The organism is Staphylococcus sp. MI 10-1553 (genome assembly GCF_010365305.1).
Classification (GTDB): Bacteria; Bacillota; Bacilli; order Staphylococcales; family Staphylococcaceae; genus Staphylococcus.
Map to the genome: position 1 here is coordinate 1,384,113 of NZ_CP048279.1, position 57,671 is coordinate 1,441,783.

50 protein-coding genes, 1 pseudogene, 1 riboswitch and 2 other annotated features (2 of these 54 cut by a window edge) are annotated in these 57,671 nt (G+C 37.1%); of the genes and pseudogenes, 46 read left to right on the forward strand and 5 right to left on the reverse strand.

Annotation, left to right across the window (positions count from 1 at the left end; genetic code table 11):
• Window positions 1-80 carry the 5' end (the start) of a copper homeostasis protein CutC gene (locus tag GZH82_RS06425; protein ID WP_162681780.1) on the reverse strand. 556 nt of this gene lie to the left of the window's left edge, so the window shows 80 of its 636 coding nt (coding positions 1-80); it begins with the start codon at window positions 78-80; the stop codon falls past the left edge of the window.
• On the reverse strand, window positions 77-1,132 hold the full coding sequence (locus tag GZH82_RS06430; RefSeq protein ID WP_162681781.1) for a M24 family metallopeptidase: 1,056 nt from the start codon (window positions 1,130-1,132) through the stop codon (window positions 77-79). Before GZH82_RS06430 ends, GZH82_RS06425 begins: the two co-directional genes overlap by 4 nt.
• A gap of 257 nt (window positions 1,133-1,389) precedes the next feature.
• On the opposite strand from GZH82_RS06430, the gene GZH82_RS06435 reads away from it, so the two are divergent.
• Window positions 1,390-2,079, forward strand: coding sequence for a metal-dependent hydrolase (locus GZH82_RS06435; protein ID WP_162681782.1), 690 nt, complete (start codon window positions 1,390-1,392; stop codon window positions 2,077-2,079).
• Window positions 2,080-2,804: 725 nt separating this feature from the next.
• Here GZH82_RS06435 and GZH82_RS06440 read toward each other — a convergent pair.
• A complete protein-coding gene (locus GZH82_RS06440) occupies window positions 2,805-3,218 on the reverse strand; it encodes a universal stress protein (protein ID WP_019165097.1) in 414 nt (137 codons plus the stop codon).
• Between the two features lie 322 nt (window positions 3,219-3,540).
• Here GZH82_RS06440 and GZH82_RS06445 point away from each other — a divergent pair, with 322 nt between their 5' ends.
• The 37 genes from GZH82_RS06445 (at window position 3,541) to GZH82_RS06625 (ending at window position 49,520) form a co-directional block, all read left to right on the forward strand.
• Window positions 3,541-4,836 carry a DRTGG domain-containing protein gene (locus tag GZH82_RS06445; RefSeq protein ID WP_162681783.1) on the forward strand — a complete coding sequence of 432 codons (1,296 nt, stop codon included), beginning with the start codon at window positions 3,541-3,543 and terminating at the stop codon, window positions 4,834-4,836.
• Window positions 4,837-4,848: 12 nt separating this feature from the next.
• Window positions 4,849-5,781, forward strand: a complete 933-nt coding sequence (locus GZH82_RS06450) for a DHH family phosphoesterase (protein WP_162681784.1) — start codon at window positions 4,849-4,851, stop codon at window positions 5,779-5,781.
• 24 nt (window positions 5,782-5,805) lie between these two features.
• Window positions 5,806-8,997 (forward strand): DNA polymerase III subunit alpha, encoded by a 3,192-nt coding sequence (locus GZH82_RS06455; RefSeq protein WP_162681785.1) that lies wholly within the window; start codon window positions 5,806-5,808, stop codon window positions 8,995-8,997.
• 142 nt (window positions 8,998-9,139) lie between these two features.
• Window positions 9,140-10,372, forward strand: a complete 1,233-nt coding sequence (gene ystJ / locus GZH82_RS06460) for an NADP-dependent malic enzyme (RefSeq protein ID WP_162681786.1) — start codon at window positions 9,140-9,142, stop codon at window positions 10,370-10,372.
• 44 nt (window positions 10,373-10,416) lie between these two features.
• Entirely contained in the window at window positions 10,417-11,277 is an 861-nt protein-coding gene (gene accD / locus GZH82_RS06465) for an acetyl-CoA carboxylase, carboxyltransferase subunit beta (protein ID WP_162681787.1), read from the forward strand.
• Window positions 11,277-12,221: an acetyl-CoA carboxylase carboxyltransferase subunit alpha gene (locus GZH82_RS06470; RefSeq protein WP_162681788.1), complete on the forward strand. Its 945-nt coding sequence runs from the start codon at window positions 11,277-11,279 to the stop codon at window positions 12,219-12,221. The genes accD and GZH82_RS06470 overlap by 1 nt, the downstream gene beginning before the upstream one ends.
• A gap of 568 nt (window positions 12,222-12,789) precedes the next feature.
• Complete coding sequence (gene pfkA / locus GZH82_RS06475) at window positions 12,790-13,758, forward strand: 6-phosphofructokinase (RefSeq protein WP_162681789.1); 969 nt, start codon at window positions 12,790-12,792, stop codon at window positions 13,756-13,758.
• 18 nt (window positions 13,759-13,776) lie between these two features.
• A complete protein-coding gene (pyk, locus tag GZH82_RS06480) occupies window positions 13,777-15,537 on the forward strand; it encodes a pyruvate kinase (RefSeq protein WP_162681790.1) in 1,761 nt (586 codons plus the stop codon).
• Between the two features lie 427 nt (window positions 15,538-15,964).
• Window positions 15,965-17,083: a citrate synthase gene (locus GZH82_RS06485; protein ID WP_162681791.1), complete on the forward strand. Its 1,119-nt coding sequence runs from the start codon at window positions 15,965-15,967 to the stop codon at window positions 17,081-17,083.
• Window positions 17,084-17,128: 45 nt separating this feature from the next.
• Entirely contained in the window at window positions 17,129-18,391 is a 1,263-nt protein-coding gene (gene icd, locus GZH82_RS06490; RefSeq protein ID WP_162681792.1) for an NADP-dependent isocitrate dehydrogenase, read from the forward strand.
• Window positions 18,392-19,665: 1,274 nt separating this feature from the next.
• On the forward strand, window positions 19,666-20,370 hold the full coding sequence (locus GZH82_RS06495; RefSeq protein WP_162681793.1) for a response regulator transcription factor: 705 nt from the start codon (window positions 19,666-19,668) through the stop codon (window positions 20,368-20,370).
• A complete protein-coding gene (gene pnpS, locus GZH82_RS06500) occupies window positions 20,371-22,071 on the forward strand; it encodes a two-component system histidine kinase PnpS (protein WP_162681794.1) in 1,701 nt (566 codons plus the stop codon).
• A 241-nt stretch (window positions 22,072-22,312) separates the two neighbouring features.
• Complete coding sequence (polA, locus tag GZH82_RS06505; RefSeq protein ID WP_162681795.1) at window positions 22,313-24,940, forward strand: DNA polymerase I; 2,628 nt, start codon at window positions 22,313-22,315, stop codon at window positions 24,938-24,940.
• Window positions 24,941-24,959: 19 nt separating this feature from the next.
• Window positions 24,960-25,832: a bifunctional DNA-formamidopyrimidine glycosylase/DNA-(apurinic or apyrimidinic site) lyase gene (gene mutM, locus GZH82_RS06510; protein ID WP_162681796.1), complete on the forward strand. Its 873-nt coding sequence runs from the start codon at window positions 24,960-24,962 to the stop codon at window positions 25,830-25,832.
• A gap of 13 nt (window positions 25,833-25,845) precedes the next feature.
• Window positions 25,846-26,469 carry a dephospho-CoA kinase gene (gene coaE, locus GZH82_RS06515; RefSeq protein ID WP_162681797.1) on the forward strand — a complete coding sequence of 208 codons (624 nt, stop codon included), beginning with the start codon at window positions 25,846-25,848 and terminating at the stop codon, window positions 26,467-26,469.
• A 207-nt stretch (window positions 26,470-26,676) separates the two neighbouring features.
• Complete coding sequence (locus tag GZH82_RS06520) at window positions 26,677-27,693, forward strand: glyceraldehyde-3-phosphate dehydrogenase (protein WP_162681798.1); 1,017 nt, start codon at window positions 26,677-26,679, stop codon at window positions 27,691-27,693.
• 196 nt (window positions 27,694-27,889) lie between these two features.
• On the forward strand, window positions 27,890-28,357 hold the full coding sequence (gene nrdR / locus GZH82_RS06525) for a transcriptional regulator NrdR (protein WP_019165113.1): 468 nt from the start codon (window positions 27,890-27,892) through the stop codon (window positions 28,355-28,357).
• A gap of 3 nt (window positions 28,358-28,360) precedes the next feature.
• A complete protein-coding gene (locus GZH82_RS06530; RefSeq protein WP_162681799.1) occupies window positions 28,361-29,734 on the forward strand; it encodes a replication initiation and membrane attachment family protein in 1,374 nt (457 codons plus the stop codon).
• Window positions 29,734-30,657, forward strand: coding sequence for a primosomal protein DnaI (gene dnaI, locus GZH82_RS06535; RefSeq protein WP_162681800.1), 924 nt, complete (start codon window positions 29,734-29,736; stop codon window positions 30,655-30,657). The genes GZH82_RS06530 and dnaI overlap by 1 nt, the downstream gene beginning before the upstream one ends.
• 320 nt (window positions 30,658-30,977) lie before the next feature.
• Window positions 30,978-32,915, forward strand: a complete 1,938-nt coding sequence (gene thrS / locus GZH82_RS06540) for a threonine--tRNA ligase (protein WP_162681801.1) — start codon at window positions 30,978-30,980, stop codon at window positions 32,913-32,915.
• Window positions 32,916-32,975: 60 nt separating this feature from the next.
• Window positions 32,976-33,147: riboswitch (Lysine riboswitch) on the forward strand.
• Window positions 33,148-33,282: 135 nt separating this feature from the next.
• Window positions 33,283-34,791 carry an amino acid permease gene (locus tag GZH82_RS06545; RefSeq protein WP_162681802.1) on the forward strand — a complete coding sequence of 503 codons (1,509 nt, stop codon included), beginning with the start codon at window positions 33,283-33,285 and terminating at the stop codon, window positions 34,789-34,791.
• Window positions 34,792-34,807: 16 nt separating this feature from the next.
• The gene (locus GZH82_RS06550; RefSeq protein ID WP_014613692.1) at window positions 34,808-34,945 is read left to right on the forward strand and encodes a hypothetical protein; all 138 of its coding nucleotides are present in this window, start codon (window positions 34,808-34,810) and stop codon (window positions 34,943-34,945) included.
• Window positions 34,833-34,969 (forward strand) — a sequence feature (ribosomal protein L20 leader region). Its footprint overlaps the gene before it by 113 nt.
• A gap of 24 nt (window positions 34,970-34,993) precedes the next feature.
• Window positions 34,994-35,521: a translation initiation factor IF-3 gene (gene infC, locus GZH82_RS06555; protein ID WP_096545251.1), complete on the forward strand. Its 528-nt coding sequence runs from the start codon at window positions 34,994-34,996 to the stop codon at window positions 35,519-35,521.
• A 25-nt stretch (window positions 35,522-35,546) separates the two neighbouring features.
• Entirely contained in the window at window positions 35,547-35,747 is a 201-nt protein-coding gene (gene rpmI / locus GZH82_RS06560; RefSeq protein ID WP_014613694.1) for a 50S ribosomal protein L35, read from the forward strand.
• A 74-nt stretch (window positions 35,748-35,821) separates the two neighbouring features.
• Window positions 35,822-36,178: a 50S ribosomal protein L20 gene (gene rplT, locus GZH82_RS06565; RefSeq protein ID WP_016425302.1), complete on the forward strand. Its 357-nt coding sequence runs from the start codon at window positions 35,822-35,824 to the stop codon at window positions 36,176-36,178.
• A 109-nt stretch (window positions 36,179-36,287) separates the two neighbouring features.
• Window positions 36,288-36,899, forward strand: coding sequence for an NUDIX domain-containing protein (locus tag GZH82_RS06570; protein ID WP_162681803.1), 612 nt, complete (start codon window positions 36,288-36,290; stop codon window positions 36,897-36,899).
• Between the two features lie 9 nt (window positions 36,900-36,908).
• Complete coding sequence (locus GZH82_RS06575; protein ID WP_162681804.1) at window positions 36,909-37,832, forward strand: hypothetical protein; 924 nt, start codon at window positions 36,909-36,911, stop codon at window positions 37,830-37,832.
• An 87-nt stretch (window positions 37,833-37,919) separates the two neighbouring features.
• Window positions 37,920-39,236: a trigger factor gene (gene tig, locus GZH82_RS06580; RefSeq protein ID WP_162681805.1), complete on the forward strand. Its 1,317-nt coding sequence runs from the start codon at window positions 37,920-37,922 to the stop codon at window positions 39,234-39,236.
• 580 nt (window positions 39,237-39,816) lie between these two features.
• The gene (clpX, locus tag GZH82_RS06585; RefSeq protein ID WP_162681806.1) at window positions 39,817-41,079 is read left to right on the forward strand and encodes an ATP-dependent protease ATP-binding subunit ClpX; all 1,263 of its coding nucleotides are present in this window, start codon (window positions 39,817-39,819) and stop codon (window positions 41,077-41,079) included.
• A gap of 235 nt (window positions 41,080-41,314) precedes the next feature.
• Window positions 41,315-41,911: a ribosome biogenesis GTP-binding protein YihA/YsxC gene (gene yihA, locus GZH82_RS06590; RefSeq protein ID WP_162681807.1), complete on the forward strand. Its 597-nt coding sequence runs from the start codon at window positions 41,315-41,317 to the stop codon at window positions 41,909-41,911.
• Window positions 41,912-42,065: 154 nt separating this feature from the next.
• A complete protein-coding gene (hemA, locus tag GZH82_RS06595) occupies window positions 42,066-43,406 on the forward strand; it encodes a glutamyl-tRNA reductase (protein WP_162681808.1) in 1,341 nt (446 codons plus the stop codon).
• Between the two features lie 179 nt (window positions 43,407-43,585).
• On the forward strand, window positions 43,586-44,257 hold the full coding sequence (locus GZH82_RS06600; RefSeq protein ID WP_238989673.1) for a cytochrome c biogenesis protein: 672 nt from the start codon (window positions 43,586-43,588) through the stop codon (window positions 44,255-44,257).
• A 25-nt stretch (window positions 44,258-44,282) separates the two neighbouring features.
• The gene (gene hemC, locus GZH82_RS06605; RefSeq protein ID WP_162681810.1) at window positions 44,283-45,212 is read left to right on the forward strand and encodes a hydroxymethylbilane synthase; all 930 of its coding nucleotides are present in this window, start codon (window positions 44,283-44,285) and stop codon (window positions 45,210-45,212) included.
• A gap of 3 nt (window positions 45,213-45,215) precedes the next feature.
• Window positions 45,216-45,893 (forward strand): uroporphyrinogen-III synthase, encoded by a 678-nt coding sequence (locus GZH82_RS06610; protein WP_203232873.1) that lies wholly within the window; start codon window positions 45,216-45,218, stop codon window positions 45,891-45,893.
• Complete coding sequence (gene hemB / locus GZH82_RS06615) at window positions 45,893-46,870, forward strand: porphobilinogen synthase (RefSeq protein WP_162681812.1); 978 nt, start codon at window positions 45,893-45,895, stop codon at window positions 46,868-46,870. Before GZH82_RS06610 ends, hemB begins: the two co-directional genes overlap by 1 nt.
• A gap of 63 nt (window positions 46,871-46,933) precedes the next feature.
• Window positions 46,934-48,172: a glutamate-1-semialdehyde 2,1-aminomutase gene (hemL, locus tag GZH82_RS06620; RefSeq protein WP_457853116.1), complete on the forward strand. Its 1,239-nt coding sequence runs from the start codon at window positions 46,934-46,936 to the stop codon at window positions 48,170-48,172.
• Window positions 48,173-48,437: 265 nt separating this feature from the next.
• Window positions 48,438-49,520, forward strand: coding sequence for an AbrB family transcriptional regulator (locus GZH82_RS06625; protein WP_162681814.1), 1,083 nt, complete (start codon window positions 48,438-48,440; stop codon window positions 49,518-49,520).
• A gap of 88 nt (window positions 49,521-49,608) precedes the next feature.
• Here GZH82_RS06625 and GZH82_RS06630 read toward each other — a convergent pair whose 3' ends face one another.
• A complete protein-coding gene (locus GZH82_RS06630) occupies window positions 49,609-50,157 on the reverse strand; it encodes a DNA-3-methyladenine glycosylase I (RefSeq protein ID WP_162681815.1) in 549 nt (182 codons plus the stop codon).
• A 58-nt stretch (window positions 50,158-50,215) separates the two neighbouring features.
• Window positions 50,216-50,438, forward strand: a binding site (T-box leader).
• A 38-nt stretch (window positions 50,439-50,476) separates the two neighbouring features.
• Here GZH82_RS06630 and GZH82_RS06635 point away from each other — a divergent pair.
• The 5 genes and pseudogenes from GZH82_RS06635 (at window position 50,477) to radC (ending at window position 55,980) form a co-directional block, all read left to right on the forward strand.
• Window positions 50,477-53,107: a valine--tRNA ligase gene (locus tag GZH82_RS06635; protein ID WP_162681816.1), complete on the forward strand. Its 2,631-nt coding sequence runs from the start codon at window positions 50,477-50,479 to the stop codon at window positions 53,105-53,107.
• A gap of 11 nt (window positions 53,108-53,118) precedes the next feature.
• Window positions 53,119-54,387, forward strand: a complete 1,269-nt coding sequence (locus tag GZH82_RS06640) for a bifunctional folylpolyglutamate synthase/dihydrofolate synthase (protein ID WP_162681817.1) — start codon at window positions 53,119-53,121, stop codon at window positions 54,385-54,387.
• A 232-nt stretch (window positions 54,388-54,619) separates the two neighbouring features.
• A pseudogene (locus tag GZH82_RS14270) lies at window positions 54,620-54,775 on the forward strand (prepilin peptidase); the annotation flags it as partial.
• Window positions 54,776-54,883: 108 nt separating this feature from the next.
• A complete protein-coding gene (locus GZH82_RS14275) occupies window positions 54,884-55,300 on the forward strand; it encodes a prepilin peptidase (protein WP_238989707.1) in 417 nt (138 codons plus the stop codon).
• Complete coding sequence (gene radC, locus GZH82_RS06650; RefSeq protein ID WP_162681819.1) at window positions 55,297-55,980, forward strand: RadC family protein; 684 nt, start codon at window positions 55,297-55,299, stop codon at window positions 55,978-55,980. Before GZH82_RS14275 ends, radC begins: the two co-directional genes overlap by 4 nt.
• 351 nt (window positions 55,981-56,331) lie before the next feature.
• On the opposite strand, the gene GZH82_RS13925 is transcribed toward radC, so the two are convergent.
• On the reverse strand, window positions 56,332-56,481 hold the full coding sequence (locus GZH82_RS13925; RefSeq protein ID WP_203232861.1) for a hypothetical protein: 150 nt from the start codon (window positions 56,479-56,481) through the stop codon (window positions 56,332-56,334).
• 230 nt (window positions 56,482-56,711) lie between these two features.
• On the opposite strand from GZH82_RS13925, the gene GZH82_RS06655 reads away from it, so the two are divergent.
• From GZH82_RS06655 to mreC, 3 genes are all read left to right on the forward strand, one after another.
• Window positions 56,712-57,188, forward strand: a complete 477-nt coding sequence (locus tag GZH82_RS06655) for a DUF4930 family protein (protein ID WP_162681820.1) — start codon at window positions 56,712-56,714, stop codon at window positions 57,186-57,188.
• A gap of 85 nt (window positions 57,189-57,273) precedes the next feature.
• Window positions 57,274-57,414 carry a hypothetical protein gene (locus GZH82_RS13930; protein ID WP_203232862.1) on the forward strand — a complete coding sequence of 47 codons (141 nt, stop codon included), beginning with the start codon at window positions 57,274-57,276 and terminating at the stop codon, window positions 57,412-57,414.
• 214 nt (window positions 57,415-57,628) lie between these two features.
• Window positions 57,629-57,671, forward strand: the beginning of a protein-coding gene (gene mreC / locus GZH82_RS06660) for a rod shape-determining protein MreC (RefSeq protein ID WP_162681821.1). The gene runs 794 nt beyond the window's last position; the window shows 43 of its 837 coding nt (coding positions 1-43); its start codon is at window positions 57,629-57,631; its stop codon lies beyond the right edge, outside the window.

Consider the following 57,671-nt stretch of genomic DNA (forward strand, 5'->3'; position numbering starts at 1 on the left):
CAAAGTTCAATTCGATTGGCGCCTGCTTTTAGTTTAGCTTCAACTTCTATTAATGAGGATGCAACAGCTTCTTTAATCATTTCGTATAACCTGAAAGTGATTCGTAGCCATCTTCTGTGACTAAAATATCATCTTCTATACGGACACCTGCAACATTCGGTACATAAATTCCAGGTTCAATTGTCAGTACCATACCGACTTCAAGAGGATTTTTATTCGTACTTGAAATATCTTGGTATTCATGTGCTTCAAGACCTAAGCCGTGTCCTAAACGATGAGGGAAATAGTCACCGTACCCTGCTTCAGTAATGATCCCTCGTGCAATATCATCAAGCTCGCTAATCGTTACACCTGGTTTGATATGTTGGATCGCTGTTTGTTCTGCTTTTAATACGATGTTGTAGATGTCTTGTGCTTTGTCATCAGGTTGTCCAAAAGCGACAGTACGTGTAATATCGCTGCAGTAATGGTTGTAAATGACACCTAAGTCAAACAATACATATTCGTTATTTTTGAGTTGGCGGTCTCCTGGTGTGCCGTGTGGTGCCGCTGCATGGTCGCCAAATAATACCATTGTGTCAAAACTCATTTCATTGACACCGTATTTTTTAATTTCATTTTCAATATGATTCACAACTTCTCGTTCTGTGACACCTTCTTTTAAAAATGCCACACCGATTTCCATACATTTATCCGCTAATTTTGCCGCTTGTCTTAAAGTATCGATTTCGTCTGCTGTTTTAACGTTACGTAACGCACGAATGACAGGGTCAGCAGCTTCAAAAGTATGTACAGAAAAGGTATTTTGTAGTGCGTGATAGCGATGTACAGTTAAATGATTTTCTTCAATCAATAATTTTCCATACGTTTCACGGTGTTTGTCGAATGGATTTTCAGTGTCTAAGTATCCGATGATGTCACCTGTAAATGGAGAGGCTTTTACTTCTTCTACCTCGAGTTGAGGGCAGAATAAAATTTGTTGGCCGTCTGCTCGAACAAGCAATGCAAATAATCGTTCGTGTGGTTCAGATTTATAGCCTGTAAAATAGAAGATGTTGATAGGATTGGATACCCACATCGCATCTGCTTGTTGCTCTTTTAACGTTTGTACGAGTTGTTCTATTTTTGACATAATAACGCCTCCTTTATTTCTTCATATTTATTTTAAGTCAGTTGATTTAAGAATGCAAAGTGCATACGCTTTGATGTTTAAATCGTAATTATGAAGTGAATAAAATTAGCAGAAGTTATTTTGTTTTTCGAAATAAGTATTAGAAACATCGCTTTAACTTAGGGCTTTTGGTAGTCGCAATTTTTAGATTTATGATGAAGACCCTGTTAATATAAAGTTAGGAATCTGCATTACATATGATGAAGGAGGATGCGAACATGAAATTATCTTTTCATGGTCAATCGACTGTATATTTTGAAGCAAATGGGAAATCAGGTATTATTGATCCATTTATTACAGGAAATGGGCAAACAGATTTAAATATTGAGGACTTAAAAGTAGACTACGTGATTTTAACACACGGTCACGAAGATCATTTTGGAGATACGATTGAAATCGCCAAGCGTAATAACGCAACAGTAATTGGCTCAGCTGAAATGGCGAATTATTTATCCACAAACCAAGGCATCGAAAACGTGCATCCAATGAATATCGGAGGAAAATGGACATTTGATTTTGGTGTCGTTAAATTTGTTCAAGCGTTTCATAGTTCAAGTTTAACAGATGATAATGGTATTCCAATGTACTTAGGTATGCCAATGGGTGTCATTTTAGAATTAGAAGGTAAGACGATTTATCATACAGGTGATACAGGTTTATTCAGCGATATGAAGTTAATTGCTGATTGTCACCCTGTTGATGTATGTTTTGTGCCAATTGGTGATAATTTTACGATGGGTATTGAAGATGCGAGTTATGCGATTAATGAATTCATTCAGCCAAAATTGACTGTTCCAATTCATTACAACACGTTCCCATTGATTGAACAAGATCCAGAAGCGTTTAAAAAGCTTGTGCATGTGGGGGAAGTTCAAATTGTAAAACCTGGTGGCGTTGTTGAACTATAGGGGTTGTTTTTGTACAGATTTTCGATACAACCCTTTATTTATTTAGAATTTATTTGAAAGATTGTGAAACTATTCTTCTTTACTTAAAGTATGGTCTGACTTATGGATATGTTTTTTAGGCTCGCGTTCCCAGGGACCTTGGCTCAACTCAATTTGGCTTGATTAAAATGTACAGTTGAGGAAGCCGAATTGGTTTTTCGGGAGCAGTACAGAAATCTCATATGTAATCAAGATTTCGTAATACTGCCCCCGCAAGGCTGACTAGACTTCTCAAAAGTGGATGCATTGAGACATCAGGTAGCCACTGCGTTAAACAGTAGCCGCTGTTAACATCAGAAAACGCATTTTAGCTTTTTTGTTTTATCCCTCAGGAGTCTCGCCTAAGTGAAATGCCATAAGTCAAACGTTATGGTGAAATTTAAGAATAGTTGTCACAGTCTTTTTATTTGAGGTTCGTAAACTTAGCGTAGTTTAGAAAATGCTAGTTATAAAACAATTCGAATATGTGTGACTACGACCAAGTTTTCTACTGAAGAAGTCTTTTACAGATATAGATCATTGGTTTTAAAACGCATTTGCTGCACAAGTAAATTGATACATAATTAAAAGGGGCTGGACGTTGATTTGTCGGAGCCCCTTGATTGATTGTTACTCATGATATTGCGCATAAGAATAATACAGTTCTTGTCGACTGAATGGATTGCGTCAGTCAGCTATTTTTTATTTTACTTTACGATTAACACTGGAATTTTGGCGCGTTTTGCTACTTTATGGCTCACGCTACCTAATACGAATTTTTTCGCCGCTTCTGCTTTACGGTTACTGAGTACGACGATATCGTATTGACCGCTATTCGCATAGTTTACGATTTTTTCTTTTGGATTGCCACGTTCGATAATTTCTTCATATTGCAAACCATTTTGTTCTAATGTGTCACGTGTCGGTTGCATTTGTTCGTGACGCATTTGTTTAAGTTCTTCATAATGTGTCCCCATTTTGACAGATGCTTGGACGTCTTGTTCTCCGATGATATTGAGCAATGTCACAACGGAGCTGTCGCCTGAAATTTTAACAACTTCTTGGAGCGCCTTCGCATTTTTTAAATCTGTATCCACTGCAAGTAAAATATTTTGATGCATCTCTATCATCCTCCTTAAAAGTAGTGTAACAAAAATATCGGTAAAAGTGATTCAATACATATGAGACAATTTGTTTTAACATCGAACATCTTAAACCGTCACTATTTTAACCGCTTTAAAAAGGACTTAAACATTTATTGGTTATCACTTCGCATTACGATTTGAAAAACGTTATAATAAAAGAAATAAAATTGATGATATGGGGATTTAGAAGTAGCTCACAAATCAATCAAGGGGTATCTACTTTAGGATGAATCACTATCTTTTATTCAGAGGCATCACACACATTTCAGTGATATGACATAACAATAGAGGGAGATACATGACAAAGCACGAACAAATTATTAAACATATTGAATCATTATCTGTAGGTCAAAAAATTTCAGTCCGTAAAATTGCGAAAGATTTGGACGTTTCAGAAGGGACGGCATATCGTGCGATTAAAGATGCGGGGCAACGTGGGTTAGTGGCTTCGATTTATCGGGTCGGCACAGTCCGTATTGAAAAGAAAGCGCGTGCCAAAGTTGATCATCTGACATTTGGAGAAATTGCGAAAATTGTAGATGGTCATTTAATTGGTGGTAAAGGCGGTCAGTTCAATTCGCTGACTAAATTTGCGATAGGGGCGATGGAGGTAGACAATGTCGTCAACTATGTTTCTAAAAATACGTTACTGATTGTCGGAAATCGCCTTGATGTACAAAAAGCTGCGTTAGAACGTGGCAGTGCAGTCTTGATTACAGGTGGTTTTGATACGACGGACGAAATTAAGAAAATGGCGGATGAACAAAATCTACCAATCATTTCTTCCAATTATGATACATTTATGGTTGCGAATATTATTAATAGAGCGATGTACAATCAGATGATTAAAAAAGAGATTTTAGTCGTTGAAGATATTGTTATTCCGATTGAACAGACTTCTTTCTTATACGATGAAATGACTGTTGCAGATGTGGGCAAAAAATCCCGAGAAACGTCACATTCTCGTTTTCCAATCGTAGACCGTCAAAACAAATTAGCTGGTTTGATTACAAGTAAAGACATTATCGGTAAAGATTTGGATGAAAAACTTTATCGTGTGATGACGAAACCCGCAATTAGTGTCCAGCTGAATACGACTGTTGCGAGTTGTGCACATTTGATGATCTGGGAAGGGATTGAATTGTTGCCAGTTACGGGGAATCAAAAACAACTTGTCGGCGTTATTTCACGTGAAGATGTACTGAAAGCGATGCAAATTGTCGGACGCCAGCCACAAGTGGGTGAAACGATTAATGATCAAGTGGCGAAACATATTGAGATTCGCAATCAACAAATCATTGTCGAAATAACACCGCAACTGACGAATCAATTCGGAACATTGAGTAAATCTGTATCGGTCGCTATCATTGAAGAAACGATTAAATCTGTGATGCGCAAACATAAAAAGTTAGAAGTGATGATTGAGAGTTTAAATATTTTTTATATTCGGACTGTACAAATTGAAAGTGAAGTGGAAGTGGATTATACCATTTTAGATATGGGGCGTAATTTTGCGAAGTTAGAAGTAACAATGTTCAGTGCGAACCAGCCTGTTGCAAAAGCATTAATTATGTGCCAATTATTAGATCATTAAGGAGCGTTGAGTATGAAATTTATTCCAGAAATTCAAGAACAAATTCAACAATATGACACAATTATTATTCACCGTCATGTACGACCTGACCCGGATGCGTTAGGTTCACAGTTTGGATTGAAAGAATACCTTAAAGCGAAATATCCAACTAAAAATGTATATGCTGTTGGAACGGAAGAACCGACACTTGGATTTATGGGAACGTTTGATACGATTGACGATGCGCAATATGATGATGCACTTGTCATTGTATGCGACACAGCAAACGCCGCTCGCATTGACGATGCCCGTTACGATTGTGGCAATGCATTAATTAAAATTGACCATCATCCCCCTGTAGATTCATATGCGGAAATCAATGATGTTGACGTGACAGCTTCATCTACAAGTGAGATGATTTTCGATTTCATACAAGGTTCAAATGATTTAGCGTTAATGAACAACAAAATCGCGAGTGCGTTATATTTAGGTATTGTCGGCGATACAGGTCGCTTTTTCTTCAACAATACGTCGCCGAAAACGATGACAATCGCAAGTCAGTTACTACAATATGATATTCAACACAACCGTCTATTGAATCAGCTTGGTGAAAAGGATCCGCGGTTAATGCCGTTTCATGGCTATGTACTACAAAATTTCCAACTTTTTGAAGATGGTTTTTGCCAAGTGAAAATTACGCATGATGTGTTAGAAAAATTTGACATCCAGCCGAATGAAGCATCGTTGTATGTGAATGCGATTGCCGATTTAAAAGGCTTGAAAATTTGGGTATTTGCGGTAGACGAAGGTGAAGAAATTCGTTGTCGCATCCGTTCAAAAGAAATTACGATTAATGATGTTGCGGCTGATTTTGGTGGTGGTGGGCATCCTAATGCTTCAGGTGTGTCTGTAAATACATGGGATGAATTTGAGTTACTTACTCAAGCACTACGCCAAAAACTATAACAGGTTAAAGAAGGTGGCTTAACGATGGTTGCACATTTAAATATTCATACGGCTTATGATCTTTTGAATTCAAGCATTACAATCGAAGGGGCCGTTCAGCGCACAATTGAATTAGGATATTCAGCCATCGCGATTACCGACTTAAATGTCATGTATGGCGTGCCGCAGTTTTATGATGCGTGTATTCAGCATGGCATTAAACCTTTACTAGGGATAACCGTTTACCTCACTGATCAATTGAATGTGTTAGAAGCGGTAGTTATTGCTAAAAATAATGAAGGGTTGAAAAACTTATTCAAATTGTCATCTGATATTAAAGTGAATCGTATCCAACACGTATCCATTTATGAAAAGAAAGATTTGTTTAATGATACTGTCGTTATTTTTAAGCAGATGACGAACCAGGAAAAACATTGGCAAGCTGAAATGCCTGACGGAGCAACATGTTTTATCGACCATCAATCAGCCGAGGATTGTGAGTTGCCAAAAGTTTTGATGCAGGTGGCTTATTATGAAAAGGCAGAAGATAAAAATACGTTAAAAGTGTTACATGCGATTCGTGATAATACGAAAGTCAATTTGGTGGATTCGTATGAAACGCCGACTGAACATATATATGATGTCGATGCATTGTATGAGGCGCAGTATGCGGAAGAATGGCTCGCACGTACTGATGAAATTGCGAATATGTGCGATGCAAAACTCGAGTATCATCAAGCATTGTTACCTGAATTTGTGACGCCAGACGGTAGTTCAGCAAATGCTTACTTATGGGCAGAGTTAGAACGTGCACTTGCGGATTTTGGGCTGACAGAAGCGCCATATCGTGAACGTTTAAAATATGAATATGATGTCATAACACAGATGGGGTACGCAGATTACTTTTTAATCGTTAGTGATTTAATTCGTTACGCAAAATCAAATGGTGTCATGGTCGGTCCTGGACGGGGTTCTTCAGCGGGTTCGTTAGTGAGTTATTTATTAAATATCACGACAATTGACCCGCTTCAATATGATTTACTGTTTGAAAGATTCCTAAATCCTGAGCGTGTGACGATGCCGGATATCGATATAGACTTTGAAGATACGCAACGTGAAAAAGTTATTCATTATGTCCAACAAAAGTATGGCGACTACCGTGTTGCTGGGATTGTGACGTTTGGTCATTTACTTGCGAAAGCAGTCGCGCGAGATGTTGGTCGAGTGATGGGCTTTGATGAAACGACATTAAGTGAAGCGTCTAAATTAATTCCTAGTAAACTCGGAGTCACATTGGATGACGCTTATAAAGAAGAACGTTTCAAAGCGTTTGTACATCGCAACCATCGTCATGAACGGTGGTTTGAGTATTGTAAAAGATTAGAAGGGTTACCACGAAATACGTCGACGCATGCGGCAGGGGTCATTGTGAACGATCAACCTCTATATCAATCTATCCCTTTAACTGAAGGCGAGACAGGTTTGCTGACACAATGGACGATGACTGAAGCAGAACGAATTGGCTTATTGAAAATCGACTTTTTAGGACTGCGGAACTTAACGATTATTCATCAAATTATCAAACAAGTGGCGCGTGATTTGAAAGTCGACATCGATGTTGAACAAATTCCTTTTGATGATGCTCACGTCTTTGAGCTGTTATCTCGCGGTGATACGACAGGCATTTTCCAACTCGAGTCTGAAGGTGTGCGACGTGTATTACAAAAATTACAGCCTGAACATTTTGAAGATATCGTTGCGGTGACGTCACTTTATCGACCGGGGCCAATGGAAGAAATCCCGACGTACATTCGTCGTCGTCACGATCCGAATCAGGTGACATATTTACATCCAGATTTGGAGCCGATTTTGAAACGCACATACGGAGTGATTATTTACCAAGAACAGATCATGCAGATTGCGAGTCAGTTTGCAGGGTTTTCTTACGGTGAAGCGGATATTTTACGTCGTGCGATGAGTAAGAAGAATAGAGAAGTCCTTGAAAATGAACGCCAACATTTTATTGATGGTGCAAAAGAAAAAGGCTATGCCAAGGCGTTAAGTGGTCAAATTTTTGATTTAATATTAAAGTTTGCGGACTACGGTTTTCCACGTGCGCACGCGGTAAGTTATTCTAAGATTGCCTACATCATGACCTATTTAAAAGTGCATTATCCTGCTTATTTTTACGCGAATATATTAAGCAATGTGATTGGTAATGACACGAAAACGAACATGATGATTCAAGAGGCGAAACAGCAACACATTACGATTCACGGTCCGCATATTAACAAAAGTCAATGGCGTTATGTTGCGACGCATGAAGGGGTCTATATTTCATTAGGAGCGATTAAAGGTGTTGGTTATCAAACGGTACAAACGATTATGAGTGAAAGACGTGAACATGGTCCGTTTAAAGACTTCTTTGATTTCTGTAATCGTATTCCTGGACGCTTAAGAACACGTCGCACATTAGAAGCGTTGATCTTGACAGGAGCGATGGACTGTTTTGGGAAAAATCGCGCGACCTTATTACAATCGATTGATAAAGTGTCAGATACAGACGTCAGTATTGATACGGATCTTCTTGCCAGTGTTGCGACCATCAAACAAGAATATGCGGAAACTGAAGAAATGCCGAATCAACAATTAAGTGATTATGAAAAGCAATATTTAGGCTTTTATGTAACTGCGCATCCCGTTGAAAAGGCATTTAAGCAAAAGCAATATCTCGGTATTTTTCAACTTCAAGCACATGTAACGCACCAGCCGATACTGATTACATTAGATGCTGTACGGGTCATTCGAACGAAGCAAGGTCAGCAGATGGCATTTGTAGAGTTAAATGACGGCATAACAACGATAGACGGTGTCATATTTCCAAAAACGTATCAGCAGTTAACTGGAACTTTGGAGACATCAAAGTTTTATATCATTTGGGGCAAGTTTGAAAAAAGAAACGATAAACTTCAATTGATTATCAACAGATTGATTACTTTAGAAGCCTTTGAAATAGAAAAAAGACAGCAGACGCGTAAAATTGTCATTAGAGAAGGTATGACAGATACACTCCAACAACAATTTTTAACACAGACGTCATCGAACAATAGTATCGCCGTGTATCAATATCAAGAAAGCAACAATCTATTTCTATTTAAAGGTTATTTAATACAACCTAATCTCTATTTAGATACACTTTTAGAATCGATTGAACCTGAACATATCCGTTTGTTATAATGAGATGGTATTTTGCGCGAGTAAGCGATGATGTAAGCGTTAAACCTGACTTTGATATGCAGATATAATGTGCTATAGTATAATGGCGATTAAAAGAGGACTTAAAAAATAATTGGAATTTGAAAATGGGAGATGATTATGAATGTCCTTAAGAGATGATGCACTGCAAATGCATAAAGAAAATCATGGCAAATTAGCCGTTAGTCCAAAAGTTAAGGTAACGAATAAAGAGGAATTAAGCTTAGCCTATTCTCCAGGTGTAGCTGAACCTTGTAAAGATATACATGAAAGACCGAGTCGTGTTTACGATTATACAATGAAAAGTAACATGGTAGCCGTCATTTCAGATGGTACTGCTGTTCTCGGACTTGGAAATATTGGTGCTGAAGCGAGTATCCCGGTAATGGAGGGGAAAGCGGTACTGTTCAAAAGTTTCGCAGGCGTTGATGCCTTCCCATTGTCACTTGCAACTAATGATACAGAAGAAATTATCCGTACAGTGAAACTCGTGGAACCTAACTTTGGTGGTGTCAATTTAGAGGACATTTCTGCACCGCGCTGTTTTGAAATTGAAGAACGCCTGAAAAAAGAAACGAAAATACCAGTTTTTCATGATGATCAACACGGTACTGCTATCGTAACAGTGGCAGGTTTAGTTAATGCGTTACGTATTGTTGATAAAGACTTAGCAAATATTAAAGTCGTGCTTAACGGTGCGGGTGCTGCAGGTATTGCGATTGTTAAATTACTTTATTCATACGGTGTACGTCATATGATTATGTGTGATTCTAAAGGTGCGATTTATGAAGGGCGGCCATATGGTATGAATGAAACGAAAGATACTGTAGCGAAATGGACGAATAAAGATAAAGTCGAAGGAAAACTGGTAGATGTCATCGAAGGCGCGGATGTTTTCATCGGTGTTTCAGTAGCAGATGCACTCTCTGAAGAAATGGTACAGTCTATGAATAATGACGCCATTATTTTTGCAATGGCGAATCCAAATCCTGAAATTACTCCAGACAAAGCTAAGCATGCAGGAGCTAAAGTTATCGGTACAGGACGTTCAGACTTTCCAAACCAAATTAATAATGTATTGGCATTCCCAGGTATTTTCCGTGGTGCATTAGATGTGCGTGCGACACATATCAATGAAGAAATGAAACATGCAGCTGTTGAAGCGATTGCTAACTTAATTACGGATGAAGAGCGTAACCCAGATTACGTTATTCCTGGTCCGTTCGATTATCGTGTAGCGCCGTCTGTAGCGCGAGAAGTGGCACGTGCTGCAATGGAATCAGGAGTAGCACGTATTGAAGTCGATCCAGATGATGTATACGAGAAGACGTTATCACTCACAGATTTAAAGAAATAACACAAACTTGATTGATAGCCGATGGAAAAGTGGAGGTAATAAAGATGTTTAAAGACTTTTTTAACCGTAATTCTAAAAAGAAAAAATATGTTACGGTTCAAGATTCGAAACAAAATGAAGTTCCTGAAGGCATAATGACAAAATGTCCAAACTGTAAAAAAATTATGTACACAAAAGAGCTCACTGAGAATTTAAATGTATGTTTTAATTGTGATCATCATATTCAATTATCAGCTTATGGTCGTATTGAAGCAATTGCCGATAATGGAACTTTTGAAGAATTTGATAAAGGGATGACCTCTGCAAATCCATTAAACTTTCCTGGCTATGAAGAAAAGGTTGAAAAAGACCAAGAAAAAACAGGATTAAATGAAGCAATCGTCACAGGAACTGCAGAACTCAATGGCATTAAGTTTGGTATTGGCGTCATGGACCCAAGATTTAGAATGGGAAGTATGGGTTCCGTAGTGGGTGAAAAAATTTGTCGTATTGTCGATTATTGTACAGAAGAGCGACTCCCGTTCGTCTTATTTACAGCATCAGGCGGGGCACGTATGCAAGAAGGAATCATTTCTCTCATGCAGATGGCTAAAACAAGTGTATCGTTAGAAAGACATTCTGATGCGGGTCTGTTATTCATTTCCTATATGACGCATCCGACAACAGGTGGCGTATCTGCAAGTTTTGCATCAGTAGGAGATATCAACTTGGCAGAACCGAAAGCCTTAATAGGATTTGCAGGACGACGTGTCATCGAGCAGACAATTAATGAAAAATTACCTGATGATTTCCAAACGGCTGAATTTTTATTAGAACATGGTCAGCTCGACAAAGTTGTGCATCGTAGTGAAATGAAGAAAACGTTAGCGACGTTATTTGATATGCATCGTGAGGTGGAAAAGTAATGCTTGATTTTGAAAAACCGATTCAAGATATACAAACTAAAATTGAATCATTGAAAGAAACGCAAGCGAAAAATGATGTCGATTTGTCAGATGAAATCGAAATACTTGAAGCCGCATTGCAAACAGAAAAAGAGAAAATTTACACTTCCTTAAAACCGTGGGATCGTGTTCAAATAGCAAGATTACCTGAAAGACCAACTGTGCTAGACTATATTCCATACATTTTTGATGATTTTATCGAATTACATGGCGATCGTAACTTTAGAGATGATCCTGCAATTGTAGGGGGATTAGCGTATTTCAATGGTCAACCTGTGACAGTGATTGGCCAACAACGCGGTAAAGATACGAAAGATAATATTTACCGTAACTTCGGTATGGCGCATCCTGAAGGTTATCGTAAAGCGTTAAGATTGATGAAAGAAGCTGAGAAGTTTAACCGTCCTATTTTTACGTTCATTGATACGAAAGGAGCGTATCCAGGTAAAGCTGCCGAAGAACGTGGTCAAAGTGAGTCGATTGCACGTAATCTCGTTTCAATGGCAGGTTTAACAGTGCCTGTCATTTCAATTGTTATCGGTGAAGGTGGAAGCGGTGGCGCATTAGGCCTTGGTGTGAGCAATCGTTTATTGATGTTAGAAAACAGTACATATTCTGTCATTTCACCAGAAGGCGCTGCTGGTATTTTATGGAAAGACAGTTCTCTTGCTAAAATTGCTGCAGAAACGATGAAAATTACGGCTTATGATTTACTAGAATTGAACATTATTGACGAAGTGGTGAAAGAGCCTTTAGGTGGTGCGCATCACGACGTTGAGATGTTAGCGAAACGCATTAAGCAAAAGTTTACAAAGCATTTAGCATCGTTTGAACATATGACACCTGCTGATATTAAAGAAGATCGTTTTGAAAAATTTCGTAATATCGGTGCGTTTGTTGAATAAGTGTGCGTAAAAAGCATAGTATGAAGTCTTTGAATAATGAGGCTTCATACTATTTTTTTGGATACGATTGATTTGATTAAAGAGACCATTATCTTTTTAATTTAACTGTATGATGAAAGGGCAGTCAGGTCATATGGTTAGTTAATGAATGCACTAAATAGGTATATCCTACACTGTTCATTACTTTCAATATTGTAATGAATCGTCATATTCAATAATGATATACAAAAATTGTTGCGTCATCTATAATAGTATGTGAAGAAATAAGCAAGGTTGTTAGTTGAAAATCACTATTGAACAATTTTTTGAATTTTTAGTTGAATAATATCAAAAAATCTTAAAATGCTCATTTTGGGGTATATCAATTATACAGCATAGATGCAACAGAGTGTGTTTTAAATTGCTTTTACAATTGAATGAAAGTGCTATGAAAACGTGAAATATGGCGGATTGATGAATTCATTTGAATAAACCGTTTTCATTTGTTTTTGTATCTTTTTTTGATGGAATGCGCAATGAAATTGTGGTATTTTTAACATAACAACTATGCAAGAAAGGGTATGTCTACATGAAAAAAATTGCAGTTTTAACAAGTGGCGGAGATTCTCCGGGGATGAATGCAGCAATTCGAGCAGTTGTAAGAAAAGCGCTTTATCACAATATTGAAGTCTATGGTGTGTATCAAGGTTATCAAGGTCTTATCAATGACGATATTCGCAAACTCGAATTAGGTTCAGTTGGCGATATTATTCAACGCGGGGGTACTTTCTTATATTCAGCACGTTGCCCAGAATTTAAAGAAAAAGAAGTACGCCAAAAAGGGATTGAAAACCTTAGAAAGCATGGAATTGAAGGCTTAGTCGTTATTGGTGGTGACGGAAGTTACCGTGGTGCACAACGTATTAGTGAAGAATGTAAAGAAATTCAAACGATAGGTATTCCAGGTACAATTGATAACGATATTAATGGTACTGATTTTACAATCGGTTTTGATACAGCGTTAAATACAATTATTGAATCTGTGGACAAAATCCGAGATACTGCTTCAAGCCACGCACGCACTTTTATCATAGAAGTTATGGGCCGTGACTGCGGAGACTTGGCATTATGGTCAGGTTTAGCTGTAGGCGCTGAAACAATCATTTTACCCGAAACAGAAACAGATATTAAAGATATCGCTGAAAAAATTCAACACGGTATCGATAGAGGTAAAAAGCATTCTATCATCATCGTTGCAGAAGGGTGTATGACTGGTGATATGTGCGCATCAGAATTAACAAAATATATTAATGTTGATGCACGCGTATCTGTTCTCGGTCATATTCAACGTGGTGGTAGCCCAACAGGTGCAGACCGTGTACTTGCATCACGTTTAGGGGGCTATGCTGTTGAGCTTTTACTTAACGGCGAAACGGCTAAAGGTGTCGGAATTAAAGACAACCGCTTAGTTGCGACTAATTTTGATGAGATTTTCAACACATCAGAACGTCAAATTAACCAACGTATGTTAGGTTTAACTGAAGAATTATCTATATAATTATAGGAGGCATTTCCAATGAAAAAAACTAAAATCGTTTGTACGATTGGACCAGCATCAGAATCAGAAGATATGTTAGAAAAGTTAATGAAAGCAGGTATGAACGTTGCGCGATTAAACTTTTCACATGGCTCACATGATGAACATGCAGCACGTATTCGTTCAATTCGTAAAATAGCGAAAAAGTTAGAGAAAAATATTGGTATTTTACTTGATACTAAAGGACCTGAAATCCGTACACATGACATGAAAGATGGCATCATTACACTTGAAAAAGGATCACATGTCATCGTGAGCATGCAGGAAGTTGAAGGTACAGCGGAAAAGTTCTCTGTCACATATGAAAACTTAATTAACGATGTTGAGGTCGGTTCATTTATTTTATTAGATGATGGATTGATTGAATTAGAAGTAGAATCTATTGATCATGAAGCAGGCGAAGTTCACTGTAAAATTTTAAATACGGGAGAACTTAAAAATAAAAAAGGAGTCAACTTACCGGGTGTACGTGTCAACTTACCGGGTATTACAGATAAAGATGCGCAAGATATTCGTTTTGGTATCGAACAAGACGTTGACTTCATTGCGGCAAGTTTCGTTCGTCGTGCAAGTGACGTTTTAGAAATCCGTAAAATTTTAGAAGAAGTGGGCAACCGTACAATTAGCATTATCCCTAAAATCGAAAACCAAGAAGGTATCGATAATATTGAGGAAATTCTTGAAGTTTCTGATGGCTTAATGGTAGCCAGAGGGGATATGGGTGTTGAAATTCCACCAGAAGCAGTGCCGATTGTACAAAAAGATTTAATCCGTAAATGTAATAAGCTTGGAAAACCAGTTATTACTGCAACACAAATGTTAGACTCAATGCAACGTAATCCTCGTGCGACACGTGCAGAAGCGTCTGACGTAGCTAACGCAATTTACGATGGTACAGATGCAGTCATGCTTTCAGGTGAAACTGCAGCAGGGGCTTATCCAGAAGAAGCGGTTAAAGCAATGCATGATATCGCAGTAGCTGCAGAACAAGCTCAAAACTATAAACAACTGTTATCAGATCGTACAAAACTTGTTGAAACATCACTAGTAAACGCAATTGGTGTATCTGCTGCACACACAGCTTTAAACCTAAGTGTTAAAGCGATTGTGGCTGCAACAGAAAGTGGTAAAACTGCACGTACCATTTCTAAATACAGACCCAAATCTGATATTATCGCAGTGACACCATTCGAAACAACTGCGCGTCAATGTACACTTGTATGGGGTGTTTACCCAGTCGTTCGTGAAGGTAACTTTACTACAGACGAATTATTGAACAATTCTGTAGCAACAGCAATCGAAAGCGAACGTGTTGAAAACGGTGATTTACTCATTATCATTGCAGGTGTACCAACAGGTGAGTCTGGTACAACAAACTTAATGAAATTACATCTTGTTGGTGAAGACTTAGCAAGTGGTCAAGGAATTGGTCGTAACTCTGCAGTAGGTCGTACAGTCGTTGTGAACAATGGTTCTGAATTAAAAGGCCGCGACTTAGATCAAGCAGTTATTGTGACACCATCGATTGATGAGAGCATTACCCCATATTTAGATCAGGCTGTTGCTTTAGTTACTGAAGAAGCTGGTTTAACTTCTTCAAGTGCTATTATTGGACTTGAAAAAGGTATTCCAACTGTTGTAGGCGTCAACAACGTCGTCAATACAATTCCTGATAATGCATTAGTTACAGTAGATGCGACACAAGGTAAAGTTTATGAAGGTTATGCGAACGTGCTATAATTTTTAAATAGATGATACTGTATTAATTTTAAAAAGGTTGGTAAGGTGAATACGCCTTATCAACCCTTTTTTTAAACTGTTATGTGAAAACCCTTTCTGTATCACATGTACGACTTCGGGTGCAAAAAGAGTTTAATTACACTTAAATTAATATTTCTACAAATATACTCTGTCATCAAATCTTTTTATTATTAATGATAATGAATGCAAATGATGATGTGTTTTTTCTAAGACTAGTGATGAAAACATAACAGAAAACGCTTTATATCAGTGTTTTAGAAATTAATGAAATCATTTTAACCGAATTATTATAAGATTATTCTGACATATGTCAGTTCTTAAAAAGTTCACAAAACGTATCATATTGGCTATAATAGTTATTGAAAGCCATTACAAAGAACGAATATAAAGTAAAGGGGAATTTCATATGGCAGAATTAATGAGAGGTTTAGAAGGGGTAATCGCAACTGAAACAAAAATCAGTTCAATTATCGATAGCCAACTCACATATGCGGGATACGATATCGATGATTTAACTGAAAATGCACAATTTGAAGAGATTGTTTTCTTATTGTGGAAATATCGATTACCGACGAAACAAGAATTATCTGAATTAAAAGAAAAATTATTTGAGTACATGACTTTAAATCCGAGAATGTATAGTCATTTTGAAGAATATACCATTGATAAAGTACATCCTATGACGGCGTTACGTACATCGGTTTCTTATTTAGCGCACTTTGATGAAAATGCCGATGATAACGATGAAGAAGCATTACAAGAGCGTGCGATTCGTATTCAAGCAAAAATCGCATCACTCGTCGCTTCGTTTGCAAGAGTAAGAGAAGGGAAAGAACCGGTTAAGCCTGATCCTTCTTTAAGCTATGCAGCGAATTTCTTATACATGCTTAGAGGGGAAAAACCGACTGATGTAGAGGTAGAAGGTTTTAATAAAGCATTGATTTTACATGCTGATCACGAATTAAATGCATCAGCGTTTACAGCGCGTTGTGCCGTGTCATCATTATCAGATATGTATTCAGGTGTCACAGCTGCAGTATCATCATTAAAAGGACCGTTACATGGTGGTGCAAACGAACGCGTAATCCAAATGTTGACTGAAATTGGTTCAGTGGACAACGTTGAAGACTACTTACAAAAAGCATTTGCAAATAAAGATAAAGTAATGGGCTTCGGTCACCGCGTTTATAAAAATGGTGATCCACGTGCGAAATACTTGAAAGAAATGAGCCAAAAAATCACTAACGAAACTGGACAAAGTGAATTGTTCGATGTTTCTGTTAAAATAGCAGAAATCATGAAAGAAGAAAAAGGATTATTGCCTAACGTTGACTTTTACAGTGCGACAGTTTATCACAGCATGGGCATTGATCATGATCTCTTTACACCAATTTTTGCAGTAAGTCGTACATCTGGTTGGACTGCGCACATTTTAGAACAATTAAGAGATAACAGAATTATGCGTCCTCGTGCAACATATATCGGTGATGTTAACCGTAAATATGTGCCAATTGAAGAGCGCTAATTAAGTCTATATATCATAAAGTTTCAAAATTCGGAGGTATTAAACATGAGTGAAAAGATCGTAAAAACGGACAGCGGGTTACAAGTCCCAAATCAACCAATCGTACCATTTATTATCGGTGACGGTATCGGGCCAGATATTTGGAAAGCAGCAAGTCGCGTCATTGATGCTGCCGTAGAAAAAGCTTATGCCGGTGAGAAAAAAATTGATTGGAAAGAAGTGTTAGCGGGTCAAAAAGCTTATGACCAAACGGGTGAATGGTTACCAACAGCAACATTAGATACAATTAAAGAATATTTAATTGCTATTAAAGGACCATTAACAACGCCAATCGGTGGCGGTATCCGTTCATTAAACGTAGCCTTACGTCAAGAATTAGACTTATTTAACTGTTTACGTCCAGTACGTTGGTTCAAAGGTGTACCTTCACCAGTGAAACATCCAGAACAAACGGATATGGTCATCTTCCGTGAAAATACTGAAGATATTTACGCGGGTATCGAATTTAAAGAAGGTAGCGAAGAAGTTAAAAAAGTAATTGATTTCTTACAAAATGAAATGGGTGCTAAAAATATTCGCTTCCCTGAAACTTCAGGTATCGGTATTAAGCCAGTGTCTAAAGAAGGTACAGAGCGTTTAGTACGTGCAGCCATTCAATATGCAATCGATAACAATCGTAAATCAGTGACACTTGTGCATAAAGGTAACATTATGAAGTTTACTGAAGGTGCATTCAAACAATGGGGTTATGATTTAGCTGAAAATGAATTCGGTAATCAAGTGTTCACATGGCAACAATATGATCGTCTTGTTGAAGAAAAAGGGAAAGACGAAGCGAACAAAATTCAAGATCAAGCTGAAAAAGATGGCAAAATCATTATTAAAGATTCTATTGCAGACATTTTCTTACAACAAATTTTAACACGTCCAGCTGATCATGATGTTGTTGCGACAATGAACCTTAACGGTGACTATATTTCTGATGCATTAGCAGCTCAAGTAGGCGGTATCGGTATTGCACCAGGTGCGAATATCAATTCTGAAACAGGTCACGCGATTTTTGAAGCGACTCACGGTACAGCTCCGAAATATGCTGATTTAGATAAAGTGAATCCTTCATCAGTCTTGCTTTCAGGTGTCATGTTGTTAGAACACATCGGCTGGCAAGAAGCAGCGGATTTAATTACAAATTCTGTTGAAAAAACGATTGCTTCAAAAGTTGTAACGTATGACTTTGCACGTTTAATGGAAGGTGCAACTGAAGTAAAAACATCTGAATTTGCAGATGAATTGATTAAAAATTTATAATGAGATGATTCGAAGGCGATCGGACATAAAATTTTTGATGCTATTGGTGTAGTATTTTGTTTAACTTGCCCTCTCCCTGCGATTTGTGTTATTGATTGTCATTATGGCTTCGCGTTTCCTAGGGGGTAGCCCTTCAACTAACGCTTGATTAAACTGTTACATTTGTTGAGGCGTTAGTGGATTTTGGGAGCAGTACAGAAATCTCATGTGTCACAAAGATTTCGTAGTACTGCCCCCGCAAGGCTGACTAGACTTCTCAAAAGCATGCCCATTGAGAAGTAAGACAGCTACTGCGATAAACAGCAACCACTATTAAAGTAAAGAAGTGACTGTTAGCAGGATGCACTCATTTCCCTCAGGAGTGTCAGCCTTCTGGGCAATCTTACATCAAACACAGGAAAACTGAGGGAAAGTTTATGAAATCAAGAAAGTCAATAGCATCAATTTTTGTGTCTAATACATCCTTATTTCCGACTGTTTTATCATCATTAATGAATCATAAATCCATGAATAGTAGAGGCTGGGAAAACTTAATGTCCCGGTCTCTTCCTACGTTTAACAAACATTTATGAAATTTAATAGTTAGTACTAAACTTGGTTAAAATCTTTAATTGAGAGCTGAACTCAAAAATTCCTCTTTAGTACTTCGATGTTTTGATATAAGGTTGCCAAATGAATGGGAATCTTAAGGGATTAAACAATAGATTATATTTGATTTCTAATGTTTAAATAGTTGCTACTGTTTATCGCAACTTTCTATGACTGAAACGCCATCAAGTTTCTTTGTTCTTTCTATGATATAATTAATATATAAAACAAGAATATTCGGACTGAAAGTTTTGACACTTTATATTTTCTTAATTTCAAAAGTTTCCCTGCATTGATTCGCAGTATTTCATATTCATTTGCTAAAATGGGCGAGACCTCCTAGGGATTAGACGCAGTTGAAAATCCGACAACGCCACACCTATGTAACAGTTAAATCAAGCGTTGGCTAGTTGAGACCAGTCGCTGAGAAAGCAAGATCATGATAGCAATTGTGACGTTTAGAACGGTTATCCATGTGGACAAAAATCTTTTTGAGAATGATGGGAATCGATTTTATAGCCTTTTTAGCTAAGCGTGACTAAATAAATGTAACAATCAAATTCAAACACGTCTCTTTTTTGATTTTTTAAGAGAAAGTTAAGTTATTGTAAAGATGCTAAATGATATATTATTTTTAAGACTATTTTAAGGTATAATGAACTTAATTATAATAAGGAGGTACATATATGACTCAAAGAGTGCTTGTCGTTGATGACGAACAATCCATTGTCACTTTGTTAAAATACAACCTCGAACAATCAGGTTATGTTGTTGAGGTGGCTCAAGATGGAGAGGAAGCATTACAAAAAGAAAAAGAAACGAAACCAGACTTGATTGTATTGGATGTGATGTTACCGAAAAAGGATGGTATCGAAGTATGTAAAACGATTCGCTCAGATAAAAACCAAGTACCTATTTTAATGTTAACTGCAAAAGATGATGAATTTGATCGTGTGCTTGGTTTAGAGCTAGGCGCTGACGATTATATGACTAAGCCTTTTTCGCCGAGAGAAGTTGTTGCGCGTGTCAAGGCCATTCTTCGCCGCTCATCATTAGTCAATCATGTTCGCCAAGTAGAAGATGATGAAGATATTGTCATTGGCAGTATTCGGATTCGTCCTGACTTTTTTGAAGTATACCGTAATGATGAGTTGTTAGAGTTAACGCCTAAAGAATTTGAGTTGTTACTTTACTTAGTTGAACGTCAAGGTCGTGTCATTACGCGTGAACATATGTTAAATTCAGTTTGGAACTATGAATTTGCAGGTGATTCTCGAATTGTAGATGTACATATTAGTCATTTGCGAGATAAGCTAGAAGAAAATCCAAAACAACCTCAGTTTATTAAAACAGTTCGCGGTTTAGGATACAAATTGGAGCGTCCTAAATAAATGATTAAATTTTATCACAAACTTTTAATCATACTTACAACAATTACTGTTGTAAGTTTTCTCATATTAGGCTTTATTGTACATAATAGTATTTATACGAATACCGTTGAATACGAAAAGAAATCTCTTCTTAAAGATGCTGAACAAATTCTTGCATTTTATAAAACGGGGAACAATAAACACATTCAAGAACTTGCCAATCATTATCATAGTAATATTAAAATCATTGAAAGCGATCAAACGACCGAGTTTAAAGGGGATCGGAAACTTTCAATAGCAGAACGTCAAGATAGTATTTTGCGCCAACTTGAAACGAGAGAGCCGATTTATCAACTCGATGGTAAACAAGGCTACTATTGGTTTGGACATCAACAAGGTGAGACAAGGATATTAATCACAGGTCATTTTGATATGGTTTACGAACTACAACTTCAATTTTGGAAATACTTAATATTAGTAGGGATGATCATTTTAGCGCTTATTTACTTTACAGTGCGTTATATTAACCGAACTTATATTCAACCGATTAATGAAGTGTCCTACGCTGCGTCACTCCTTACTGAAGGGAATTTTCGTGTAAGACTGCCTGAAAGTAGTGTGAAAGAGTTGCGTGAATTGTATGTGACGATTAATGTGTTAGCGCGACGTTTAGAGCAGTTGAATAGTGAACAAAAAATTCAACGTAATCGTCTTGTGACAACACTTGAAAATATTCCTAGTGCGATATTGATGATAGATAAAAACGGAAAAATCGTTATCGCGAATAAGACATTTTATGAGGTTTTCAATGAATCGACCAATGTAGAAAATCAAGATTATGCACAATATTTACATCCAACGATCAAGCAGTTCGTCGTTGAAGGATTCCGAACTGAAAAGGCGATGTACAAACAAGTTGAAATTTCAATTAACCATATTCATCAAAAGTTCTTTGATACATCGTGTGTGCCCATCTTATCCCGAACGAAAAAGTCATTACAAGGCATGGTCATCGTATTACACGATATTACACAATTGAAAAAACTAGAAAACTTACGCAGTGAATTTGTGGCGAATGTGTCACATGAATTGAAAACACCGATAACATCGATGAAAGGATTTACCGAAACGCTTATTGATGGTGCGAAAAATGATGAAGCCTCTTTAGATATTTTCTTAAACATCATTTTAAAAGAGTCTAATCGTATCGAATCTCTAGTTGAAGATTTACTAGATTTATCGAAAATTGAACAAAATACGATGTTAGAAAAGCATTTGATTGATTTGTCCGATGTCGCAAAATCTTCATTTTCAGTCATTCAACCCCTTGCGAATGAAAAGTCGATTCAATTGATTGATCAAATTGAACCGAATGTGACGGCGATGGCTGACGAAAATAAAATCTCTCAAGTCATAGTGAATTTAATGTCGAATGCGGTCAACTATTCTCCTGAAAATCGAACGGTTACTTTAGCGGTATATCGAGAGAATCAGCATCCTGTCATTGAAGTGATTGATCAAGGCATTGGCATAGGAGAAAAAGAAAAGTATCGTATTTTTGAAAGATTTTATCGTGTGGATAAAGCGAGAAGTCGTGATTCAGGTGGCACAGGGTTAGGCTTGTCAATTACGAAACATATTATAGAAGCTTATCAAGGTAATATCGAAGTGGCGTCTGAACTCGGAAAAGGTTCGAAATTTAAAGTTGTGTTACCAGAATAATATTAAGTTCACAAAACGGGAACAGTGATAACGTATACCCCATTCGTTAAAACTGTTCTCGTTTTTGCTATGAGTGCACCAAAGAATGGCTTTATAATGATGAAAAAGGTCATATCGTATCAACTATGGTACAATAGGCGTTCCATTTACTGTTGTGAAGCAGAAGTGTGAGGCTTGTTTTATCGACATGATACATACGGATTATGATAAAATAGATACAAATCACGATGGAGGGAAAAACGTGGACAAACTTATATTGATTGATGGTAATAGTTTAAGTTTTAGAGCTTTTTATGCATTGCCGTTGTTAAAAAATAAAGCAGGGATTCATACAAATGCCGTGTACGGTTTTGTGCGTTTGTTAGAAAAGATTATCAAAGAAGAACAACCGACACATTTTCTCGTGGCATTCGACGCTGGAAAAACGACTTTTAGACATGCAACATATCAAGATTATAAAGGGGGACGTCAAAAAACACCACCTGAATTGAGTGAGCAGTTCCCGTATATTCGCCAATTAATAGATGCCTATCAAATTCAACGTTATGAACTTGAAAACTATGAAGCAGATGACATTATTGGGACACTGAGTCGTAAAGCAGATCAAGCGGGCATGCAAACAATCATCATTACAGGGGACCGAGATTTAACACAACTCGCTACAGATCAAGTGACGATTTATTATACGAAAAAAGGTGTGACGGACGTTGATCATTACACACCTGAATTGATTGCTGAAAAATATAATGGGCTTACACCTTCTCAAATTATTGATTTAAAAGGCTTAATGGGCGACAGTTCTGATAATATTCCAGGTGTGGCAGGTGTCGGCGAAAAAACAGCGATGAAACTGTTGAATCAATTTGAAACAGTTGAAGGTGTTTATGACCATATCGATGAAGTGTCAGGTAAAAAGCTAAAAGAAAAGCTTGAAAATAGTCGTGATGATGCGTTAATGAGCAAAACTTTAGCGACGATTAATTGTGACAGTCCGATTACAGTGTCACTCAAAGACACACGTTTACCTCAAAAAATTGATGAAAGTGCTAAAATCGAACTATTCAAGTCATTAGAATTCCGTCAGTTGCTAGATGGGATGGATATTGAGGCAGACAATGCTACGGCGAGTAGAGATTTTGCGCCAACGACAGAGATGTCAAAAGTAGATTTTAGCCAATTGTCAGAAGCGGCTATCCACGTAGAAGTTGCAGGGCCAAATTACTTAAAAGACGACTTATTAAAATTCGGGTTATACGATGGGGAACATTATGTGGTGATTCCATTTGACAAAATCACTAAATATCCAGAGTTAGTGGCTTGGCTAGAAGATGAAACAACTCAAAAATGGGTACATGATGCGAAGAAAACATACATTGCGATGAAACGTTCAGACATCGCCATTCAAAATGTTGTTTTTGATACGATGTTAGCAAGCTATATTATCGATCCATCACGTACGATTGATGATGTACAATCTGTCATGACCCATTTTGAGCAAACGTTCGTACAAGATGATGTATTGATTTATGGTAAAGGCAAATCTTTCCACATACCTGAAGATGACGTACTCGACAAACATATTGCTTCCATTTTAGACGCGATTCATGTTGTGCAACCGCAAATGATGACCATTCTAGAAGATCATGAACAGACATCATTACTCTCAGAAATCGAGTTACCACTTGCGTTCATTTTAAGTGAAATGGAATATATTGGTATTCATACCGATATCGACACATTAAAAGAAATGGAAACTGTCATTCAAACAGAGTTGGATCAGTTAATAGATCAAATACATGAACAAGCTGGTGAAAAGTTTAATATTAACTCACCTAAACAATTAGGTGTCATTTTATTCGAAAAACTAGAGTTGCCAGTCATTAAAAAGACGAAAACGGGTTATTCAACAGCGGTCGATGTACTCGAAAAATTGCAAAACGCACATCCAATTATCGACAATATTTTAACGTATCGCACGTTATCGAAACTTCAATCGACTTATGTTGAAGGTTTACAAAAAGTGATTTGGGATGACGGCTGTATTCATACACGTTTTAATCAAACACTCGCACAAACGGGTCGTCTGTCTTCTGTCGATCCGAACTTGCAAAATATTCCAATTCGTTTAGAAGAAGGGCGTAAAATTCGTAAAGCGTTTAAGTCTACGCACGATGATTATGTCATTCTTGCGGCGGATTACTCACAAATCGAATTGCGTGTTTTAGCACATATTACAGGAGACCCGACGTTGCAACAAGCGTTTAATGCTAATGAAGATGTCCATACAACAACAGCGATGAAAGTGTTTAACGTTGCAGCTGATGAGGTGACTTCATTAATGCGTCGCCAAGCAAAAGCGGTTAACTTTGGTATCGTTTATGGTATTAGTGATTATGGGCTCAGTCAAAGTTTAGGTATCACACGTAAAGAAGCACAACAATTCATTGACGATTACTTGAACCATTTTCCAGGTGTAAAAGACTATATGGACAACATTGTGCAAGATGCCAAACAACAAGGTTATGTTGAGACATTATTAAAACGTCGTCGTTACATTCCGGACATTACGAGTCGTAACTTTAACTTACGTGGATTTGCTGAACGAACTGCGATGAACTCACCTATTCAAGGGAGTGCTGCAGATATTATTAAATTAGCGATGGTTCATTTCCACCGTGAAGTGCAACAGACATCGTTTAAAGCTAAATTATTATTACAAGTACACGATGAGTTGATTTTTGAAGTGCCGAAAGATGAAGTAGATGAATTCAGCAAATTTGTTGAGAAAATTATGGCTCATGCATTACAATTAGATGTCCCATTAAGTGTGGAATCAGATTATGGGAAAACGTGGTATGATGCAAAATAGAAAGTAGGTAAGACAATCAATGCCAGAATTACCAGAAGTCGAACATGTCAAACGTGGCATTACGCCTCACATTATGCAACAAAAGATTACAGATGTAACGTTTTCTGAACCTGTCAAACGAGGCAAGTTAGAAGGGAAAGAAACAATTATTAAAGGGATTGACCTTGATGATTTTGTGAATTATGCGGTTGGTTTTGAGATTACAGATGTGCAACGCCGCAGTAAATATATATTATTTCGTATCCAAAATGGGAATGTTGTGCGTACATTGATTTCTCATTTAGGGATGGCAGGTGCATTCTTTGTCGTGCAATCGCTTGATGACATTGCGATACCGAATTTTCGAAAGCATTGGCAAGTTGTTTTTCATTTAGAAAATGGCATTAAATTAGTCTATTCAGATATTCGCCGGTTTGGTGAGATCCGTAATGTAAAAAGTTTAGAGGCTTATCCTTCAATTTTAGAGATTGCGCCTGAACCTTTTGAACAAGAAGCATTGGCCCATTATCTTGCCAAAAGTGATGAAAAGAAATATTTAAACAAAGCGATTAAGCCATTTATACTGGATCATCGTGTGATATCGGGTTGCGGAAATATTTATGCATGTGAAGCGCTGTTTGACGCACAAATTCATCCAGAAAGAATAGTAAAAGACTTGTCAGTAGCGGAAAAGACAAAGTTATTTAATAGTGTAGTAAAAGTTTTAGAAATGGGTATTTTAAATGGCGGGACAAGTGTGTCGGATTACGTACATGCTGATGGTCAAAGAGGTACCATGCAAGATCATTTGAAAGTTTATAAACAAAAGCGCTGTGCTACGTGTGAAGCAGCGATTGAAACGGTTATTATTTCAGGACGAAATACACATTTTTGTCCAAATTGCCAAAGTTAGGATAGGTGAAATTATGTCCAAAGTCATTGGATTAACAGGTGGAATTGCTACTGGAAAATCAACAGTGGCTGAATTACTCGCAATACATGGTTTTAAAATCGTCGACGCAGATGTTGCAGCACGGAAAGCAGTTGCAAAAGGGACAGAAGGTTTAAAAAAAGTTCAAGAGCTATTTGGCGATGAAGCGATCAACGAAGATGGCGACATGAATCGTGCATACGTCGGTCAACAAGTGTTCTATGATGATGAAAAAAGAAAACAACTCAATGCGATTGTGCATCCAATTGTCGGCAAAATGATGAATCAAGAGCGTGACCAATATTTAGCAGAAGGTCACAATGTCATTATGGATATTCCACTGTTATATGAAAATCATTTGGAAGACACGGTAGATGAAGTTTGGCTCGTTTATGCGTCTGAACCGATACAACTCGATCGATTAATGGCACGTAATGACTTGTCTATAGAAGATGCGAAAGCAAGAATTTATAGCCAAATTTCAATTGATAAAAAGAGTCGAATGGCGGATGTCGTCATTGATAATTTGGGTTCTAAGTTGGAATTAAAGCAAAATTTAGAACAGATTTTAGTGGATAAAGGGTTTTTAGAAGCTTATCATAGCGACTCAGAAGAATAGATTTTACGATTATCATCAATATTAAAAATGAATTCAGGAGTTTGGATATGTGTCTGTCTAAGCACCTGAATTTTTTTGCGTTTTATGATTGTTTTGGCTGATGAAGTACAATAACAAAAAATAATAGTGGAAAACGGTTTCATTTCGTCGCTATTGTGATATACTGTTAATTATAAGTATAACACATTGATAAGGAGTGCTTTAAACATGACGACAAAGATTGCGATTAACGGTCTGGGGCGTATCGGCCGTATGGTTCTAAGAGTGGCATTAAATAGAGAAGATGTTGAAGTTGTAGCGATCAATGCAAGCTATCCACCTGAAACAATTGCGCATCTCATTAAGTATGACACAACACACGGACGTTTTAATCAGACGGTTGAATCGATTGAAGACGGCATACAAGTGAACGGTAAAAAAATTAAACTTGTGTCAGATCGTAATCCTGAAAATTTACCATGGGCAGCATTAGATATTGATATCGTGGTAGAAGCAACAGGTAAATTTAATCATGGCGATAAAGCAGATGCCCACATTCGAGCAGGTGCTAAAAAGGTGATTTTAACAGGACCTTCAAAAGGAGGAAACGTACAAACAATTGTTAAAGGTGTGAATGACCAAGATATCGATACAGAACGTTATGACATCTTTAGTAACGCATCTTGTACAACAAACTGTTTAGCACCAATTGCAAAATTATTAAATGATCGTTTTGGAATCGAAAATGGCTTAATGACTACAGTACATGCCGTGACGAACGACCAAAACAATTTAGACAATCCACACAAAGATTTACGTCGTGCACGTGCAGCTTTTGAAAGCATCATTCCAACATCAACAGGTGCAGCGAAAGCACTCGCACTTGTTTTACCAGAACTTGAAGGAAAAATGCACGGAATGGCGTTACGCGTTCCAACTAAAAATGTTTCACTCGTTGACCTAGTCGTCGATTTAAAACAATCTGTGACTAAAGAAGAAGTGAATCAATTATTTAAAAACAACGATTTAAATGGTGTTGTCGCTGTTTCGGATGAGCCATTAGTATCGGATGATTTCACGACTGATGCACACTCAGCAATTGTTGACACACTTTCAACTATCGTCATGGGAGATCGTAAAGTTAAAGTACTCGCATGGTATGACAATGAATGGGGTTATTCAACGAGAGTTGTCGACGTGTTACAACAAATCGCTGCTCAAATTCCAAGCACAGTTGTACAATAAATCAAATATAAAAAAGTCGATGAGCAATGAATCATCGACTTTTTTGTTTATCTGGATAGTAAGATGGTAAATGAAACAGATGCGTTTCTTTTCAGTCAAGACGCAATGATGTACGTCAGTTATCACCTAACTTTTGAAATCATGTCGTTTCATAGTATAATGAAACAAAAACTATGACTAAGAAGGTGACAAAGTCGTGAAATGTCCAAAATGCAATCATACCCAATCTCGAGTAGTGGATTCGAGACATGCAGATGATATGAATGCAATTAGAAGAAGACGTGAATGTGACAATTGTGGTACACGTTTCACTACTTTTGAACACATAGAAATGAGTCCGCTCATCGTCGTAAAAAAAGATGGTACACGCGAACAGTTCAATCGAGAAAAAATATTAAATGGTTTAGTACGCTCGTGTGAAAAGCGACCAGTCCGTTTCCAACAATTAGAAGAAATTACGAATCAAGTCGAATGGAAATTGCGTGAAGAAGGCATTGCAGAAGTGTCTTCTAGAGATATTGGAGAGTATGTAATGGATTTATTGATGCATGTTGACCAAGTATCTTATGTCCGATTTGCCTCTGTATATCGTGAATTTAAAGATGTGGATCAATTATTACAATCTATGCAAGGGATATTGAAAGAAAACAAGCGGAGTGAATAACGAATGAATCAATTTATGTATCAAAATCAGTTAAGTCCGCACGATGGATTTATCGTCATGCGTCCATTTCAATATCATGCAGTTCACTATGATATTTTGAATCGGTTATTCACACCGTTAATCGGTGCTGAAGCAATCGGTGTGTACCAATTTTTAAACCAATTTGAGTCTGCTACGTTCGACCAAGGTTTTACACATTATACAATTATGTCAGAATTAAAACTGAGTCTCGGTCGTTTTAGAGAGTTTTTAGATTTGTTGGAAGGCATAGGGCTCTTAAAAACGTTCGTCCGTCAATCTGAAAATACGACACGATTTGTGTATGAACTGATACCACCGCCCACACCAGAGCGTTTTTTTAATGATCCGATGTTGTCGATTTATTTTTATGAAGTTGTCGGACAGGAACGGTATCATACATTGAAAAATTATTTTATACCAACACAACTAGATTTGGCGGGATTTTCAAATGTGACGAAAAAGTTCACGGATGTTTTTAAAGTGCCTAAACAACAAGTGGTAACTTCAGATGTAGCGCTCAAAGCATCGCAATATCAAGGTGTTGATTTAACAGATGTGACGTTTGATTTTGAATTGTTAGCCGATATGTTGCAGACACATTATGTAAGTCAAGCAATTTTATCTGAACCAACAAAATCGCTTATCGTTCAATTGGCGACACTATATCGTTTATCTCCTGATGTGATGAAAACGATTATTTTGAAATCGCTCAATGCAGATCAGTCTTTATCCGTTAAAGATTTACGCAAACAAGCACAAAGTTACTATTTAATGGAACATCAACAACAATTACCATCATTACAACCGCAAGTGACAGCGACCGTTTCAGAACAAACGTCTCAAGCACAAGAAGAATCGGTGTCAAATTGGGATGAGTGGTTTGATTTAATGGATCAAACGAGTCCGATTGTTATGCTCACGGAATATGGTGGTTCTGAGCCACCTCGTTACCAAAAAGACATGGTGGAAGAATTAGTGCAACGTGAAGGCTTTAATTTCGGGGTCATCAATATATTATTGCAGTATGTGATGCAAAAAACGGATAATAACTTGCCGGAAAAATATGTCTATTCCGTTGGTTCAACATGGAAAAAAAGTGGTGTGACGGACGCGCGTTCTGCATATGAAAAGGCGATGGAAATTCAAAAAAACCAGGAAAAATCGAAACAAAAACGGATGGAAAGCTACACTCAAAACGCAAATGGTAAATTTTATAACAAAAAAGAAAAACAACCGCGTTGGGTGACGCATCCAGAAGAATACGAACAAAAAGAAGAAGATCAAGAAGCATTGGAAAAAGATCGTGCAGCGTTCTTGAAAAGATTAGAACAAAAGAGAAGGGCGGGTGAAGATTAATGAAAAGTTTCAAAAGTATCGTCGGTGGCAATCATGCTTTTGAACAAAAGATTCAACAGATTAAAAAGCAAGTGTTAGCAGATCCAGATGTGAAAGCATTTTTAGCCGAACACCAATCTGAAGTAACGAACCGTATGATTGAGGAAGATTTGAATATTTTACAGGAATATAAAGATCAGCAAAAGCGTTACGACGGGACACATACATTCGAGAATTGTCCTAATTTTGTAAAAGGTCACATTCCTGAATTGTATATTGATCAACAGCACATCAAAATTCGTTACAAGCCTTGCCCATGTAAAATCAGGCACGACGAGGAACAAAATGCGAAAAGTATGATTACTTCATTTCATATGCATCCAGATACGTTAAATGCCAAAATTAAAGATATTTATATGACAAGACGCAATCGTTTAGATTTAGCGATGCAGTTAGACGATTTAATTGATGCAATTATTGAAAAGCGTCCGGTCAAAGGTTTTTATTTATATGGTGAGTTCGGTACAGGGAAGTCTTTTATTTTAGGTGCGATTGCGAACGAGTTGAAAAATAACCGTATCCCATCAATGATTATTTATGTACCAGAGTTTATTCGGACGTTGAAAAATGGTTTTAAAGATGGCACGACTGCGAAACGTATTGAACAAGTTCGTGAAGCGCGCGTATTATTTTTAGACGATTTAGGTGCTGAAGATATGACACCATGGGTACGTGATGAGGTGCTCGGTCCTATTTTACATTACCGTATGATTCAAGAACTTCCTACATTTTTCAGCTCAAATATGAATTTTGAAGAGTTAGAAACTCATTTAGCTGATACAAAAAATGGTGTCGATCGAATGAAAGCAAAACGTATTATGGAACGTGTGAAAACTTTGAGTATGCCTTATTTACTTGAAGGGGAAAATTATCGTAAGCATTGAAAATTTTAAATTTAGCGTTATAATATGTATATAAATCAATAATGTTGCTAAAGTTTGAGGATATGATATCGGTATCGCTATGGTACAGGGAACTACTGTGATTGAGAATGTAGTGCATAGTCATCGATGTTACTCCCTCTATGGATAAATGGTGTTTGTAATGAATGCCCGGCTCAAGACCGTTATCTTATGTAGAGATGTCACAGGATAGGTATGTGACAAATTAGGGTGGTAACACGAAAACCTCGTCCCTTTTTGTTGGGATGGGGGTTTTTTATTTTCTTCAATTTTAAGCAAAAAATGTGAAATGGAGGATTATTATGGCAGAAATTAAAGTGCAGTTCCCAGATGGTAATGAAAAAGCATTTGAAAAGGGCACGACAACAGAAGAAATTGCGCAATCTATTAGTCCAGGATTGCGAAAAAAAGCCGTTGCAGGTAAATTCAATCAACAATTGGTCGACTTGACACGTCCTTTAGAAGAAGATGGCGCAATTGAAATTATTACGCCTGGCAGTGATGAAGCGTTAGAAGTGTTGAGACATTCAACAGCGCATTTAATGGCACAAGCATTAAAACGTTTGTATGGTGATGTGCATTTTGGTGTCGGTCCAGTGATTGATGGTGGTTTCTACTATGACTTCGATATGGAAGAAAAGGTTTCAAGTGATGATTTTGAAAAGATAGAAAAGACAATGAAACAAATCATTGAAGAAAATCATAAAGTCGAACGTCAAGTCGTTTCAAGAGACGAAGCGAAGTCATTTTTTGCAAACGATCCATATAAATTGGAATTAATTGAGGCGATTCCAGAAGACGAACAAGTGACATTGTACAGTCAAGGTGAATTTACTGATTTATGTCGTGGTGTACACGTCCCAAGTACTTCGAAAATTAAGGCGTTCAAATTGTTATCAACTGCTGGTGCGTATTGGCGTGGCGACAGCAATAATAAAATGTTGCAACGTATTTACGGTACAGCATTTTTTGACAAGAAAGACTTAAAAGCACATCTTCAATTGTTAGAAGAGCGTAAAGAGCGTGATCACCGCCGTATCGGTAAAGAAATGGAATTATTTACAAACAATCAACTTGTTGGTGCTGGTTTACCTTTATGGTTACCAAATGGTGCGACAATTCGCCGTGAAATAGAACGTTATATTGTCGATAAAGAAATTAGCCTCGGTTATGATCATGTGTACACTCCAGTAATGGCTAATGTCGAATTGTACAAAACTTCTGGTCATTGGGACCATTACCAAGAGGACATGTTCCCGCCAATGCAACTGGATGCGGACGAAGCGATGGTATTGAGACCGATGAACTGTCCGCACCATATGATGATTTATGCGAACAAACCACACTCATATCGTGAGTTACCAATTCGTATTGCAGAACTTGGTACAATGCACCGTTATGAAGCAAGTGGTGCTGTATCGGGTTTACAACGTGTGCGAGGTATGACTTTAAACGATGCGCATATTTTCGTACGACCAGACCAAATTAAAGAAGAGTTCAAACGCGTTGTTCAAATGATTTTGGATGTGTACGAGGACTTTGGCTTTGAAGATTACAAATTCCGTTTAAGTTATCGTGATAAAGCGGATAAAGAAAAATATTATGACGATGACGATATGTGGAACACTGCTGAAGCGATGTTAAAAGAAGCGGTAGATGAAATGAATTTACCGTATGAAGAAGCCATTGGTGAAGCAGCGTTCTATGGCCCTAAATTAGACGTTCAAGTAAAAACAGCAATGGGTAAAGAAGAAACGTTGTCTACAGCACAACTTGACTTCTTATTACCGAAGAAGTTTGAACTCACATATATTGGTAAAGATGGCGAACATCATCAACCTGTTGTAATTCACCGTGGTGTTGTTTCAACAATGGAACGTTTCGTTGCCTTTTTAACAGAAGAAACAAAAGGGGCATTCCCAACTTGGTTAGCACCACAACAAGTTGAAATTATTCCAGTTAATAACGATTTGCATTACGATTATGCACGACAAATCCATGACGAATTAAAATCTCAAGGTGTGCGTGTGCATATTGATGATCGTAATGAAAAAATGGGTTATAAAATCCGTGAAGCACAAATGAAGAAAATTCCATATCAGCTTGTTGTCGGGGATAAAGAACTTGAAAACAGTGAAGTCAATGTCCGTCAATACGGTTCAAAAGACCAAAAAACAGTTGAAAAAGATACATTTATTTGGGACTTAGTTGATGAAATTCGTTTGAAAAAACAAAGATAATGTTGATAGGTCCATGGCTATCATGTATAGTAATAAATGAAACAATTTATAATACGATTTGATTGAGTTAGAGGCGCAACTTTGATGAGTAGCGGTTGGGTTGTAGGATGGTACAAAGCCCCAACATGTGAAAGGTAAAGTTGCCGAAACGGAAATGGACCATCGCCATTTTTCGTTGGGCTAGTGTTCGAAAGGCACTAGACTGTCACAAATGTGATGTGCTACCGATTCATAAATAATGAGCAGGGGTGGCATCAACATAGATGTTATCACTGCTTTTATTTTTTACTAGGTTGGATGATTTAAAATTTAACTAGCTTCACACAATTTGTCTTAACCTCTAAGCAATTAGGAAAGGATTAAGAAAATGAGTAATGAAAAAACGGAAAATCAACATGCAGTTCAACGCCATCTCAAAGACCGTCATATTTCGATGATTGCGATAGGTGGTGCGATTGGGACTGGACTGTTTATGACATCTGGAGGCGCTATTCATGATGCGGGGCCTTTAGGTGCACTTTTAGGCTATGCGATTATCGGTGTTATGGTGTTCTTCTTAATGACATCACTAGGGGAAATGGCGACGTATTTACCTGTTACAGGCTCGTTTAGTACGTATGCCACACGTTTTGTCGATCCATCTTTAGGATTTGCTTTAGGATGGAACTATTGGTTTAACTGGGTCATTACAGTAGCGGCCGACGTTACGATTGCTGCTCAAGTCATCCAATATTGGGTGCCACTACAATTTTTACCTGCTTGGGCATGGAGTTGTATTTTCATGGTTATTATTTTTAGCCTTAATGCCTTGTCTGTCCAAGTATATGGTGAGAGCGAATATTGGTTTGCATTCATCAAAGTAGCGACGGTTATTGTCTTTATTGTTGTAGGTTTACTGACAATTTTAGGGATTATGGGCGGTCAAGCAGTGGGCTTTGATACATTTACGACTGGAGATGCACCGATATTAGGTGACGGTTTTGGTGGTAGCTTGCTTGTTGTGTTCGGTGTGTTCTTAGTCGCTGGGTTCTCTTTCCAAGGTACTGAGTTAGTCGGGATTACTGCAGGTGAGTCTGAAAATCCTCAGCGTGCCGTACCGAAAGCGATTAAGCAAGTGTTTTGGAGAATTTTACTCTTTTACATTTTAGCTATCTTTATTATCGGGATGCTCATTCCTTACAACTCTTCTGCCTTAATGGGTGGTGGTGATGATATTGCAACTTCTCCATTTACACTCGTCTTTAAAAATGCAGGACTCGCGTTTGCTGCCTCATTTATGAATGCCGTGATTTTAACATCTGTATTATCGGCTGGTAACTCTGGTATGTATGCAAGCACACGGATGTTGTATTCGATGGGTAAAGACGGTCTCGCATCTAAAGCGTTTAGCCGTACAAATAAAAACGGTACACCGATATTGTCGATGCTATCTACTGCAGTAATCGTTGTGTTTATTTTTGTATTGCAACATGTAAGTGGCGATGCGTACGAATATATTGTTGCAGCGAGCGGTCTTACAGGTTTTATCGCATGGGTAGGTATTGCTGTCAGTCATTATCGCTTCCGAAAAGCGTTTGCTGCACAAAATTACGATGTCTATAAATTAAAGTATCAAGCGAAGTGGTTCCCATTTGGTCCGATTCTCGCTGCTGTACTTTGTATTATTGTCATTATCGGACAAGATGTTGATTTTATTCAAACTGGTGATTTTGATATAAATCGATTTTTAATTACTTACATGGGGATTCCAGTATTTTTAGCGTTCTTTATCTATCATAAAGTCCGCTATAAAACGAAAATGATTCCATTAAAAGACGTCAACTTAGATCCGAATGTGGAAACAGTTGAAAAAAACTTTCAAAAAAACATTGACTAATATACACTGAGTTGGTATGATTGTATCTGTTGAATACGAAACGGACCAAGTAGAAGCATCCCGCTTCTCACCTGTAGCGACGCAGCAAGCTGTTGGCAGGTTAACGATTAAACATGTAGTGTATGTTCATGTTGACGTGAGAAGCGGGGGTTAAATACCCTCGCTTTTTTTCGTACTTGGACCATTCGTAAACTTTTTGGAGGTGTCAACCATAGCTAAAGATCAAACGCAAGTTAACGAAAAGATTCGCGCAAAAGAATTACGTGTCATCGGACAGAATGGTGACCAAATCGGATTGAAATCTAAAAATGAAGCATTGGAAATGGCAGAACGACTTGGTTTGGATGTAGTCGTTGTTGCGCCAAATGCTAAACCGCCTGTTGCTCGTATTATGGATTACGGTAAATACAAATTCGAGCAACAGAAAAAAGAAAAAGAAATGAAGAAGAAACAAAAAATCATCAACGTTAAAGAAATCCGTTTAAGCCCAACAATTGAAGAACACGACTTCAATACTAAGCTTAAAAACGGACGCAAGTTCTTAACGAAAGGTGACAAAGTTAAAGTTTCAATTCGTTTCAGAGGGCGTGCGATTACGCATAAAGAAATTGGACAACGCGTGTTAGAGCGATATGCTGAAGCGTGTCAAGACCTTGCAACAATCGAGCAAAAGCCGAAAATGGAAGGTCGCCAAATGTTCCTTATGTTAGCCCCAATTAATGAAAAATAAAAAGTGATAATAGGAGGAAAACATCATGCCTAAAATGAAAACCCACCGCGGAGCTGCGAAACGTGTAAAAAGAACTGGATCTGGTCAACTCAAACGTTCTAGAGCCTACACTTCACACTTATTCGCTAACAAATCTACAAAGCAAAAGCGTCAATTACGTAAAGCTTCATTAGTATCAAAAAGTGATGCAAAACGCGTAAAACAATTATTAACATACGTTAAATAATCATTCTAAAGTACGAAAATATGTGAGAGGTATGACAGATGAGCATACCGTAGAGATAAAAGGAGGAGTTTATTATGCCACGTGTTAAAGGTGGAACAGTAACAAGAGCGCGTCGTAAAAAGACAATCAAATTAGCTAAAGGTTACTTTGGTGCGAAAAGCACATTATATAAAGTTGCAAAACAACAAGTTATGAAATCAGGTCAATATGCATTCCGTGACCGTCGTCAAAGAAAACGTGATTTCCGTAAATTATGGATTACACGTATCAATGCGGCTGCACGTCAACATGACATGAGTTATTCTCGTTTAATGAACGGTTTAAAACAAGCGGGTATTGACATTAACCGTAAAATGTTATCAGAAATCGCAATCTCAGATGAGAAAGCATTTGCTGAATTAGTAAACCAAGCGAAAGCAGCTTTAAAATAGTAGAGAAAGAGTTGGGGTCTATTGTGACGTACCAACTCTTTTTCATTATGACTTTACCATCATTCATTTCTTTTGTTACGATATAAAAAACGAATAAAAGGAGCTCACAATGTCAAAATTTGATGAACAAATTACTGTAGTCCCACGCCGTCTACTATTTGAAGAAGAGGCGCTCGCATTTAATGGATTTTTAGATCAATCTGAAGAGAACGGTCAAAAAATTTATGAAAAGCTCTCTCAATATGAAGTGAAAAGACGCGGTGATATGGAAGAAGATCCAAGTTTTAAACAATTGATTAGTTATTGTTTAATTGAAAATGAGCATGATGAAGTACTTGTCTATGAACGATTATCAGGTGGCGGAGAGGCACGACTTCACGGCAACGCATCTATCGGTGTAGGCGGACATATGAATGATGTTCCCGAAGCGCACCATATTGATGAAGTGATTAAAACAAATGCAAGTCGAGAACTTGAAGAGGAAATTGGTGTTAAAATTAACGATCAAACACCGCTTGAATTCCTTGGCTTTATTAATGACGATAATAATGAAGTCGGTCAAGTTCATATCGGTGTAGTGTTTAAAGTAAAGGTTAAACAACAAGATGTCGAAGTGCGTGAAACGGATACTTTAAAGATTCAGTGGCAGCCATTAAGCCAAATTAACGATACAAGCGCATTCGAATCGTGGAGCGCGTTAATATTAGAGCAGTTGAAATAGGTGAATGAAATGTCTGATATCATTCCATTTCCTAAACTTAAAGAAAAGTTAATACATGATATTACAGAGGCATTCGACAAGGAACGTTATGATCACGCTTATGATTATTTCATTGCGTATGAACGTCACTTTGAATTGACTTCTGAACTTGCGATATTAAAATGTGATATATTGTGGCAACTCGGTGCTTATCTTGAATTAAAAGAAGAGGCGAACATTTTAATGATGCAAGGTTTTCCGCCATATGATACATTCATCGTGTATTACATTAAAAGTTTATATGCTTTAGAACAATATAAAGCGACAGTTGAAATGGTGGAACAGGTGCTTGATGAAGTCGATGCACATGAAACACGTATGACGTTATTACCTATTAAAAATCAAGCACAATCCAAACTCGACGAACGGCAAGATTATATGTTGCACCGATTACAACGCTTTACCGAGTTGAGTCATTATGATCAAACGCAATTAGTGCTGACATTAATTGACGATCGTGTCTATCAGTTCGGTGAAACGATTGCTTATTTGTTAGTTCACGACCCTATCGTTTCAAGTGTTCAAAGTTTGATGCTGGAATATTTACGTTTTGCTGGATACAATCAGCGTCTTACCGTAGAGAAAGATTTTCGTCAAATTCAAGTGATACCTGCTGAACTTGTAGGTATTGAACAAACTGTCTTTAAAGATCAATTGTTGCCTGCAGTGATTGATGTTTTAGAAGTGGAGATGCCGTCACTTGTACAAGAAGCCTATATTTTACTTAATACAAATAATATTGCGCTGTATCCTGTAAATATAACAGACTATGGTACTGTAGAGATGTGGCGTGATGCATACGTTGCATATTTGCATCAATTAATGGGTAAGGAAGTCAATGTGGATTCATTACACATAGAGATATTTAGACTCATAAAATCGTTAAATACATAGGTCTCGTTATTTCAAACAAGGTCAACCTATGTTATAATAAAGAAGTTGAAAAATTTTAAAAATGATAAATCATGGAGGTTTTTATACATGACAGCAACTTGGGAAAAAAAAGAAGGTAACGAAGGATTATTACAAGTATCCGTACCTGCAGAAGAAGTAGATAAAGCGTTAGATCAAGCTTTCAAAAAAGTAGTAAAACAACTTAACGTACCTGGTTTCCGTAAAGGGAAAGTACCTCGTCAAATTTTCGAACAACGTTTTGGCGTAGAAGCTTTATATCAAGATGCAGTAGACATCTTATTACCAAAAGCATACAGTGAAGCTGTACAAGAAACTGGTATTAATCCAGTTGATCAACCTGAAATCGAAGTAACACAAATCGAAAAAGGTCAACCACTTACTTTTGATGCAACTGTAATCGTTGAACCTGAAGTACAATTAGGTGACTACAAAGGTTTAGAAATCGAAAAACAAGACACTGAAGTCACTGAAGAAGAATTCAACAAAGCAGTAGAACAACGTCTTGACGCTATGACTGATATGGTTGTTAAAGAAGACGGTCAAGTTGAAGAAGGCGACACAGTTAATTTAGACTTCGATGGCTATGTAGATGGTGAGCAATTCGAAGGGGGTCAAGCTGAAGGATATGACTTGGAAATCGGTTCAGGTATGTTCATCCCAGGTTTCGAAGAGCAACTTGTTGGCTTAAAAGTTGGGGAAGAAAAAGATGTTGAAGTGACATTCCCAGAAGAATACCACGCAGAAGAATTAGCTGGAAAACCTGCTGTATTTAAAACAAAAATTAACGAAATCAAAGCTAAAGAAGTACCAGAATTAGACGATGAGCTTGCTAGTGAATTAGATTCTAATGCAAACAATGTAGAGGAATTCAAAGCAAACTTGCGTCAACAACTTGAAGAACAAAAGAAAACTGACGCTGAAAATGCGAAAAAAGAAGAAGCGATTACTTTAGCAACTGACAATGCGACAATCGATATTCCAGAAGCTATGGTACGTACAGAACAAGATCGCATGATGAGCGAATTTGCACAACGTATCCAACAACAAGGTTTAGACTTAAACACTTACTTCCAAATTTCAGGTCAATCAGAAGATGATTTACGTGAACAAATGAAAGGTGATGCTGAGTTACGTGTGAAAACAAACTTAACATTAGCTGCAATTGCAGATGCAGAAAATATCGAAGTCACTGATGAAGATGTAGATAATGAGCTTGAAACAATGAGCGAGCAATTTAACATCTCTGTTGAAGATATTAAGAAAACACTTGGCAACACTGACCTTGTTAAAAACGATGTTCGTGTGAAAAAAGTGATTGACTTATTAGTAGAGGAAGCGAAATTAGTTAACAGTACTTCAGAAGACAACAAAGAAGAAGCATAAGCACGCATATCATATTGATGCGTCGTATTGAAAACTTTCATTACAAATTTGAACGATAAAATTTAATGAAGGTTAAGCAGTGGGACCGCACATCAACTTCAAATGATGTGTGGTCCCACTACACAACTCTCAAAGAACCGTTTCGACAAAATGTATTTTAATATGATGTGAAATCAACCGGGGTGGGTTGTTGTACTCAAATGATGACCATTTGATAACAACCGCACTCCGCTTAGTATTTATGACAACATCTTATCAAATGGCCACGTTAATGTATTTTTGCAAATGATTTGATTTTTATGTCGCTAGCACTTAGTATATTAACGGCAAGCTTGGGGAATTTCATTCAGCAAGTTTGAGCGTATCTTTTGTTGGATGAAGCGTTGGTATGAAACTTTATGAAGACACTACGAATTAAAATAGATGAGATACAGAAGTTGAGGATGACTTTTACTGGAGCCATAATTTCACACATTTTTTGTGTTGAATTGTGCAAAATGCAAAAAACTTGAAATGGTCTATATTTGCGTAATAGAATGCTTTCTAGTATAGTCGTAAAAGAACAGGGGTGTAATAAAGTATGTTTAAATTCAATGATGATGAAGAAAACTTAAAATGTTCTTTCTGTGGTAAAGATCAGGACCAAGTTAAAAAATTGGTAGCAGGTAGCGGCGTTTATATTTGTAACGAATGTATTGAGCTATGTGCAGAAATCGTTGAAGAAGAATTAAATCAACAACAAGCAGAAGAACTCACTGAATTACCAACACCAAAAGAAATTATGGATCAATTAAATAGCTATGTCATCGGTCAAGAAAAAGCGAAAAAATCATTGGCAGTAGCGGTTTATAATCACTACAAACGCGTTCAACAACTTGGACCTAAAGATGATGACGTTGAATTACAAAAAAGTAACGTCGCTTTAATTGGGCCGACAGGTAGCGGTAAAACATTACTCGCACAAACATTGGCACGCACGTTAAATGTACCATTCGCCATTGCGGATGCAACAAGCCTTACAGAAGCAGGTTATGTAGGTGAAGACGTTGAAAACATTTTATTACGTTTAATCCAAGCTGCTGATTTTGATATTGATAAAGCAGAAAAAGGGATTATTTATGTCGATGAGATAGACAAAATTGCACGTAAATCAGAAAACACATCCATCACACGTGACGTTTCAGGTGAAGGGGTGCAACAAGCTTTGCTTAAAATTTTAGAAGGCACAATTGCAAGTGTACCGCCTCAAGGTGGACGTAAACACCCTAACCAAGAATTCATTCAAATCGATACAACGAATATTTTATTTATTCTTGGCGGTGCGTTTGACGGTATTAATGAAGTGATTAAACGTCGTCTCGGTGAAAAAGTAATTGGGTTTGCGAGCAATGAAGCTTCTCATTTTGATGAAGCAAGTTTATTAGAGCAAATCCGTCCAGAAGACTTACAAACTTATGGCTTAATTCCTGAGTTTATCGGACGTGTACCAATCGTTGCAAACCTTGAAACACTCGATGTTGAAGCGTTGAAAAACATTTTAACACAACCTAAAAATGCGTTGGTTAAACAGTACACTAAAATGCTTGAATTAGACGATGTTGCATTAGAATTCACTGATGAAGCATTAGCTGCAATTAGTGAAAAAGCAATCGAAAGAAAAACAGGAGCACGTGGTTTGCGCTCAATTATTGAGGAAGCATTGATCGATATTATGTATGATATTCCTTCTACAGAAAACGTCGCTAAAGTTGTCATTACAAAAGATACAATTGTAAATGAAACAGAGCCTGAACTCTACGACGCGGAAGGTAATCTTGTGAATACAACAAAAACATCTGCTTAAAATCACGGTGCAGTTATCGAACGGATAAACACGCTTAATTTTAAAAGGCTGGGTTTCATAATCAGGTCAGATTATGACTCAGCCTTTTTTATTTCGCTTTAATACTAATAACAAATATGTAAAAATATAAATGATCATTATTTCGGTATAGAGAAGCCGACATTTGTTGAAAAACTTTGAGCAATTAAGGTAATCTAAAAAGAGTATGATGATACATAAACGAGGTGTAAAACTGATGAATATCAACCCAAACGAAGTAGACATTCTGATAAGTGCTGTTAAACCAGAGCAATATCCAGAGTTAGATTTGCCTGAAGTTGCATTAAGTGGTCGTTCAAATGTTGGGAAATCAACATTTATTAACAGTATGATAGGCCGGAAAAATATGGCGAGAACGTCTCAACAACCCGGTAAAACACAAACTTTAAACTTTTTTAATATCGATAACCAATTGATTTTTGTCGATGTTCCAGGTTATGGTTATGCGAAAGTAAGTAAAAAGCAACGTGAAGCTTTCGGTAAGATGATTGAAACTTATATCACAACACGAGAACCATTAAAACTCGTGATTCAATTAGTCGATTTACGTCATCCACCGACTGAAGATGATGTGTTAATGTATGACTTTTTGAAGTATTACGACATTCCGACGTTAATTATCGCAACGAAAGAAGATAAAATCCCTAAAGGTAAAGTGCAAAAGCATATTAAAATCATAAAAGAGAAATTGGAATTAGAACCAGGCGATCAAATTATCAGTTACTCATCTATTGAGAAAAAGAAACAAGATCAAATCTGGGCTGCCATCAGTACGTTTATTGAGCAAGATTAACCGAATTTCAACAGACGAAAGTGTTGCGTGACAACAATTATGACAAAAATTTGGAAAGCCGTTTAAAATTCTCAACATGATGATGCATTTTTAATTAGAATGACTCTAATCTGTGTTATAATGTAGTCATTGTAGAATATATGGGGGCATAAGCATGTACTTAATAGCAGTTAGTGTGAATCATCGAACAGCTGATGTGGCATGTCGTGAAAAACTTTCATTTCAAGAAGAAAGTTTGACACACGTGCATGGCGCATTGTTCGAGACAAAATCTATTTTAGAAAACGTGATTTTATCAACGTGTAACCGTACTGAAGTTTATGCGGTAGTTGACCAAATTCATACGGGACGTTACTATATTCAAAGATTTTTAGCGCGACAATTTAATTTTGAAGTAGATGATATCAAGGCGATGTCTGAAGTGAAGACTGAAGACGAAGCAATTGAACATCTATTCAGAGTCACTGCAGGCTTAGACTCAATCGTATTAGGTGAAACACAAATTTTAGGTCAAATGAGAGATGCGTTTTTCACAGCACAAGAAGCGGGAACAACAGGTACAATTTTTAATGAACTATTCAAACAAGCGATTACATTTAGTAAAAAAGCACACCATGAAACAGATATCGCTGACAATACAATTAGTGTGTCATACGGTGCGGTTGAACTTGCAAAAAAAATGTTCGGTAAAATGAATAAAAAACAAGCATTAGTCATTGGTGCGGGCGAAATGGCAGAATTAGCTGTTTTAAACTTAAAAGGTGCTGGCGTGAGTCACATTACAGTTATTAACCGTACATTATCACGCACACAAGCATTAGCAGATAAACATGGTGTACAAGTTGGTGAATGGGCATCACTAGGGGAAGCTATCGTTTCAGCGGATATCGTGATTAGTTCAACGAGTGCAGAACAATTTATAATTACAAAAGAGATGTTAGAAATGTGCCAAAGCGTTGCGAAATCATCTCAAAAAGTCATGATTGATATTGCTGTACCAAGAGATATTGAACCTGTCGACGTTTCACATTCAGAGTTGTTTATTTATGACGTGGATGATTTAAAAGGTCTCGTTGATGCCAACTTGCGTGAACGTCAACTTGCAGCAGAACAAATTGCATCACGTATTCCAACAGAAATTGACAAACATAATGAATGGGTGCGTATGCTCGGTGTCGTTCCGGTCATTCGTGCGTTACGTGAAAAAGCAATGCAAATCCAACAAGATACGATGGATAGTATTAGCCGTAAATTACCAAATATGTCAGAGCGCGAACGAAAAGTGATTTCTAAGCATACGAAGAGCATCATTAATCAAATGTTAAAAGATCCGATCAAACAAGCAAAAGAGATTAGTGATGATAAACATGCGGATGCGAAGTTGGCACTGTTCCAAGAAATTTTTGATTTAGAAGTTGAAGCAGATTATAAATCACAAGCGATTGAGAAGAAAAAATCTGTGTTGAAAGAAAGATTATTGAGTATAGAAACTTAAAGAACGGTGATCCTATGGAAGAAGCGTTTTTCATACGTTTTCATGAAATCATTTTATTGATTTATTTAGTCAGTATGGTGTGTTTAATAATAGATGTATTTCAAAAGAATTATCGTCTACAAAATATAGGGTTCTATGCTTTAGGGATTGTTTGGTTTTGTCAAACAATCTCTTTAACTATGTTTATTATATGGCAAAAGCAACTCCCTTTAACCTCTTTAATCGAGAGTTTTTATGTATTAACGTGGTTGATTTTGACGATTACTTTTGTGATGTCCGTGTTGCGTCAGTCTGAATTTATGATCGCCTTTTTGAATATGATTGGGTTTGTCTTCATGACGATTCATACGTTCCATCCGCGACAATTTAAACTAGATGGCGCGCGACTTACAGCTTTGAATGAATTACTTTTTTTTCACATTTCACTCGCATTGTTGAGTTATGTGATTTTCGCAGTTGCGTTTGTGAATGCGATTATTTATTTAATACAGTATCGAAATTTAAAAGAAAAGCGATTTACGCAAAATTTCTTTAGAATGAGTAGTATCGCAACACTTGAAAAGTTAGTGTTTTACAGTTCTTTAATTGGTGTCATATTTATGTTCATTAGCCTCGTACTAGGGATTCAGTGGGGTATGGTATCTATTGGCTATGACATCTTTTTAGACTTAAAAGTGATTTCGTCACTCATCATTTTTATTGCCTATTCTATTTTTATTACATTACGATTGACGCGCCGTTTTAAGCAGTCATTTTTAATGAATTTAAATATTATGTTATTTTTATGTTGTATAATCAATTTAGTTGTGGTGACTCAATTATCAACATTTCACCAATGGACTGGAGTTTAACTTATTTTAATTGGAGGAAAGCGCTATGCGTAAACTTATCGTCGGCTCAAGAAGAAGTCAGCTTGCATTGACTCAAAGCCAACAATTTATTGATTGTTTAAAAGAAATCGATCCCACTTTAGATATCGAAATTAAAGAAATTGTAACAAAAGGGGATCGAATTGTGGATCGCCAACTATCTAAAGTCGGTGGCAAAGGACTATTCGTCAAAGAGATACAAAACGAACTCTTTAGCGGAGACATTGATATGGCCATTCATTCATTAAAAGACGTTCCAAGCGAATTACCTGAAGGCCTCACTTTAGGATGTATTCCCGATCGCGAAAATCCATTCGATGCTTTCATTTCAAAAAATCATATCCCGTTGGACGAACTTCCTGATGGCAGTATTATTGGAACAAGTTCGTTAAGACGTGGTGCACAGATTTTAGCGAAATATCCGAATCTAGAAATCAAATGGATAAGAGGGAACATTGATACACGTTTGAAAAAACTAGAAACAGAAGATTACGATGCGATTATTTTAGCGGCAGCAGGTTTGAAACGCATGGGTTGGTCTGATGAGATAGTGACAACGTATTTGGATGAAGATTTGCTCGTACCGGCTATTGGCCAAGGTGCACTCGGAATCGAATGTCGTTCAGATGATGAAGAATTGTTAGCTTTACTCGCAAAAGTACATAATAAAGAAGTGGCCGCATGTGTCACAGCAGAGCGCACGTTTTTAAAAGAAATGAATGGCAGTTGTCAAGTTCCTATCGGAGGCTATGCAACGCGTAAAAATGATACAGAGATCCAATTTACCGGTTTAATTATGTCTCCAGATGGTAAACAAAGATTTGAGTACACTTTTTCAGGTCAAGATCCAATACAAGTCGGTAGCGAAGTGAGTCGTGTACTTAAATCTCAAGGTGCGGATAAAATTATTCAAGCTTTAAATGAGAAAGAGGTGTAAATGATGAAGCCTATTGTAGTGATGACCCAAACACAGCGTTATGATGATCAACGCGCGGAAATCGTTCATCTTCCATTTGTGACGACTGAGCCACTTCCATTTGATCAAACTGTGCTATATCGTCACTATGATTGGCTTGTTTTTACATCTAAAAATGCCGTTACTCATTTTCAACCTTATTTAAAGATGTTAGATTTTAATGGATTAGCGGTAATTGGCGCGAAAACGAAAGCATTTTGTGAATCACAAGGTTTGCAAGTTGATTTCTATCCAGCAGATTACTCACAAGAAGGCTTTCTCGATGCATTCCCAACTCGACAAGGGCAGCATATTTTGATTCCATCAAGTCAACGTGCGCGGCCATTACTGCATGAAACATTGCAAGCACGTGGTTTCGATGTTAAAAAAATTGATTTGTATACTTCACGTTTTTTAATAGAAAATGTGAAACGAGCCAAAGCGCGTATCGAACAAGGTCAAGTGGATGCATTGACGTTTGCGAGTGCTTCTGCTGTAAAAGCGTTTTTTGACAATGTTGCATCTTTAAATTTCGACACATATTATGCAATTGGTCAACAAACAGCGCATCAAATTCAATATTATGGCTATTCATGTTCTATTGCTGACGTTCAAACTTTAGAAGCAATGGTGACTAAAATTTTAGAAGAGAGGGTTCAATAATGCAATTCGATAGACATAGACGTTTACGTTCATCCAAAGTGATGCGCGATATGGTAAGAGAAACTCATGTAAGAAAGGAAGATTTGATTTATCCTATTTTTGTTGTAGAAAAAGACGATGTCAAAACAGAAATCAAATCATTACCAGGTGTATACCAAATCAGCTTAAACCTACTACATGAAGAATTGAAAGTAGCATATGATTTAGGTATTCGTGCAATCATGTTCTTTGGTATTCCGAATGAAAAAGATGCATGTGGTACAGGGGCATTTATTGAAGATGGTATCATTCAAAAAGCAACACGTTTAGCAAAGTCCATGTATGATGATTTATTAATTCTTGCTGATACATGTTTATGTGAATATACGGATCATGGTCATTGTGGCGTGATTGACCCACATACACATGATGTCGATAATGATAAAACATTACCTTTACTTGTTCAAACGGCTGTTTCTCAAGTGAAGGCGGGTGCAGACATTATCGCCCCTAGTAACATGATGGATGGATTTGTGGCAGCGATTCGCCAAGGTTTAGATGAAGCAGGGTACTATCATATTCCAATTATGAGTTACGGGATTAAATATGCGTCAAGTTTCTTCGGTCCATTCCGTGATGCAGCAGAATCTGCACCATCATTTGGTGATCGAAAAACGTATCAAATGGACCCAGCGAACCGTCTGGAAGCGTTACGTGAGTTAGAATCTGATCTTAACGAAGGGGCAGACATGATGATTGTCAAGCCGGCGTTAAGTTACCTTGATATTATCCGTGATGTACGTAACAATAGCAACGTACCGATTATTGCTTATAATGTGAGTGGTGAGTACAGCATGACAAAAGCAGCAGCATTAAATGGTTGGATTGATGAAGAAAAAGTTGTGATGGAGCAAATGATCTCTATGAAACGAGCAGGCGCAGATATGATCATCACTTACTTTGCGAAAGACATTTGTCAATATTTAGATCAACAATAATAGGAGGCGGCAATATTGCGTTATAACGAATCAATTAAAGCATTTGAAAAAGCAGAACAACTGATGCCAGGAGGTGTGAACAGCCCCGTACGTGCATTCAAATCAGTAGACACACCAGCGATTTTTATGGCGCGTGGTGAAGGAAGCCGAATTTATGACATTGACGGAAATGAATATATCGACTATGTGCTCAGTTGGGGGCCTCTTATTTTAGGTCATCGTGATCCTAAAGTGATTGAAGCGATTCATGACGTTGTCGAACGTGGCACAAGTTTTGGCGCATCAACATTAGAAGAAAACCGTTTAGCTGAATTAGTCATTGAACGTGTGCCTTCTATTGAAAAAGTGCGCATGGTGTCATCGGGGACAGAAGCGACATTAGATACATTGCGTTTAGCGCGTGGTTATACTGGCAAAAATAAAATCATTAAATTTGAAGGCAACTATCACGGTCATAGTGATTCGTTATTAATTAAAGCAGGTTCTGGTGTTGCAACGTTAGGCTTACCTGATTCACCTGGTGTTCCAGAAGGTACGGCCAAAAATACGATTACGGTGCCATATAACGATCTTGAAGCGGTGAAATACGCATTTGAAGAGTTTGGTGAGGATATCGCAGCTGTGATTGTAGAGCCAGTCTCAGGAAACATGGGCGTCGTACCACCAATCAACAACTTTTTACAAGGTTTACGTGATATAACGAAAGAAAATGATGCTTTACTTATTTTTGATGAAGTGATGACAGGTTTTCGCGTAGGTTACAATTGTGCACAAGGTTACTTTAACGTCATACCAGATTTAACGTGTCTAGGTAAAGTGATTGGCGGCGGTCTTCCAGTTGGTGCTTTCGGTGGCCGTAAAGAAATTATGGATCATATTGCACCAAGTGGTGATATTTATCAAGCGGGTACATTGTCAGGTAATCCTCTTGCAATGACTAGTGGTTATATGACATTAAGCCAATTAACACCAGAAAGCTATGATTACTTTAATGAACTTGGGGATATGTTAGAACAAGGATTAACTGAAATCTTTGACAAACATCAAGTACCATTAACAGTGAATCGAGCAGGTTCTATGATTGGATTCTTCTTAAATGAAGGGCCAGTAACAAACTTTAAAGAGGCGAACCAATCTGATTTAGAATTGTTTAGTCAGCTGTATCGTGAACTTGCTGAACAAGGTATCTTCTTACCACCATCACAATTTGAAGGTATGTTTTTATCGACAGCACATACAAAAAAAGACATTGAAAAAACATTGCATGCTTTTGATGTTGCGTTAGAGCGTCTCGGAAAATAATTGAATACAAATTTAGATGAGGTTGGGATTTACGTGGTCCCGACCTCTATTTTTTGTAATTCTGTAAATTTAAATCATATCATCAGCGCTACGTTTTTTGGATTCTGTTTATAATCATTTATCGCAAGTTTACCGTATAAGTTTTTCGAATTGCATGTTCAATAAAAAAGCGTATAATATATGATTGCTATGAGTGGAGTGAGGCCATACAACAACTGTGTAAGCCTTACTCCTCATTGTTGTAAAAAAATTAGGAGGCGAGGCCATGGCACAAAATAAAATGTTCAATAATTTACTTGTACTAGTCATTGCGATTTTGTTTGGTTGGATGTTGTCTGCATTGCATATCATGTTGCCATGGATGTTTGGGCCCATTTTGGCAAGTATTTTTGTCGTAAAAGTACTGAAACGAGATGTTCAATGGCCGTTCTGGTTGAGTGAACTGGGCTTAATTATGCTTGGGGTTCAAATTGGGACTTCATTTACAAGAAGCGTGACAAGTGATATTAAAGATGATTGGCTCGCGATTGTTTTAGTGAGTGTATTCATCTTACTGTTAGCACTTGTCGTCTCCATTGGTTTTAGAAAAATTGCACATGTCAATCGTGAAACGGCAATTTTAAGCGTAATCCCAGGGGCGTTAAGTCAGATGATTGTGATGGCAGAAGAAAATAAAAAAGCGGACATTCTTGTTGTTAGCCTGACACAAACGTCACGTGTCATTTTTGTCGTATTGCTAGTGCCATTGATATCATTTTTCTTTAAATCTGATCATTCGAATCGTGTCACTCAAACGAATGTGCAATATTTAACAGATGTATTAACCATTCAACATGTTATCATTATCGCACTCGGAATTGCAGTCGTTTATATGCTGATGAAGTGGATTCATTTCCCTACAAAAATGTTGATGGCACCTATCGTCGTGTTAATCATTTGGAATTTTGTAACGAACCTTACATTCACACTTGATGCACCGATTATTGCTGGTGCACAAATTATTTATATGATTCGTGTCGGCATTCAAATTGCGCATTTAACCGATCAATTAAAAGGGCGAATTGCAGTGGCTATTGCTTATCAAAATGTCATGCTCATTTTTGGGGCGTTAGCAATGGTTTATCTCGTACAATTCATTAACCATGCTTCTATAGATGAATTATTTCTCGGAGCCGCACCAGGTGGAATGAGTCAAATCGTCTTGGTCGCATTGGATATCGGTGCGGACGTAGCGATGATTTCAAGTTATCATATTTTCCGTATATTCTTTATTTTATTTTTAATTGCGCCATTAGTCAGTGTGTATTTGAAACATTTGGAGCGCATAAATAGTCATGATAAAAATTAAGGGCTTGGATCAAATGTCACCTCCAAGTCCTTTTTTATATTGTAAAATTGATTGATGGTGATACTGAAATAGATTTATCTAGCAATGTTTAACGATTCGGACATGATACTAAGTGACTGTTATAGAGCCCGGCAGCTTCCATAAATGAAAATGCGGTGACAGGACCTATAAATTTAAATCCATATTTTTTCAATGCTTTTGATAATGCTTTGGCTGTATCATTGACGGTGATGCGTTCTTCAACGGATTGATATTTAAAATCAACCGGTGTCCCTTCAACAAACGACCACAAAAACGAACTGAGACTGTCATAATCTTGTTCGATCTGAATATAACCTTTCGCTTGTGCGACGATGGCTTCTAATTTTGGACGATGATGAATGATGTTTGGAAATGTCATTAATGCATCAATATCTTCATCACCCATTTGTGCAATTTGATAGGGGTCAAAATTATGAAATGCTTGTTGATAGGCTTCTTTCTTTTTTAAAATCGTTAACCACGAAAGACCCGCATGTTGTGATTCTAGGGCTAACAACTCAAATAAAGCGAGTGAATCATACAGTGGTTTGCCCCAGAAGTGATCATGATAATCGAGATATAGTGGATCTTTTGTACCAAATGCACATGGGTTCATGTTTTCATTCCTCCTTGTATTGACTTCATTGTCGTTTCAGTATACTATAAGAATGAAATTAAAAATAGTGTAAGGGAAGAGTAAGTTATTCGCTTTTTATAGAGAGTGCATGGTGGCTGAAAATGCATAAAAGTCATAACTGAAGGTAGCCCGTTTTGAACTTTAATTGAACTTTGAGTAGGTTAAAGCGTGTCATGAGCGTTAATCATAAGAGAGCAATAGTGTAGAGATTCATCTACACTATTGAATTTAGGTGGTACCGCGGAACATCCGTCCTATTTTGGACAGGTGTTTTTTTATTTTAATGGAGGGATTTTTAATGGAAATGAAACCGAAGTATAATCCGCAAGAAGTTGAAGCGGGTCGATATCAAAAATGGCTAGACCAAGAACTTTTTAAACCGAATGATCATTCAGATAAACCTACATATACAATTGTTATTCCACCACCGAATGTGACAGGGAAGTTGCATTTAGGTCATGCGTGGGATACGACATTACAAGATATTTTAACGCGTATGAAGCGAATGCAAGGCTATGAAACACTTTATTTGCCAGGTATGGACCATGCAGGTATCGCGACTCAAGCGAAAGTAGAAGCAAAAATGAGAGAAGAAGGTATCTCTCGTCACGATATTGGACGTGAAAAGTTCCTTGAAAAAGCATGGGAATGGAAAGAAGAGTATGCGTCATTTATTCGTCAACAATGGGCAAAGTTAGGCCTAGGTTTAGACTATTCTAGAGAGCGCTTTACATTGGATTCAGGTTTAAGTCAAGCTGTCCGTAAAGTTTTTGTTGATATGTATAACAAAGGGTTGATTTACCGTGGAGAACGTATCATTAACTGGGATCCAGCTGCGAGAACAGCACTTTCTGATATTGAAGTTGTTCATGAAGACGTAAATGGTAAGTTTTATCATTTTAAATATCCATTTGCTGACGGTGAAGGCTACATGGAAATTGCAACGACACGTCCTGAAACGATGCTAGGCGATACGGCGATTGTCGTGAATCCAGATGATGAGCGTTATCAAGATGTCATCGGTAAGACAGTCATTTTACCTATCGTCGGTCGTGAATTACCTATTATTGCAGATGACTATGTCGATAAAGAATTCGGTAGTGGTGCAATGAAAGTGACACCTGCACATGACCCGAATGACTTTGAAATTGGGAACCGTCATGATTTAGAACGTATTGTTGTAATGGATGAAACCGGTCGCATGAATGCTGAAGCCGGCAAGTATGAAGGTATGGATCGTTTTGAATGCCGTAAACAGCTTGTTAAAGACTTGTTAGAAGAAGGTTTAGTGATTAAAATCGATGACCATGTGCATTCAGTAGGCCACTCTGAACGTTCGGGCGCTGTTGTTGAGCCTTATTTGTCAACACAATGGTTCGTTAAAATGGCACCACTTGCAGAACAAGCATTAAATAATCAAAAAACAGATGGCCGTATCGAATTTGTACCACCACGTTTCGAAAAGACATTTAATCGTTGGATGGAAGAAATTCGTGACTGGACAATTTCAAGGCAGCTGTGGTGGGGACATCAAATTCCAGCATGGTACCATAATGAAACTGGAGAAATTTATGTAGGCGAAGAAGCACCTGCAGATATTGAAAATTGGACGCAAGATGAAGATGTATTAGATACGTGGTTCTCTAGTGCGTTGTGGCCATTTTCAACACTCGGTTGGCCAGATGAAGACGCAGCAGACTATCAACGTTTCTATCCAACGAATGTGTTAGTAACTGGCTACGACATTATTTTCTTCTGGGTTGCACGTATGATTTTCCAAGGTTTAGAGTTCACAGCTCAAAAACCATTTAACGACGTATTATTACATGGTTTAGTACGTGCTGAAGATGGTCGTAAAATGAGTAAATCGTTAGGTAACGGTGTGGACCCAATGGACGTCATTGATCAATATGGTGCAGACAGTCTTCGTTATTTCTTAGCAACAGGTTCTTCACCAGGTCATGATTTACGTTATTCAACTGAAAAAGTAGAATCAGTTTGGAACTTTATCAATAAAATTTGGAATGCAGCTCGATTTAGTTTAATGAATATTGGTGAGACATTCCAGTTTGAAGACATCGATTTATCTCAAAATCTATCAGTGGCAGATCAATGGATTCTAACACGCCTCAACGAAACAATAGAAACAGTTACACAACTGAGTGACAAATACGAGTTTGGCGAAGTGGGTCGTGTATTGTATAATTTCATCTGGGATGAGTTTTGTGATTGGTATATTGAAATGAGTAAAATTCCGATGAACGGTGATGATGAAGTACAGAAAAACGTAACACGCTCAGTGCTGAGTTACACTTTAGACCGCATGATGCGATTATTACATCCATTTATGCCATTCGTAACAGAACATATTTGGCAAAACTTGCCACATGAAGGTGAATCCATTGTGACGAGTGCGTGGCCGACAGTTAATAAAGCATTCAACTTTGAAGAGAGTAAAGATGTAATGGAACAGCTAGTTGAAATCATTAAATCCGTACGTCAGTCTCGTTTAGAAGTGAACACACCATTATCTAAAGAAATTCCGATTAAGATCAAAGCGAAAAACGAAAGAATCCAACAATTGTTGTTGACAAATCAACATTATTTAGAGCGATTCTGTAATCCGAGTGAACTCGAGATTGCTACTCAAATCGAAATTCCTGATAAAGCCATGACTTCTGTTGTCTCAGCGGGTGAAGTGATTTTGCCAATTGAAGGATTAATTGATATGGATAAAGAATTAGAACGTTTGGAAAAAGACTTAGAGAAATGGCAAAAAGAATTAGATCGTGTCAATAAAAAACTAGCAAATGAAAACTTTGTTAATAAAGCACCTGAAAAAATTATTAATGAAGAGAAAGAGAAACAAGTGAAATACCAAGAAAAATATGATGGTGTCAAAGCTAGAATTGAACAATTAAAAGCGTAGGAGTCTTAGTTATGAATTATCTAGACAGTTTATATTGGATACATGAAAGAACTAAATTCGGTATTAAGCCTGGCGTAAAGCGCATGGAATGGATGCTCGATAAACTTGGTAATCCACAACAGAATACCCAATCCATTCATGTCGGTGGGACGAATGGTAAAGGATCTACGGTTGTTTATTTACGTGAAGCTTTACTAAAAAATGATTATCAAGTGGGTACTTTTACGTCTCCATATATCGAAACATTTAATGAACGAATCAGTTTAAATGGTTTGCCAATTACAAACGAAGATATAGTAGCGCTAGTGGCTCGTGTGAAACCTGTCAGTGAAATGATGGAGGAACAAACTGAGTTAGGAGTTGCGACCGAATTTGAGATTATTACAACAATGATGTATCTCTATTTCGGCGAGCTTCATCCAGTTGATTTTGTTATTGTTGAAGCCGGATTAGGTGTCAAAAATGATTCTACAAATGTGATTCAGCCGTTGATGAGTATTTTGACAAGCATCGGTTTAGATCATACTGACATTCTTGGTCAAACGTATCTAGACATTGCTAAAGATAAAGCGGCAATTATTAAACCGCGTACGCCAATTGTTTATGCTGTTAAAAATGAAGAAGCATTGAAGTATTTTAGAGATACCGCTGAACGTTTAGATGCGAAAGCTTTAGAATTCGATCGCGATATTTTAATCAAATCAGAAGACGATGAATTTACATATCGTTATAAAGATTACGAATTAGAAAACTTAGCATTACACATGGTAGGCGAACACCAAAAAGAAAATGCAGCACTTGCTATTACTGCGTTAATCGAGTTGTATGAGCAAGAAAAAATTCAATTAGACTTCAACAAAATGATCGAAGGAATTGAACATGCTTATTGGACAGGTCGTATTGAACGTGTCTCTAAAGAACCGCTCATCATTATTGACGGCGCACATAATAAAGAAAGTGTTGACGCATTGGTGGATACGATTGAAAAGTATTATGATTTAGAAAAAGTAGATGTGCTATTTGCAGCGATTGAAGGAAAACCGATTCATCATATGTTAGATGCTTTCCAAAGTATTGCACAGCATATTTATGTTACAGGATTTGACTTTCCGAAAGCACTTCCTAAACAAACATTATATGATGAAATTGAATTTGGAGAGAAATCAATGGTTGATGATTACGTCTCATTTATAAACAACTATGATGGCGATGCATTGCTCATCACAGGTAGTCTTTATTTTATAAGTGAAGTTAAATCCAAAGTTGACTTTAATTCATAAAAATTGAACCACTTTGTATGTATTCCGAGAAATCGAGATACATATAAGGTGGTTTTTTATAATATACGGTTTTTTCGACGTATAACCTGTTTTTTGGCGATTTGACCCTTCACATGGATGGGCATATAATAAATGCATTCAATGAAATGTTGCTGTTGTGAATTAAAGTTTCGACGGCGTTGAGGAGGTGTCTGGGATGATTGTCGCCCTATTTATTGTAGGTAGTATTTTAATGAGTTTTTTACTGCAATTTGCTGATCATCCTTCATTAAGCATACGATATTGCCTACAAAGATCGAAGTGTCAAGTATGTCAGCATGAGTTAAAACTGCTCGATTTAGTACCTATCCTAAGTTATTGTAGGTTAAAGGGAAGGTGTCGTTATTGTCGACAACGCATTCCTATATCTCTACTTGTAGGTGAAGTTTTAGGTGGTTGCATCATTATTTATCCGCTATTACTTCCTGTGTACATTCCGCTCGAGACGTTTTATATCATGGCTTTACTATTACTGACGATTGCAATTGTTGATGTACGCACACAGTTAATCCTTCACAGATTCCTTTGTTTAATCTGCATTTTGTTAGTTACACTACATTCATCTTTCTATTTAGATGTGCCACACCTGTTACTTTGGGTTACTATTTTCTTGATAGGATTCATTCAACAAAATTATATTGGCATGGGTGATATTAAATTGTTCCTTATCGTCATTTTCTTCTTCCCTATACCGTTTTTACTCTTCTTTTTAGAACTCATCTTTCCAATAGGTTGTTTATTATTACCGTTTTCATTCATGTTTAATTGGATTCAACAACGCCGAGTGCCACTTGCGCCTGCTATTTTTGCCGCATTTGTAGTCGTTTCTACGACATATCCACAGTTGATTTCTTTTTATGGAGGATTTTTATGACACGTATTCAAGACTTATCATCCAATGAAAAACCAAAAGAGCGTCTTATTCAATTTGGTAGTCAAGCATTATCGAACACAGAATTACTTGCGATAATTATCAATACGGGGAGTAAAGGGTGTTCTAGCATACAAGTTGCTTCACATATTTTAGCGCAATGTCAGTCATTAACAGCCCTTCGAAATATGTCTTTAGTTGAATTAGAAAAGTTTGTCGGAATAGGGCGTAATAAGGCGACAACGTTACTCGCTGTATTCGAATTGTCACGTCGCTTAGCTGAGGATAAAAAGCAATATCTATCTGAACCTATTCATTCTCCAAGCCAAATTGCAGAACGCTATTATGCAAAATTCAAGGATTATGATCAAGAACATTTTGTCTTACTCATCTTAAATACGAAAAATCAAATTGTTCATGAACAAACACTCTTTATAGGAACGTTGAACAGTGCCATCATACATCCTAGAGAAGTGTTTAAAACAGCTTTGAAGTGGTCGGCTAATGCTATTATCGTGATTCATAACCATCCTTCAGGGGACGCAACACCATCAGAAGCGGATATTGAAACGACGAAACGGCTGATTGCATGTGGAGAGGCGATGGGGATTGAGTTATTAGATCATATTGTGATTGGAGAAGAATCGTATGTTTCAATTATGAGTGAAACAAATGAAGCGTAAAAAATAGTAAAGGGGAAAGGAGCATATTTTAATTTTTCAGCTTTGCTATGATAAACAAATACGATGATGTTGATTTTTAAAATCAATTAATATATTATGGGGCATAAAAATTTTATTATTTTCTCCATAATCAAAAGTTTGTTCTCATTGCTTCACGATTTTTGATATTGAATGACTCAAATGGGCGAAACTCCTGAGAACTTCCCATAGAATGCGAGCCATATGACGTCAATTGTGAAATTTAAAATGGTAATCAATGAGAATCATTTGAATAAAATATATTCATTTAGATAACTAAAAATTTTCATGCCCCAAAGCCCTCTATGAAGCGTTATCTTCTCGTTATCAAATTTAGTTCACAAACCATAAGAACAATTGGTAACCAAGATAAACAACTAATATCATCAAGCCGAGTCTAATTAAAAAGCTAATAATTGAAACGCTGACTCTAAATAGGACAACGGCAAGTAAAATCATGATAATTAATGCGATAATGTTCATTCATGTCACTCCTCGTATAATAAGTTTTAATTTCTAATTTATGAATCACCACCTTGACTTACCACCACAAGTCTTTATTTATATTGTAGTATTTTTATGAAACCAACACATCATTCTAAAGTTATATTTATCATGCTTCGGATGGATGCCTTTAAATATCTTATTCATTATAATATAACGTATAATGATAGGAGTAGTGTTGATGAGAGATAATATTAAGGAGGGCATTCATGCGGATAATTAAAAGTCTTGTTAAATTATTTATGATGATTGTATTACTCATTGCCCTCGTTTTTGCTATATTGAAGTTTGTACCTAATTTTAAAAATGAACCATGGAATCCTGTTGGAGATAAAGAAGTGTACCAAGTGACTGATGATGAAGGGTATCTCGTGCCGTTAAATGGACGGCGCTATATTCAAAGTGAAAACGACATTTTTAGAAATATACCTAAAAGTCAGATGAGAAATGTATTTAACTGGATTGATAAATATGAATTTATGCAAGTCAATGAAATGACACGTATGGGATATAATCAAGAATTTTTAATTGCAGAACGAGATACACAGTTTATTTTGTATCGTTTTGGCGATGATAGTATGCGCGTCTATACAACAGAACACGATCTTTACTATGACCTTAATCAACTTGGCGCATCCATTCATATGAAGCCTATAAGTGAATATCAACAAGATGACGATGAATAATTGGTTGTTGAGGTGTACGGCTTGAGATAACGTTTTTGATAAGTTAGGCTATGGATGAGACAGATTATTGAGAGGTGATTTTGCGATGTCTGATAACCATCAAGCGCAACAAAGTAACGAGCAGTTAAAAGCTCAAAAATTATTTGCGAAATGGCGTAAAGATGAAACGTTGTATAAAGAAGATGAAGAAAAATCTCATGCACAACAGTCGGAAGAATCATCATAAGAGATAGATTGAAGCGGGATAGATGGCTTAACGTGGAATAGCTATTTCTATCTCGCTTTTTTGATTTCATCATCATCCGTGCCACATTGATACGAGGTTAATACGTTCCTACAGATATTTATGAATATTGTACAGCATGGGACTTTATTTACTTTCCAGAGTAATATAAAATAATAACAGTACATACATTGAAATATAATTTGAGGTGTTGAGGTTGTCCAATTTTTTTAAAAACAACAAACTTGTTGTGTTGTTTT

What these genes read in the sequence shown, in the direction of transcription:
- GZH82_RS06430 (WP_162681781.1), bottom strand. Translation starts at nt 1,132, where the DNA reads ATGTCAAAAATAGAACAACTCGTACAAACGTTAAAAGAGCAACAAGCA.
- GZH82_RS06435 (WP_162681782.1), top strand. Translation starts at nt 1,390, where the DNA reads ATGAAATTATCTTTTCATGGTCAATCGACTGTATATTTTGAAGCAAAT.
- GZH82_RS06440 (WP_019165097.1), bottom strand. Translation starts at nt 3,218, where the DNA reads ATGCATCAAAATATTTTACTTGCAGTGGATACAGATTTAAAAAATGCG.
- GZH82_RS06445 (WP_162681783.1), top strand. Translation starts at nt 3,541, where the DNA reads ATGACAAAGCACGAACAAATTATTAAACATATTGAATCATTATCTGTA.
- GZH82_RS06450 (WP_162681784.1), top strand. Translation starts at nt 4,849, where the DNA reads ATGAAATTTATTCCAGAAATTCAAGAACAAATTCAACAATATGACACA.
- GZH82_RS06455 (WP_162681785.1), top strand. Translation starts at nt 5,806, where the DNA reads ATGGTTGCACATTTAAATATTCATACGGCTTATGATCTTTTGAATTCA.
- ystJ (WP_162681786.1), top strand. Translation starts at nt 9,140, where the DNA reads ATGTCCTTAAGAGATGATGCACTGCAAATGCATAAAGAAAATCATGGC.
- accD (WP_162681787.1), top strand. Translation starts at nt 10,417, where the DNA reads ATGTTTAAAGACTTTTTTAACCGTAATTCTAAAAAGAAAAAATATGTT.
- GZH82_RS06470 (WP_162681788.1), top strand. Translation starts at nt 11,277, where the DNA reads ATGCTTGATTTTGAAAAACCGATTCAAGATATACAAACTAAAATTGAA.
- pfkA (WP_162681789.1), top strand. Translation starts at nt 12,790, where the DNA reads ATGAAAAAAATTGCAGTTTTAACAAGTGGCGGAGATTCTCCGGGGATG.
- pyk (WP_162681790.1), top strand. Translation starts at nt 13,777, where the DNA reads ATGAAAAAAACTAAAATCGTTTGTACGATTGGACCAGCATCAGAATCA.
- GZH82_RS06485 (WP_162681791.1), top strand. Translation starts at nt 15,965, where the DNA reads ATGGCAGAATTAATGAGAGGTTTAGAAGGGGTAATCGCAACTGAAACA.
- icd (WP_162681792.1), top strand. Translation starts at nt 17,129, where the DNA reads ATGAGTGAAAAGATCGTAAAAACGGACAGCGGGTTACAAGTCCCAAAT.
- GZH82_RS06495 (WP_162681793.1), top strand. Translation starts at nt 19,666, where the DNA reads ATGACTCAAAGAGTGCTTGTCGTTGATGACGAACAATCCATTGTCACT.
- pnpS (WP_162681794.1), top strand. Translation starts at nt 20,371, where the DNA reads ATGATTAAATTTTATCACAAACTTTTAATCATACTTACAACAATTACT.
- mutM (WP_162681796.1), top strand. Translation starts at nt 24,960, where the DNA reads ATGCCAGAATTACCAGAAGTCGAACATGTCAAACGTGGCATTACGCCT.
- coaE (WP_162681797.1), top strand. Translation starts at nt 25,846, where the DNA reads ATGTCCAAAGTCATTGGATTAACAGGTGGAATTGCTACTGGAAAATCA.
- GZH82_RS06520 (WP_162681798.1), top strand. Translation starts at nt 26,677, where the DNA reads ATGACGACAAAGATTGCGATTAACGGTCTGGGGCGTATCGGCCGTATG.
- GZH82_RS06530 (WP_162681799.1), top strand. Translation starts at nt 28,361, where the DNA reads ATGAATCAATTTATGTATCAAAATCAGTTAAGTCCGCACGATGGATTT.
- dnaI (WP_162681800.1), top strand. Translation starts at nt 29,734, where the DNA reads ATGAAAAGTTTCAAAAGTATCGTCGGTGGCAATCATGCTTTTGAACAA.
- thrS (WP_162681801.1), top strand. Translation starts at nt 30,978, where the DNA reads ATGGCAGAAATTAAAGTGCAGTTCCCAGATGGTAATGAAAAAGCATTT.
- GZH82_RS06545 (WP_162681802.1), top strand. Translation starts at nt 33,283, where the DNA reads ATGAGTAATGAAAAAACGGAAAATCAACATGCAGTTCAACGCCATCTC.
- GZH82_RS06550 (WP_014613692.1), top strand. Translation starts at nt 34,808, where the DNA reads ATGATTGTATCTGTTGAATACGAAACGGACCAAGTAGAAGCATCCCGC.
- rpmI (WP_014613694.1), top strand. Translation starts at nt 35,547, where the DNA reads ATGCCTAAAATGAAAACCCACCGCGGAGCTGCGAAACGTGTAAAAAGA.
- rplT (WP_016425302.1), top strand. Translation starts at nt 35,822, where the DNA reads ATGCCACGTGTTAAAGGTGGAACAGTAACAAGAGCGCGTCGTAAAAAG.
- GZH82_RS06570 (WP_162681803.1), top strand. Translation starts at nt 36,288, where the DNA reads ATGTCAAAATTTGATGAACAAATTACTGTAGTCCCACGCCGTCTACTA.
- GZH82_RS06575 (WP_162681804.1), top strand. Translation starts at nt 36,909, where the DNA reads ATGTCTGATATCATTCCATTTCCTAAACTTAAAGAAAAGTTAATACAT.
- tig (WP_162681805.1), top strand. Translation starts at nt 37,920, where the DNA reads ATGACAGCAACTTGGGAAAAAAAAGAAGGTAACGAAGGATTATTACAA.
- clpX (WP_162681806.1), top strand. Translation starts at nt 39,817, where the DNA reads ATGTTTAAATTCAATGATGATGAAGAAAACTTAAAATGTTCTTTCTGT.
- yihA (WP_162681807.1), top strand. Translation starts at nt 41,315, where the DNA reads ATGAATATCAACCCAAACGAAGTAGACATTCTGATAAGTGCTGTTAAA.
- hemA (WP_162681808.1), top strand. Translation starts at nt 42,066, where the DNA reads ATGTACTTAATAGCAGTTAGTGTGAATCATCGAACAGCTGATGTGGCA.
- GZH82_RS06600 (WP_238989673.1), top strand. Translation starts at nt 43,586, where the DNA reads ATGTTTATTATATGGCAAAAGCAACTCCCTTTAACCTCTTTAATCGAG.
- hemC (WP_162681810.1), top strand. Translation starts at nt 44,283, where the DNA reads ATGCGTAAACTTATCGTCGGCTCAAGAAGAAGTCAGCTTGCATTGACT.
- GZH82_RS06610 (WP_203232873.1), top strand. Translation starts at nt 45,216, where the DNA reads ATGAAGCCTATTGTAGTGATGACCCAAACACAGCGTTATGATGATCAA.
- hemB (WP_162681812.1), top strand. Translation starts at nt 45,893, where the DNA reads ATGCAATTCGATAGACATAGACGTTTACGTTCATCCAAAGTGATGCGC.
- hemL (WP_457853116.1), top strand. Translation starts at nt 46,934, where the DNA reads ATGCCAGGAGGTGTGAACAGCCCCGTACGTGCATTCAAATCAGTAGAC.
- GZH82_RS06625 (WP_162681814.1), top strand. Translation starts at nt 48,438, where the DNA reads ATGGCACAAAATAAAATGTTCAATAATTTACTTGTACTAGTCATTGCG.
- GZH82_RS06630 (WP_162681815.1), bottom strand. Translation starts at nt 50,157, where the DNA reads ATGAACCCATGTGCATTTGGTACAAAAGATCCACTATATCTCGATTAT.
- GZH82_RS06635 (WP_162681816.1), top strand. Translation starts at nt 50,477, where the DNA reads ATGGAAATGAAACCGAAGTATAATCCGCAAGAAGTTGAAGCGGGTCGA.
- GZH82_RS06640 (WP_162681817.1), top strand. Translation starts at nt 53,119, where the DNA reads ATGAATTATCTAGACAGTTTATATTGGATACATGAAAGAACTAAATTC.
- GZH82_RS14275 (WP_238989707.1), top strand. Translation starts at nt 54,884, where the DNA reads ATGGCTTTACTATTACTGACGATTGCAATTGTTGATGTACGCACACAG.
- radC (WP_162681819.1), top strand. Translation starts at nt 55,297, where the DNA reads ATGACACGTATTCAAGACTTATCATCCAATGAAAAACCAAAAGAGCGT.
- GZH82_RS13925 (WP_203232861.1), bottom strand. Translation starts at nt 56,481, where the DNA reads ATGAACATTATCGCATTAATTATCATGATTTTACTTGCCGTTGTCCTA.
- GZH82_RS06655 (WP_162681820.1), top strand. Translation starts at nt 56,712, where the DNA reads ATGCGGATAATTAAAAGTCTTGTTAAATTATTTATGATGATTGTATTA.
- GZH82_RS13930 (WP_203232862.1), top strand. Translation starts at nt 57,274, where the DNA reads ATGTCTGATAACCATCAAGCGCAACAAAGTAACGAGCAGTTAAAAGCT.